Consider the following 56,787-nt stretch of genomic DNA (forward strand, 5'->3'; position numbering starts at 1 on the left):
CGCTGAGGCGATGTACACGCCGGGTCCGACGAAAAAGGACCTGGCCCAGATGGAGCTCGCCGGCCTGACGCTCGATGACTTCGACGAGGAGGTGGTCGAGATCTGGCCGGAGCACTGGGACGCCTACGTGCTGTTCGCCTTCATGCGCACACAGTGGCGCGCCGGCGGCATGGGCCTGATCGGCCTGGACTATGCCGTCCTGCATCGGAAGATGGATCGAATGGACTTGGACCCGACGCAGTACGACGAGCTCGAGGCGGACATCCAGACCATGGAGTTCGCCGCGCTCAACCTCATGAACAGCCGCGACGAATAGGCCGGGGTGGCGCTGGTGTAAGATTGCATTCTCATCATAGGAGGGGACATGCAGCGACTTATTCTGGCGGCCGCGCTCGGACTGGCGAGCGGATCGGCACTGGCCTTCAGCATCACGTGCGACAAGCCCGAATACCTGCAGCTCAAGACTGCGGATAAGGCCGAGCTTCAGCAGGAGTACTGCCGCACTACTCGCATGAATGACCTGAATATGCGGCTGAGGCGAAGCACCGAGGAAGGAATCTCTGAATTACGCAAAATTGGCGCTGATACTGCAAAGCAAGTAGCGGAGAGCGAAGATTTCTTAAACGCTGCAATGTCTTGTTCGAAGGCTGCCGCACAGTATGCGGGCGCGATCGAGCGTCGATTCAAGTCGAAACCGCCTGCGGTGAAAGTCTGTACGTCGCCCGGCGGAATCTGATCCGGCAGTAAGCCAGTAACACACAACCAAGCCACCTTCGGGTGGCTTTTTTTATTTTGGGCCACGCCATGACCGATATCGTCAACAACGCAACAATTCGAGTGGTGGCAGACGCTTCGGGCGTGGAAGCAGGCTTGCGCCCGGCCGTCAATGCAGCGAACCGCGCAGGGCAAGCGATCACCCAGACCGGCGAGCGCTCGGCAACCGCCGCACGCGCAGTGGAAAACTCGCAGCGCAACATCATCGCTTCCATTCAGCGCACTACAATGGCCATGGAGGCAGGCGGTCGCAGCACGGCCGCCTATTACGAGTCGATGGCACGCAACCGCGGCGTCGATCCAGCATCGCTTACGCCATATTTGAATCAGCTGCGGGCGGTCGAGGCGGCCCAGACGCAAGCGACTCAGGCCACCCAGGCCCAGGCAGCCGCCGCGCGCGAACTCGCCCAGGCTCAGGCATCGAAGGAGTCGTTCCTGGCCGGCCTGCGTGAGCAGATCGCGCTTTTCGGCAAGTCCGCCGATGAGGTCCAGCGTTACCGCGCGGCTCAAGCCGGCGCCGCGCAAGAATCGTCGATGCTGATCCTTCAGCTGCAGAACATGCGCGCCGCGCAGCAGCAGTCCGAAGCGGCCGCACGCGCCCAAGCTGCCGCTCAGCGCGAAGCGGCTCAGGCCGAAACGAGCAAGACCACGTTCCTTGATGGCCTGCGCGAACAGATCGCGCTCTTCGGCAAATCGACCGAAGGCATCCTGGAATACCGCGCGGCGCAGGCTGGCGCAGCGGCAGAGGCAGCACCACTGATCGCCCAGCTGCGCTCACTGCGCGAAGCCCACGAACAGGCTGGCGCGGCCGCACGTCAGGCGGCGCAGGCACAGCGCGACAGCGCCCAGGCCCAGACTGCCCGCGACAACTTCTTGGCCGGCCTGCGCGAACAGATCGCCTTGTTCGGCAAGTCGACCGAAGAAGTGATGCGCTATCGCGCCGCGCAAGCCGGAGCTGCCAGTGCTGCCGATCCGTTGATTGCGCAGCTGCGCGCCCTGCAGCAGGCGCAGGACCAGGTCGCGGCCAGTGCCCGCGCCGCAGCTCAGGCGCAGCAGGATGCAGCTCAGACGCAGTCGCGCCGCGACAGCTTCCTGGAAGGGCTTCGCGAGCAGATCGCCCTGTATGGACGCTCCACCGAAGAGGTGCAGCGTCACCACGCCGCTCAGCTTGGCCTGACCGCTGTAGCTGAACCGCTGATCGCGCAGCTGCACGCTATGCGCACGGCCCAGGAACAGGTCGCGGCCGCAGCACGTGCCGCCGACCAGGCCCAGCGAGAAGCGCTGCAAGCCCAGGCCGGAAAGGACAGCTTCATTGCAGGACTGCGCGAGCAGATCGCGATGTTTGGCCTGTCGACCGAGGAGGTAAATCGCTATCGAGCCGCCCAACTCGGCTTGACCAGCACCACTGAGCCCCTGATCGCGAAACTGCGCGACCTGCGCCTGGCGCAGGAGCAGCAGACCTATGCCACCCAGATGGAGGCGCAGGCGCAACGTGAGTTGTCCCAAGTTCAGGCCTCGCGGACGTCGTTCCTCAAGGGCCTGGAACAACAGGTTGCAGCCATCGGCAAAACGCGGACCGAAATGCTGGAACTGCAGGCCGCGCAGTTGGGCATCACCACGCAAGCGAAGCCGCTGCTTGACCAGCTCCACGCCCAGGACCAGGCTTTCCGAAATGGCGGAATGTCTGCCGCAGCAATGAGCGCCGCAATGCGCGGCGTGCCGGCGCAGATGACCGACATCATCGTCAGCCTTCAGGGCGGCCAGGCTCCGCTCACTGTGCTTATGCAGCAGGGTGGCCAGCTGCGCGACATGTTTGGAGGCGTCGGTGCCGCCGCGCGCGCGCTTGGTGGCGCCGTCCTCGGGCTGATCAACCCCTACACGGTGACCGTTGCAGTGTTGGGCACGCTGGCCTATGCCTACAAGGCTGGTCACGAAGAGGCCGTGCAGTATTCGCGCGCCCTGATTATGACCGGCAATTTCGCTGGCACCACCGCCGGCCAGATGGCCGACATGGCGGCCAGCATGAAGGAAATCAACGGCTCGCAGGGCGTTTCGGCCAAAGCCTTGACCACCCTGGCCAGCACCGGCGCCATCGCCGGCGCCAACTTGGAGAAATTCGGCACCGTCGCGGTCGACGCCCAGCGCGTGCTCGGCAAAAGCGTCGAGGACACGGCGAAGGAATTTGCCGCGCTCGGGAAGGATCCGCTCACGGCGCTCCGCGCCATGGGTGACCAATACGGCTTCGTCACCACCGAGACCTATCTCGCTGTAAGGGCGGCGCAGGTACAGGGCCGTACGATCGATGCAGCTCGCATCGCACAGAACGCGTATGCCGACGGCATCGCCAGCCAGAAAGAAAAGGTGCTCGCAGTTCTCTCGGTTTGGGAGCGCGCCTGGATTGGCATCAAGAGCGCGACGAGCAGCGCATGGGACGCAGTTGTCGAGTTTTCCGGGAGCCGTGAGCTGGGACCCGAGCAGCAGCTGGCCGCGCTGGACAAGCAACGCAAGGCCCTTGAGGAAAGTGTCGAGCGCCTGAAAAGGATCGGGAAAGCGCGAGAGGGCGAGAGATACGACCCGTCGAGGGATCGTGATGTACTGGGTGCACAGGCGCAGATTGCTGCAAACGAGCGTGCTGTGAAATCGATCAATGAAAAGGCTGCTGCCGACAAGAAAGCTGGCGAGGACGCTGCTTTAAAGGTGCAGCGCGAGGCGGCGGAAAGGGAATGGGAGGAAAAGCAGCGGATTCTGTTCACTCGGGCGGAGCAGCGCGACAGGGCGCTGAGGGCGGCCCAGACTCGAGGTGAGCAACTGGGCATTCCCCAGTCGTCCACCGACCCGAACGCCATCACTATCGACAAGCAGCTGCTGGCCATCCGTCGCGAGTACAACGACGTCTTTGTTCTGGGGATCGACACCAGTATTACGGCGCTGCGAAAGCGCGGCGAGCTGGAGGAAACACTCAGCCAACGGGCGCTTGCGCAGATCCAGGCGAAGCGTGATGCCGGCGAAATCACAGAAGATGACGCGCTTCGGCAAACGGCAGCGGTGCAACTCGCCATCATGGACAACCAGAAGCGCGGCCTACAAGAGCAACTCGCGCTGGTTGGCCAAAAAATCGGCAGCCAACGGGAGCAGGAGGATCTTGCTGGGCAAATCGCCAAACTCGGCGAGCAGCGACTCAGCCGCCAGCAGCAGCTGGAGAACGATCTGGCCGCCGCCCAGCGGAACCGCTCGCAAGCCAGCCAAGACCTCTACATGCAGGGCGTCAAGGCTGCCAGCGCGGAGCTCGTCGGCCTGCAGGACCAGGTGAAGGCGCAGCAGCTGGCGAACGAAGAAATCGGCCTGAGCAAGGAGGCCGTGGCCGCCCTCCAGGCGGAGCGCATGCTCGGGATCGCCACCCTGAAAGAAGAAGCCGCAGCGCAGTTGGAAGCGGTGGAAGCCGGTAGTATTACGGCGGCGCTTTACCGCGAGCAGGCCGAAGAGCTGCGCAAGCTCGCCCTGCTCAAGCAGCAAGGCGCCGTCAACGAAGGGATCGCGGAAGCCAACAAGAAGGCGCAGGACAGCCTGAAGGAATTTCTCGACCCAGCTCGGGCCCAGACCTTCGGAGAGGCCTTGCGCGAGGCGTTCGGTACCGCCGGCGACTCGATCACGAAGATGACTGGCGCCCTGGATGCATTCGGCCAGCGTCAGGCGCAGATTGCAAAGCAGCGCGGCAACGCCGACCTGCTGCTCCGGAATAAGGAGATCAACGAGGTCAAGCACCTGGAGATCGTCGACAAGCTCAATGAGGAGGGGGCGAAAAATCGGCTGGCCGGCTATGGCGCCATGACCAGCGCTGCGGCCGGCTTCTTCGGCGAGCAGAGCAAGGGCTACAAGGCGCTGCAGGCCGCATCGCAGGTGTTCCATGCGGCCGAACTGGCGATGACGCTGGCCGAGCTGGTGCCGAAGGGTATCTCGGCGGTGTTGAGCCAAGGCTCTGGCGACCCATATACCGCGTTCGGTCGCATGGCGGCGATGGCTGCCATCGTGGCCGCACTTGGTGTTGCGATCGGTGGCGTCGGCAGCGGAGGCGTCAATCTGTCGGAGTCGCGTCAGAAGGCCCAGGGCACCGGGTCGGTGCTGGGCTCGGACGAAAAATCCGAGTCCATCGCCAAGTCGCTGGACATCATGGAATCGCTGGCATCGAAAGAGCTGGGCATCAGCACTGGCATGCTGAGATCGCTGCGCAATATCGAAGCCGGGATCAACAGCTTCTCGTCCCTGCTGGTGCGCACCACCGGCGTCTCGGGAGATTTCGGCGCTGGCAGTGCAACGCGCGGCAGCGCCGACGCGTTCGGACGTTCGACCCTTGGCGTGCTGGCAACCGGCGGATTCATTGGCCTGGCGCTCGACAAGCTCACTGGAGGCTGGGTCGGAAAGATCACTGGATCTGTGCTGAACTCGGTGTTTGGCGGGAAGAAAACCGTCGAGGACACTGGCTTCACCATGAGTAAGGCGACCTACGCCAGCATCCTGACCGACGGGGTTAGCGCGTCGCAGTATGCCGACATCAAGAAGGACGGTGGGTGGTTCAAAAAGGACAAGTACTCAACCCAGCTGGAAGGTCTCGGCGCCGAGGGCAATCGTCAGATCGGGCTTGTCCTCACTTCGATTTATGACACGGTCTTTGAGGCGGGCAAGCTCCTGCAGATCAATGCTGGCGACTTCTCAGCACGCCTGAACAGTTTCGTTGTCGACATCGGCAAGGTGACGTTGAAAGGCAAAACCGGCGAGGAAATCCAGAAGGAACTATCCGCGGTGTTCTCGAAGATCGGCGACGATCTTGCCAGCTTCGGCGTGGCCGGCCTCACCGATTTTCAACAGGTGGGAGAGGGCGCGCTGGAGACCCTGGCGCGTCTGGCATCGAACTACGCGGGTCTGGATGCGGTCTTGGCCAGCATCGGCAAGTCATTCGGCGCTACCGGCATGGCCAGCATCGCCGCGCGCGAAGAGCTGCTGTCCATGGTTGGCGGCATTGAAGAGCTGGCCGACCAGGCGTCGTCGTTTGCTGAGAACTATCTGACCGAAGCGGAACGGCTGGCCCCTGTCCAGAAGTATGTCGCCGAACAGCTCGGCGCCATGGGGCTTGCCACATTGCGTTCGCGAGAAGCGTTCAAGCAGTACGTCCTGGGTCTTGACCTGACCAGTTCTGCGCAACGCGAGCAGTACGCGCAGTTGATGGCGCTGCAGGAAGCCTTCGCCCAGGTGTACCCGGCAATCGAGGATACGAGCGTGACCCTGGCCAGTGCCAAGTCTGCGCTGACCGATGCCTACAAGGCGGAGACCGCCGCGATCGACGCGACCATCAGCCGGATGTCGTCGTTCGCAGCGACGCTGAAAAGCCTGCGTGACAACACGCTGCTCGGAGGCCTGTCGCCGCTGTCGCCTATGCAGAAGTATGCAGAGGCGAAGGCGCAGTACGACGCGGTGCTGGCGGCGGCACGCGGCGGCGATGAAGCGGCCCAGTCGCAGTACCAGGGTGCATTCAACGCATTCCTGACTGCGTCGCGGGCTGTGTTCGCCAGCAGCAGCCAATACCGCTCCGACTTCGACTACGCGCAGGCGTCCACGGCCGAAGCTGAGCGTTGGGCCAGCGCCCAGGTGGACGTCGGCAAGGCCCAGCTGGAAGCACTCAAGCTTTCGGTCAAGGGCCTGATCGACGTGGAGAAGTCCGTGCTGTCGGTTCGGGAGGCAATCCTCCAGCTTCATACGGTGATGAACAAAAACACTTCGCCGCTGACTGCTGTAGCGCCGCCGGTCAACGCACCGATCCCTTACAGCTCCTATGGCACGGCGGACAAAGAAGCTTTGGTTGCCGAGGTGAAGGCGCTGCGCACGGAGTTGTCCGGTCTGCGCGCGGATGCGAATCGCCAGACTGGCGACCAGATGGCCGCAGGTGCGAGAGTGTCAAGCGAATCGGCGCAGTTCATCGCGACCACTGTCAAGAGTGCAATCCTCGCAAGTACCGCAAACGAAAGGGTAATGCCTGAATGACTGATCCTCAGTTCCTGGCCTGGCTGCAAAGCTCGGCCGCGTATCGTTGCGTCCTGATCGAGGCGGCGGCGCGCGTGAATGGCGTGGAAACCATGGTCTACATGGCGACCAAGGCATTCACCACGTCGCCGGCCGACAGTCCGGCCAACACGCAATACCTCCCGATCGCCACCGTCGGCACGCTGTTCACGGAGCGCCTGTCGCTCGAAGGTGACGGCGCGCTGTCGGCTGGCAACCTGGAGATCGACAACACTGCCGGCGTGCGCGATGCCTGGGCCGGCGCCGGCTACGTTTGGAAGAATCGGGAAATCCGGGCGTACATCGGCGACATTCGCTGGCCGCGCAGCGACTTCCGGATGATCTTCAACGGCGTCGTGGCTGACATCGCGCCGAGCGGCCGGAGCGCGCTGCTGCTGAAGCTGCGCGACAAGCTGCAGCGCCTGAACACGGCGATTACCGAGGTGAAGCTGGGCGGCGAGACCGAGCAGAAGGACGCGCTCCTTCCGTTCGCGATCGGCCAGGTGTCGAACATCACGCCGCTGCCGATCAACCCGGCGACGCTGACCTATGGCTACCACTGCGCGTCGGCGGAGGGCGTGATCGCCAACGAGGCGCGCGACAACGGCGCACCGGTGGCGTTGACGTCGAACCCGGCCGCAGGGACTGTGACGCTGGAGTCCACGCCGGCCGGCGCCGTGACGCTGTCAGTCAAGGGCGACAGCGGCGCCGGTTACTGCGACACCGCGGCGACCATGTGCAAACGGCTGGCAACCGGATACGGCAAGGCTGCTGACCGTTTCACCGATGCGGATCTCGACCTGGCGAACCTGGCCGCCTTCGATGCGGCTCACCCGCAGCCGATGGGGCTGTACTCCACCGACCGGCTGAACGTGCTGGCCGCGTGCCAGATGCTACTCGGCAGCATCGGCGCGCAGCTGGTGATGTCGCGTCTGGGTCTGATGCGGCTGATCCAGGTAGCGCTGCCCGGTACCGGCACGCCGTTCGTGATCCGTCCTGAGCACATGATCGACGGCACACTGGCGCCGGCCAGCCGCACAGACGTAGTGGGCGCCGTCAAGCTGGGCTTCGCGAAGAACTGGACGGTGCAGGACGCCGGCACGCTGGCCAACCTGCCGGAGGTGCACAAGGCGCTCTTCACCGAAGAGTGGCTGACCACCACCAAGACCGACGCGGCGACGCTGGCCACGTACCGCCTGAACGCCGAGCCGGTCCAGGTCGACACGATGCTGCTGACCCGGGCTGACGCCGATGTCGAAGCGCAGCGTCGGCTTGACCTGTGGAAGGTGCCGCGCACGACCTACGAGTTCGACGGCGTGCCCGAGCTGCTGCAGCTCGAGCTGGGCCAGGCGGTGACCGTCTACAGCCCGCGCTTCGGCATGGACGCCGGCGTCTCCGGCATCGTTATTTCATTGGCGCCCGACTGGAACACCGGGCGCGTCAAGGTAGGGTTTCTCGTATGAGCGTAGTGCTGAATGACCGTGACGCCATCCTGCAGGCCGCATCGGTGCGGATCGTCAATCCGAAGAACGCCTGGATCAACCTGACGGCCAGCGCGCCCGGCTTCCACCTGAACGCAGCCGGCCAGGTCGACCTGGCCAAGGTGACCGTCACAGCGGATCTTGTCGGCCTGGACGACGCTGTCACCTTCACCGCCGTCGGCGGCACGCTGTCGAACGCCGTCGGCCGCAGCGTCGACGTCACCTATGACGGCCAGACCGCTATCGTCACCGCGAAGGTGGTGAGCAACGGCGACGAGTTCCAGCGCGCGCTGATCATCCCGGTGCTGCGCGACGGCGCGTCCGGTACCGGCACACCCGGTGCGCGCGGCGCCGGTCACTACTACGGCTCGGGCACAGCCTGGACTGACGCCCTGGCGAACATCACGGTGCCGACCGCCAAGGTCGTCGGTGACGTAGTGACGATCAGCAGCGGCACCTTTGTCATGGAGAAGCGGTGGACCGGTTCGGCCTGGGTCGAGAACGGTGTAGTCGTTGACGGTAAGCTGATCGTGCCGCTGTCCATCTTGGCCGGCTCTATCGATACGCGTAACCTGGACATCAAAGATGCGAACGGAAACATCATCTTCAGGGCCGGCCTAACGATGGCCGAGCAGGCGCAGATCAATCCTAATCTGGTAGAGAGCTTCCGTTCGTGGATCAATTCAGGGTCCTCCGTGACGTACGACCCTGCGGCTGCGATCAATGGCGAGGCAATGCTTCTGCCGCCAAACACATTCACGCAAAGCCGAGTGCTTGCGCTGGAACCGAATGTCGATTACATCGTTTCATTCCGCGCGCTCTCGCAACAGGCAAACACGGCGCTTTCGGTCGACCTGTTCCCGGATAACCTGCCCGAGTTTACGACCGGCCCGCTGACCGCGAGCAATAAATATTTTCAGTTCAACATGCGGTCTTCTGCCGCTCAGATGGCAGCGGCGACGCTGCGGTTCCTGGGGAGCGCGAACGGGCACATCCTCATTTCGGATGTCAAGCTGGAGCGCGGTAGCAAAGCGACGGCATGGTGTGACAGCGTTATTAGCCAAGGTAACGCCGGCCGCATGGTTATGCCAGGCGCTATCGGCAATACACAGATCGGTGGCGACCTTTTCAGCACGAACTGGAACGGCTATACCGACTCCCGCGGCGCCGGCTGGCTACTGCGGAGAGACGGCACCTTCTACGGCTACAACGTGCAGCTTCGTGGTTCAGTGATCGGTGGGGACTATACGGACATTGGCTGGCCAACTGTCGCAGGGAAGACCGGATACGCCCTGTCATCAAACGGTCTGCTGCTGGGCAATCCTGTTGATAACCGCTATTTCCAGATCGCGGGTAACGGCAATGTTTATGCGCCCTGGATCACCAGCGAAAACGGTACAACCACTATCCGTGGCGTGGTCCTGATCAACCCGGACATCCAGCAGGCGCAGCTCGGCATGAGCGGAGTGCCGGCGTCAATCAATGGCGGTAGCAGTCTGCCAAACGACACCGCCTGGCGGGTCTATGGCTCCTTCACGGTGACCCCAACGAACGTGCAGGGTACGGCCACAGTGACGGCCTTCATTAACGTTACCGAGGGCGAGATGCGTATCAGCCAGAGCGGCAACACCATCACCGTGTCGGGGCGAGGCACCGGCGGCGCCGGCGGGACATCTGGGCGCTCTAACTCCGGAACGGTCTTCATTTTCGTGACCGACTCGAACAACCGGAACGCCACCGCGCGTGTCTCCGCCTTCGCCAACCACGGGATTATCCAATGATTCACTTCGTACGCACCGACGAGCACGGCTGGGTCCGCGGCTACTTCCCTGTGCCTGATCTTGATGATCCGGACCTCGGGCCGACTGGCTATCTGCTGCCATGCCCACCTGGCTTCAAGTACGAGCTGGTGAATGCACCATTCAGCTGGACCCCGCCGGCGCCGGCCCACGACGCTCGCCGCCTCGCGAATGGCGACATCGAATGGGTTGACCTGCTGCAGATGGACGCGCGGCGGGCCGAGGCGATCGACGCCATCGACGCCGCCGGCGAAGCGCTGCGCCTGGCTGTCATCAGCAAGATGACGCAGACGCCGGAGTACGTGCGCGCCGAGCAGCACGCGCGCGAGTACCGTGCCGCAGGCTATCCCGAAGGCGACGACGCCTACGTGCCGCCGGGCGTGGCCAGCTGGGCGATGGCGAAGTGGCGGGCCGGCTGGACCGCGCGCCAGGCCGCCGACGACATCTTGGCCACCGCCGACCGCTGGTACGCGCTGCTCGACGAGATCCGCGCGCTGCGCTTGGCGAACAAAGAGGACGTGCGTCATGCCAGCACGGCCGACGAGATCGCCGCGATCGTAGCCGACATGGAAGCCGACATGCAGGCGCTGGCCCTGCAGATGAACACCACCACTACGGAATAGCATGCCCAACCTGAGAATCGTTTCTGATAACGCGATCGCGCGCGTGGCGTCGCTCGTCGCTTCGAGCACGGCCGGCGGCCTGGCGGCGAGCAGCCTGGCAAGCGACAAGAAGTCCAGCTTCCATCGCGCCACTGGCAAGAGCGTGACCTATACGGCGACCTGGGCCGAAGCGGAGCAGCTAGGGTGCGTTGCGCTCCCATTCTGCAACCTTTCGCCGACGGCAATGATGCGAGTGCGTGCTACGGCCGAGCTGGGCACTACGAACCTGCTGAAGTACACCGAGGCGTTCAACACCACATACCCGACGTGGTGCACGTCGGGCGCCGCCACGCTGAACATCTCGCCGAACTATGCACTGGCGCCCAACGGGACACAGACGGCTGACCGGATGTTTTGGTTTAGCGGCGGCGGCACCCTCCAGTACCTTGACCAGTTTCTCACCGGCCTGGCCGACAATTTCATATGCTCCGGTTCGCTCTTTGGTCAAGCTGGCGAAATGGCCAAGCTGGTGCTGGCCCTGGTGGACAAGGCGGGCGGCCAGACAGTGCTGGAAGTGAATCTCGAGGATGGCCGTACCACGTACACCGCGCTGGCTCCAGGCCAGTCTGGAGTGACGGTCGACGTTGCTGACGTGAAGGCACCGGCCCCAGCTGGCTGGTGGCGGCTCAAGATCCAGGGCTGGAGCACCCTCACTGGCGGCGCAACGCCAAAGTTCCAGATCTACCCCGTCAAGCACAACGCTGCGTCACGCGGCACGCCAATGTGGACGCGCTCGGAATGGACTGCCGTGGAGAGCAGCAGCGCCCCCAGGGTGTATCCGACATGGCCTGTTGATGTCGTAGACGAGACGGCCGGTACCAGTAGCCTTCCTCGTTACTTCAGCACATCGGTGCGCGGCGAAGTAGGGCGAACGGTGGTGATCGAGCAGACCATGAAACAGGTGTCCGGGCCAGCGCGCTACATAGGCATCGTGGTGTCAGGTGCGGGCGGCGCAGACCAGGGAGCAATGGTCAATCTCTCGAACGGCGCCATCTCGTTCAAGACGAACGGCGCCCAAGTGCAGAACAGCAGCGTCACGGATCTCGGCAACGGGTACTACCGGCTACGCTTGGAGGTCACTCCTACCGTGGCGGGCAACTTCACCTGGCAGGTGCGGGCGAACGCTACGGGCAATACCCTTGCGGCGAACTACCAGGCCGCCTCGGGCGCCACGGCAACGCTTCACCTGACCAAGCCATACGCCTACCTGCTGGAGCGCGACAATGCATACGGCTTGATGGCAAGTACTGCGTCGCTCATGAGCGCTACGACCGACGCGACGAAGGGACTCAACCTGTGGGGGGCGATGCTCGAGCCAGGCCCCCAGGTCACCAGCTACTACCCGAGCGTCGCCGCCACCCCGGGCGCGCGGCCGGACGGCTACATGGACAACTGGCAGGGCGCCGGCTACGACAGCGGCTGGGTGCTGGCCTGCCCGGCGCCGGCCATCAAGCTGCGCGGATTCACCGCGGCCCAGGCGTCGAGCGCTTACTCATATGGCGGCGGCGCTTGCGCGCGGCATTGGCTGCCGGCCCCCGTCATGGCGCGCACGCTAAGCGTCGAGATCAACGATGCGGCGAACCCGCAGGGATACATCGAGGCCGCGTGCATGGTGGTCGGCCCGGTACTGACGACCAGGCATAACGCCTCGGCAACGTCGGTTTCGGTCATCGATCGCACGGCGATCTCGCGCGGCGCCGCCGGCGACCAGTTGGTGGACCCGGGCACGATCAGTCGCAAGGTGCCGGTCGACCTGCGCGCGATGCCCGAGGTTGACCGCGCGCGGTTCCTCGACCTGGTGCGCAACAGCCGGGCCTACCCGATTCTGATGAGCGTTTTCCCCGAGCACCCAGACCTGGCGCTTGAACGCGACTTCACGGTCTACGGCCGGCGCACGAAAGATTCCGACATCGCCTACCAGTTCGCAGGCGCGTACTCAACCACCCTTGAAATCGAGGAGATCTGATGCAAGAACGTCCTGGAATTGTCACGGTCCGGCTCACCAGCCGCTGGCCCTATAACCCGATCAGCCTGGCGGTCGGCGTCGCCGCCGGCTCGCGCGTGTTCAGCCACTCGATCACGATCATCGGCGAGCGCGCCTACGAGGCCTCGATGACGCACGGCTGCCGGGCCGGCTCGGTCGACCAGCTGATGAAGGGCATTGTCGTCTACCGGGATATGCCAGTGGCGGTGCCCGACATCGACGCCGCGCGCGCCTTCGCCGAGGCCCAGGTAGGAAAGGGCTACGACTTCGCCGGCGCCGTCGGCATACCGCTGACCTACTCGGAAGACTGGGGTGACGACAGTAAGTGGTGGTGCAGCGACCTGACCTTCGCGATCTTGCTGGCCGGCGGCCTGCGCCTGTTCGACCCGGCGGTGATGAAACGCGTCCGCCCGATCGACCTGCACATGGCCGACTACCCAAAATCCCAACTGATGCGCGCCTGATCGGCGTGCACGCCCACCAGGCCGCGACCAGCGGCTTTTTTTACGCCCAATGAAAAGGCATCCAATGATCGAAAAACCTCCGCAGCCTCCCGGCCACCCCAGCGACTGGGCCAGCATCCTCACCTGGGGCTGGGTGATCGGCCTGTCGCTGCTCGGCGGCTTCGTCTCGTTCTACCAGAAGCTGAAGGCCGGCCACGTGCGCGCCTGGAACTTCACCGAGTTCGTCGGCGAGCTGGCCACCTCCGCGCTGGTGGGGATCATCACGTTCAAGCTCTGCCAGTGGCAGGGCTACTCGTCCGACTTGGCGCCGGCCCTGGTCGGCATCACGTCGCACATGGGCAGCCGCGCGCTGTTCAAGGCCGAGGCCAAGTTCAGCGCCTGGGCCGACGCCAAGTTTCCACCGAACCAAGCACCGAAGGAACCGCCCCATGAAAACTAATTTCCGCCTCAGCGTGCGCTCGCTCTCCCGCCTGGAAGGCGTCCACCCTGACTTGGTCAAGGTCGTCAAGCGCGCCATCGAGCTGACCGAAGTCGACTTCATGGTGACCGAGGGCGTGCGCACGCCAGCGCGCCAGCAGCAGCTGGTCGCCGCCGGCGCGTCGCAGACCTCGCGCTCGCGCCATCTGCCGTCGGCAAACAAGTGCGGCATGTCCTGCGCGGTCGACCTGGCCGCCATGGTCGGCGCCGAGGTGCGCTGGGATTGGCCGCTCTACCCGAAGTTGGCCAAGGCCATGAAGGCGGCAGCGGTCGAGCTGGGCGTGCCGATCGAATGGGGCGGCGACTGGAAGACGCTGGTCGACGGCCCGCACTTCCAGCTCGCCTGGAAGGCCTACCCATGATGGCCGTCGTTCCGCCGCAATACCGGCTCGCGGCCGCGGCCCTGGCGCTGACCCTGGTGCTGGTCGGCGCGGCCGCCGCCGGCGCCGTCATCAATGGCTGGCGCCTGGATGGCGCACACCAGCGCGCGCTGGCAACCGAGAAGGACCAGCGCGCCGCTGTCGAGAAGCTGCTCGCCGAGCAAAGCGCCGCGGTCGACAAGCTGGGCGCCGAGAAGCGCGCGGCCGACGGGCGCCGCCAGGTGGCTGAGAAGTTCGCCGCCTCCGCCATAGCGCGAACGAAGGACCGCGCCGCCGCCGTGGCCACCAGCCAGGCGCCGGACTGCAGCGGCGTGATGCGCGAGGCCTGGGAGGGCTGGAGGTGAGGGCGCTGATCCTGTGCCTGCTGCTGGCCGGCTGCGCGGCCGAGCCGCCGAAAGTCCCGGTACCGGTCACGGTCGGCTGCGTTGGCGCGGTACCGGCGCGCCCGACCAATACTTTCGGCGCGGGCGCCTATCCCGGCGACAAGGCAGCGGCGCAGGCGGCCCTGATCGACAGCGCCGCCTGGGAGGGCTACGCCTTGCAACTCGAAGTGATCATCGCTGGATGCCCACTTCGTCGATAATCTTGCTTGTCGTTACTGCAAGACAGCAATACACTCATACTCTGATCGTCCGCGATCGGTCAGAAGCAGCCGTTCACCCAACTCAAACCCGCATCTTACTAAGACATGAGCGTCCCTATCACGCGGTCATCCTGGTCTGTGTCAAATCAGCGAACCGGCGGCCATTATGACGATGATGCAACTGAATATGAGGCGCTGCGGTGTCAGTGCCGTGGATGCGGTATCTCGTTCATTTTCACAGCGGAACAACAGCAGATCTCATACGAGGTCGAGAAAAAGTATGTCTGGTGGTTACCGCCGTATTGCGATGCCTGTACCGTGCGAATTGCGGATCTTAATTCTCGCAACCGAAGCTACCAAACTCACTGGAACACGGACCGACAGAGGCTGAGGCGCGACAAAGCGTTTCTTAGCAACTGGCTCGACGTTTTAAGAGAAATGTCGGGTCTGGGCAAAGGGAACCCATCTATGGAGACCCATTTGACACGACTCTTAAACCTGTAAGTGCTTTTTAAGGAAGTGGGCAGTACCAATGTCCGCAATGGGTCGTTAGCAGACGCTACACAAGGTCCGCAAACGGCCAGGAGCGGACGTAGACATGACGACCCGAAGGAAGAAGTAAGAATGGTGATTACTGCAACTAGCAAAACTGCTGCTCTCGGTGGAATTTGGTCATCGATTGGTCTCACTCTGTTTGAAGCATGGTCTGAACAAGCAACATTTGGGTCTGTTAGTGCCTCCAACTTGGCATCACTTACGAGCGCTGCGCTGTTCCTTTTTCTACCTGTATTCTTCTTAGTCATCGGCCAAAACACCGGTGCGTTAAGCCGTTCTTGGGTTCTTGATGCGGACGCACGTGCCGAGTATTGGATCGTCGTAAAAAGGATGTTTGTTTGGTTTGTTAGCGCAGGTATGTCGTGGCTGGTCGTCTCCGCTTTCGCCTAGCAATGATTGTCTGCTTCGGGTCGGTTGCGGACGTTCGTGACGTTGTGAGAGATTTTTCGGCTTGGCAACATGCTATGCTGCCCTGAACGTCTGCAATCGGCCAGGAGCGGACATCTAATACTTTTCAGGAACTGACGACCTGCAATGATCGTAAAGGCCCTTTCAATTGTCCTGCTTCTAACCGCTTGCTATCTCTGCTGGTGGGCGGCCCACTATGTGCAACCGCTTTGGTATGTTGCGGCCCTAGTACTCACGTTTTGTGGAACAGGACTGTTACTTAAACGAACTTGGGCCAGCTATCTTTGGTATGCCATCGGCTCAGGGGTTTCGGCCGTATGGCTGCTGACCATAGCAAGGCTGGCGTTGAACGGTTGGCCCGTAGCAGGAAAAACAGAAACCTTAATTTCCTTGATACCTGGTGCGCTGCTTTTACTCGTCTGTGTTGGCGGAAGCTTGGCCGTACGACGCGACCTCAAGCAGACGCGACCTCACCGGTAAGTTTTCACTACAGGCGCGAAGCGCTGACGGAACGTCCGAAATTGGTCGAGAGCTGTCGTACACTGAACGGCCGCAACCGGCCAAGAGCGGACGTTTCGAAAGTCCGAGGCAACCACACCCAAGAAAGGATTTAGATGGCTGGCGACGTAGCTTTCGTTGAAGGGCCGCTCAAGTTCCAGCTTGAGTTTGCAGATGTAGATCCTATGGATCTAGGTGTCCAGGCCCGGCTTGAAGTCGAGTATTCAGGTCGAAGCCAGAGTCTCAAATGGACTGCCGCGCATCATTGGTTTGAATATGAGGCCCTTGTTCGATTTGAAACTGAACTTCGTGACGGCTGCGACGCTCGACTGCTTGACATGAGCGAGTACGAGGTCCTTCACTTCGAGCGGCAGTCATCTCAGGAGTATCTAACTATCAATCCTCCTTCGCAAAGACAGTCACAAGATGGCGACTGCATAGCAATTCGTCTGACGATCAATGCAGGATCAATGCGAGCGCTGCATGCAGCATTCCACCAGTTCGACAAATGGTGGTGACGCGATTGCGTCTGCTTTGGGTCGATAGCAGACGTTCGCATTCAACTGAACGAAGTCCCAACGCCGGCCCCTACCCGGGCCACTAGGCGGCCGCACAGGCGGCGCTGATCGACGGCGCTGCCTGGGAGGGCTATGCCTTGAAGCTTGAGGTGGTTATCACCGGGTGCCCGAAAAGGGACGAGTGAGGCGCGCTCGCGCGGCCCATGCGCGCGCCCATCGTATGGCGGCTCGGCGGACCTCGTCACTCTCGGCGAAGATGAACCGGTCCAGAGCCAGTGACGACCTGTGCCGCGCGTACGCGCTGGCGGTGAGAAAGGGCGGGCGTGTCATGGCCACACTATAGCGCGCGTTGGCTCTGCTGCTCGGCATCGAGCTGTGATTCGTTGCTGAAAATATTTATACACACTGTACACATTCTAGTATTAGTGTGTATAATACACACATCAACAACGAAACGGAGAGTCTGATGGATTCAAAAACTCTGATTCGGAAGCTTGAGGAAGCGGGCTGGAAAGAGGTGAGCAGAGATGGAAGCCACCGAACCTTCAAGCACCCAAAGGTGAGGGAAATAGTAACGGTGCAGCATCCGCGAAAAGACCTCCCGATAGGAACGCTCCGAAAGCTCCTGAAGATAGCCGGGCTAGCGTAGACGGAAAGCCCCGGGGAAACCCGGGGCAATTCAGAGGACTCTCGATTCCATCCAGAAGGAGGAAATCATGGAACTGCCAATCGCAATTCACAAAGACCCGGATACCGGGTACGGGGTCACGGTACCCGATCTACCTGGCTGCTTCTCGGCCGGCGACACTATCGACGACGCGATGAAGAGCGCCAGGGAGGCAATCTATCACCACGTGGGCACTCTGTTGCAGCTGGGCGAAACGGTCGACTTGAAGGCGTCCAGCATCGAACAGCTCGCAACGGATCAGGACTACGCCGGCGCCGTCTGGGCCTTCGTCGACGTCGATCTGTCGAAGCTCAGCACGAAGGCCGAGCGCATCAACATCACCATGCCGAGCTACGTCCTTACCAGGGTTGACGCGTTCGCAGAGTCGCGCCACGAGACCCGCAGCGGTTTCTTGGCGCGCGCGGCGCTGGCGCTGATGGCCGAGGAGAGCAAGGCGGCCTGACGAAAAAAGGGCCCGACGGCAATCGGGCCCACAGGTACAACGTAGGAAGCGCAATAATACGCGGCAATTCTTCTTGATGTCGCAATCGGGAACGGGCCAAACTGTCAGCCAGCGGACCCCCCCTGCGCTATGCAGCCGGCCGGACCAGAGGAACCACGTTCCACTGCCGGCCTTGCTCGCATGCTTCCAAAAACGACGCCCACAGTTCCAGCGCGCGGCGCCGTTCCGGGATTTCCTCCCGTACGTCGTAGATTGCCTCCATGCCCTTGAGCGCGTGGTTCAGCGCAATCTCTGAAATCTCTCGCGAAACACCCATGTTACGCATGTGACCCTTGGCGGTACTGCGCGTGTCATGTGGAGTGAATCGCCGAATTTCGATCTCATCGCGCACGAACGCGCGCTCTATCGCGGCCCATAAAGTGGTTCGGCCAACGTGCTCGCCCGTGCGCCTGCGATCTCTGGCCGGCAGTACCCATGGTGAATCCTCCGCGAGCCTCTTTAGCTCCTTGAACCATTCGGCCACCGTCGGCGTAAGCGGCACCAGGAAACCCGTCCGCGTTTTTACCGACTCGTCAGGGACATACCAGGTGCCACGATCAAAGTCGACGTGCTCCCACCGTGCCTTTACCAGTTCGACCGTGCGAACACAGGTGGCAAGCAATATTCGGAAGGCCAGGGCGTTCTCCCGTCCAATGTCGTCGATGCTCGCCAGTAGAGTGCGCAACTCCGCTTCGGTGAGCATCAGCCGTTTGCGCACTGCCGGCCGTGGTCCCAACAGCGCTTTGAGCTTAATTGCGCCTGCCGGGTTCACCTTGATCAGCTGGCGCCCGATCGCATGATCGAACAACTGAACGGTGGTGGTGAGGATGCGCTTCTGCATCGTCCAGGTACGGCCCGACCGTTCCAGGAGGTCGACGACGTCCTCGGCCGTCACGCTGCGCACCTCCACCGGCCCGAGCCGCGGCAGGATAACCGTGTCGAGATCCCATTCCCGATAGTAGACGGTCGCCTTGGCCAAGGTCCCGGAGTGAAGCGCCTTCTCCCTGAAATCCGCCGCCAGCTCCCGTACCGTCCAGGCGGCGCGGGATTTCAATCGCTCGGCCCGCTTTTGTGCGGCAGGGTCTTCGCCCTTGTCGACAGAAACGCGATGCTCGGCCGCCAGCTTCCGGGCGGCTGATAGAGCCAGGTCTGGGTAATTGCCGAGCGTCAGCTCTTTGGCTTTACCATCGCGCATATAGCGGAGCACCCAGGAGGCGGTGCCACCTTTCGACAATGTGAATGTCAGACCGCCGCCATCGGATTTGGCAATAGGCACGTCGGCAGCAATCCACCGGCGTAGCTGCATGTCATTTAGTTGATTTATTAATCTCTTCGGCACAGGAACCCCTCTATCAGCTGGCTACAAATCGTAGCTACAAAACTAGCTACAAAAAGATGCCTCGTCAGTGCGATCCAGCAAGAGACAACAAGATACAACAAAAGACCTGCCCATAGGGCGAGAGAGCAGAAAAATGCGGCGCGGAGAGGTGCTTATAGTCAACAATGGAAGTTCCATGTTGCTATTTTCATGTATGCGCGTGGTAGGTGAAGCGCCGGGCGGACCTTCCGCCGCGGCTCGTGCGCAGTATCGGCGCTCACCGCAAATCCTGCAACTTCCCCAGCCGAAGTTTCCTTGCCTGGCCCGCCATGCGGTTTGCTTAAATTGCAAGCCACATGCTCAAGAGCTAGCTTTGTGTATTAAAATATATGCAATGTCACGTCTTGGGCTCAGGGCGTAGCAGGATGTGACAAATTCAAGCATAAGAATTAACGTTTGCAAATTGTTACTATCAAGGAACTTCTAGTTGTTTTTGTATAACTTGCGATGTAGTATGCCGTTAGGCGGCCTGAGCTATTTCAGGCAATCGCTGAGTCGCAAGCCGCGCACGATTGAAAGTTCATTCGTGCAAGGGTTATTGCAACAGAATGGTACTATGGTGAAATGTTGCTGTTTCGATAGCGAGTTTCCGTACCCATCAGAAAAGGACAGAGATGCGCAGTGCATTTGAAGCGTGGGCCCAGCGCGATGGCCACATTGTTCGACGCCGTGAAGACAAGCCCGAGGAATACCTCGTCTTCGAAACCCAGCGCCGCTGGGTGATCTGGCAGGCAGCCCTGGCCAGTGGCGCCAAGGCGGCAGCCGAGTCGCCGTCGAAGTTCGCCGAGCAGGGTGCTGCGGCGATGCAGCAGGACGAAGCCGCGGTCCGCAACCGCGTGCTCAACGAGGTGCTCGACGCGTTCAGCGACCTCGACGAGAGCGCCGGCATGGAAGGCGTGCTGAAGGTCATCCAGGGCCTGAAGAAGCGTCAAAAAGCGACGGCCGACCAGGCCTGATGCAGTACCGGCACTACAAAGGCGGCCTCTACGAGCTGGTGTGCGAAGCCACGCTCGAGGCCGACCTGTCGCCCATGATCATCTACCGCGCGGCGGACGGGTCCATCTGGGCACGGCCGAAAGCCGTGTTCTTCGAGCTGGTCGATGTCGATGGCGTGATGACGCCAAGGTTTGCGCCGGTGTCGTAAACGTAGGGTGGACCGGGCCGCGCTAGGCACCTGTGTCCACGCTGTCTCATCGTTCGCGTCCACGCGGCGGCCAAAAAATTCCCATTGGCGAATGTATCGATGTCGGTCGATGCCGGTTTGACGCGGCGGTACCATACCGCGTGGACACAGGTGTCCACCCTACGAACCCCCGCCGTTTTCATTGTCATCGCCAATAAAAACGGGCCGCATCCGCGGCCCGTTTTTATTCCATCCTGACCGTTATCACACGCGGTTCATCAGGAAGGTGGTCAGCAGCGGCACCGGACGGCCGGTCGCGCCTTTCGATGCGCCGCTCTTCCACGCCGTACCCGCGATGTCCAGGTGAGCCCAGGTGTAGTTGCGGGTGAAGTTCTCCAGGAAGCAGGCCGCGGTGATCGAGGCGCCGCCCGGGGTGCCGATGTTCGCCAGGTCGGCGAAATTCGACTTCAGCTGGTCGTTGTAGATCTCGCCGATCGGCAGGCGCCATGCACCGTCGCCGGTTTCTTTGCCCGCTTGCAGCAGCTCGTCGGCCAGGGCGTCGTGGGCGGCGTCGTGGCGGGTGAACAGGCCGCTGTTGTGGTGGCCCAGCGAGACGATGCAGGCGCCGGTCAGGGTGGCGATGTCGACCACGGCCGCAGGCTTGAAGCGCTCGGCGTAGGTGAGCGCGTCGCACAGGATCAGGCGGCCTTCGGCGTCGGTGTTCAGGATCTCGATGGTCAGGCCGCTCATCGAGGTGACGATGTCGCCCGGCTTCGAGGCACGGCCCGACGGCATGTTTTCGCAGGCCGCCACGATGCCGATCACGTTCAGCTTCAGGCCCATCTCGCCGATGGCGCGGAAGGTGCCCAGCACCGAGCCGGCGCCGCACATGTCGTACTTCATCTCGTCCATGCCAGGACCAGGTTTCAGCGAAATGCCGCCAGTGTCGAAGGTGATGCCCTTGCCGACCAGGACCACAGGCGCATCCTTCTTGCCGCCGCCCATGTGCTTCAGGACGATGAACTTCGGCGCTTCGTCGCTGCCCTTGGTCACCGACAGGAAGCTGCCCATCTTCAGGGCTTCGAGCTGCTTGCGTTCCAGGACTTCGATGTCGAAGCCGTGGTCGTCGGCCAGCTTGCGGGCGACGGTGGCGAGGTAGGTCGGGGTGCAGACGTTCGGCGACAGGTTACCGAGTTCCTTGGTCAGGGCCATGCCGTTGGCGATGGCGATCGACTGCGCCAGCGAGGCCTTGGCTTGCGGGCTGGCCAGCGGCACGGCGACGGTGATCTTGCGCACGCCGGTCAGCGCTGGGTCTTTCTTGCTTTTCTGGATATCGGTACGGAACTCGCCTTCATTGGCGGCCACGACGATTGCGCGCAGCGCCCACTCGGGCTCGCGCTCTTTCACTTCGGTGGTCGGAAATGCGATAATGGCATCCGCAGCGCCGAGCGATGCAAAGGCCTTCAGGGTGGCGTTCACCGCGGTGCTGAAATTCTTTTCGCTGACCACTTCGTCCGCGCCCATGCCGACCAGCAGCACGCGCGCCGCGGTCACGCCGGCCACGCCGCGCAGCAACAGGGTCGAACCGGCCTTGCCGCTGATGTCGCCCGACTTCAATGCCGCCGTGATTTCGCCGGTTTGATCGAGGGCCTTCGCAGCCTGCGACAGTTTTTTGTTTTCGAACACCGCCACTGCCACACAGCCGGATTTGGCTGCCGCCAGGGTGTTTTTTGTGTCGAATGCTTTTATGCTAAAGTCCATTTGATTCTCCCGTTTCGTTTTGTGCGCAGCATGCGAATACAAGTGCGGCTACTGCTCAACCTGCAATTATAACTATCGAATGATTTTTTCACGCGCCTTGTACCGTGAACTGGCCAGCGCGGCCGGAGCAACCTTCACGGTGCTGTTCACGGTATGCATTACCTGGACCCTGATCGCCATTCTCGGCCGAGCCGCTGGCGGGCGTGTCGCATCGAGCGATGTCGTCGCCCTGATCGCGTTTCAATCCCTGAATTATCTGCCAACTGTCCTGACTCTCACCAGCTTTATTTCCGTGCTGGTCGTGGTCACACGCACCTACCGCGATTCCGAAATGGTGGTCTGGTTCGCCTCGGGACAGTCGCTGCTGGCGTGGATCCGGCCGGTGCTGGTGTTCGGCATTCCGATGGTGCTGCTGGTCGCCATGCTGTCGCTGTTCGTCACGCCCTGGGCCAAGATGAAGAGCACCGAATTCGTCCAGCGCTTCGAGAAGCGCGAAGACCTGAAGCGCGTGGCGCCGGGCCAGTTCCGCGAGTCCTCGTCGAGCGACCGCGTGTTCTTCGTCGAGGGCAGCGCCAACGGGTCGACCGTGGTGCAGAACGTGTTTGTGAATACCATGCAGGGCGCCGGCAATTCCATCGTCGTCGCCAAGGAAGGCGTGATCGAACCGGACGGCAAGGGCGGCCAGTTCCTGGTCCTCAAGAATGGCCGCCGCTACCAGGGCGTGCCGGGCCAGGCCGATTACCAGTCGATGGAGTTCGAGCGCTACAGCATGCGCGTAGCGACCAAGGTACCGGTGCTGGGCACCGACGTGCCGCTCGACGCCCAGCCGACCGCCGCGCTGCTGGCCCTGGACAACCAGTACACGCGCTCCGAGCTCTTGTCGCGCATTTCCTCGCCCATCGTCTGCCTGGTGCTGGTGCTGCTGGCGATCCCGCTCGGCTTCGTCAATCCGCGCGCCGGCAGTTCGGCCAACCTGATCCTGGCGCTCTTGATCTTCTTCACCTATAACAACCTGGTCAAGATGGTCGAGGCCAGCGTCAAGAAGGACAAGCTCGATTTCGCGCTGGCCTGGTGGCCGCTGCACCTGGTCGTGGCGGTCATTGTGGTGGCCCTGTTCGCCTGGCGCCTGAACGTGAACCACCGCTACCACCCGCTGGTGTGGCTCAACGCCTGGAAGCGGCGCCGCCTGCTGCGCAAGTCGCCTGAATTGGCTGGAGGAGCCGCGCGATGAAAGTCCTGCAACGCTACTTCGCCGTGAACATCGCGCAGGCCGTGGTCTTCGTGCTGTTCGCCTTCCTCGGCCTGATCGCCTTCATGGACCTGACCGGCGAACTGCCGTCGGTCGGCAAGGGCAACTACCAGTTCCAGCACGCGCTGATGTACGTGGCGCTGATGCTGCCCGGGCACGTGTACGAGGTGATGCCGGTGGCGGCGCTGATCGGCACCATCTACGCGATGGCGCAGTTCGCGCAAAGCTCGGAATTCACCATCATGCGCGCGTCCTCGATGTCGACCCGCATGGCCGGCTGGATGCTCTTTAAAATCGGCATCGTCTTCGTGGTGATCACCTTTATCTTCGGCGAGCTGGTCACGCCGCGCACCGCGCCGCTGGCGGAAAAGGTGCGCCTGTCGGCCAAGGGCGCAACGCTGGCCTCGGAATTCCGTTCGGGGATGTGGACCAAGGATAACGTGCATGCGCCGGGTCCGAACGGCGTGCGCGGCCCGGTCACCGGCTCGCGCTTCTTCAATGCGCGCCAGATCGCACCCGACGGCCAGCTGCTCGATGTGCGCGTCTACGAATTCGACACCTCGATGCGCATGCGTGCCATCTATACCGCGGCGCGTGCCAGCTTCAGCGGCAACAGCACCTGGCGCCTGCAGGACGTGACCGAGACCCTGTTCAGCAACAGCCGCACGCTGCCGGAACCCGGTGCGCCGGTGCCGAAAGGGCAGACCATCCAGAGCACCTACGGCCAGGAGACCAGCGCGGTCGCCACGCGCCGCGTCCCGAGCCTGGACCTGGTGTCCGAGATCACGCCGAAGATCCTGCAAGTCTCGCGCCGCGACCCCGAGCGCATGTCGGCCAACGAACTGGCCGTGTACTCGCGCCACCTGGTCGAGAACCGCCAGGAGAGCGAGCGCTTCCAGATCGCGTTCTGGAAAAAGCTGATCGACCCGCTGGCGATCTTCGTGCTGATGGCGCTGGCCTTGCCGTTTGCCTACCTGCATACGCGCAGCGGCGGCGTCAGCCTGAAGATTTTTGTGGGCATCATGATCGGGGTGAGCTTCATCCTCATCAATTCGCTGTTCTCGCACCTCGGGATGCTGTCGACCTGGCCGGCCTTCATGACGGCGGCGGCGCCGAGCCTGCTGTTCCTGCTGCTGGCGATCGGCGCGCTGCGCTGGGTGGAGCGGCACTGATGAACACACTAACCCAACGGCGCGCGCTGGTCCTGTTCGCCCACGGCGCCCGCGCCGCGTCCTGGGCCGCGCCCTTCGAGCGCCTGCGCGACATCAACCGCGCACGCCTGCCGGATGTCGACGTCGAACTCGCCTTCCTCGAACTGATGGAGCCGCGCCTGCCGGGCGTGGTGGGCGCCCTGGTCGCACGCGGCGTGCTGGATGTGACGGTGGTGCCGGTGTTCCTGGGACAGGGCGGGCATCTGCTGCGCGACCTGCCGCTGCTCGCCGACGAGCTGCGCGCCGCGCATCCGGCCTTGCGCCTGGAGGTGGCCGGCGCCGTCGGCGAAGACCCGGCCGTGCTGGCGGCGATGAGCGACTACTGCCTCAAGGCGCTGGGCTAAGGCTCGAGCCGAGCGCCGCCTGGGCGAGACTCCCCGTCTCGCTTTCATTTCGCTTCAATTCGTAGCGCACAAGCTGCTCGCGCATCCAGGCATGGCTGCGCGCCAGCGCCAGCTGCGCCATCCGCGTCGGGAAGTGGATGAAGCCGTGCGGCGCTTCCGGCAGCAGGTTCAACTCCACATCCGCCACCTCGCGCCAGCGCTGCGCCATCTGCAGGGTGTCGTCGCGCAGCGGGTCGATGTCGCCTGCGATCATCCAGGCCGGCGGCATGCCTTCCAGCTCGCCATACAGGGGCGAGAGGGGCGGGCGGCGCCGCTCGGCGTCGCTCATGCCGGGCGTGAGCAGGCGCAGGGCCGGCGCCATGCCGGGGCCGTCCAGCACCAGGGTCTCCGGCCCGGCCGCCTGCACGCTGGGCGTGCCGGCCAGGTCGTAGACGCCGTAGAACAGCAGCGCGCCGGCGATCCTCTCCATTAATTCCGGCCAGGCCTTCAGGCGCAGCAGGGTGCTGGCCGCCAGGTGGCCGCCGGCCGATTCGCCGACCACGAACACCGGCAGCGTACGGTACGCGGGCAAGCCGGCGCCGAGCGTCCAGCGCGCGGCGGCCAGGCAGTCGTCCATGATCGCCTGCAGGGGCGCGCGCGTGGCCAGGCGGTAGTCGACCGAGACCACCACCGCGTCGCAGGCCTGCACGCGCAAGGCGTTGTGGCGGTCGTCCATGCGCGCATTGCCGATCACCCAGCCGCCGCCGTGGATGTCGAGGATCAGTGCCTTCGGCGTGGCGGCGGGCCGCAGGATACGCACGGGCACGCGCAGGCCGTCGACATCGGCGATGCCCTGCTCGACGCGGATGCCGGCGCGCGCCAGCTTGCGGTCGGCGCCGAGCTGCGACAGGCGCAGCAGCGCCTGCCCGAGCATGGGCATGAAGCGGTTGCGGATACGGAAGCGCGGCGCCCAGGCGAGCTTGCGGTTGAAGCGGCTTGCTTCGTCCAGGGTGGCGGCGTCCAGCGGGATCGTGGTCATCGTCGTGTTTGCAAAAAGCGATGTGGCCAGTCTAGGCCGTGCTGTGCATCCCGACTGTGCGCTGGCGTCCCCCTGCATGCACACGCTGCCGTTCTGACAAGGCTTCCGATGCGGTCTTGACAAGGAATGCGGCGAACACGCCACGGATTGTTCCGAATCATGGCATCGCGCCGCGTGGTCGTTTGACACTCGTTCGGAAAGCACCCACACTGCTCGGGCATTTCCGGCTCATCCATACGGGCCGGCCCTCCAACCGAACCGGGCCCGCCATGCTTCCACCGAACCTGAAGCGCTTCGTTGCCACGCTGCTGGGGGCCGTCCTGGCCGTAGGTCGCCGCATCGCCCGTTTGCCAGCGGCGCTGTTGGTGGAGATGCGCTGCGCGCGCCGCATCGACGCCGCCGCGCGCCGCGTCAACGCCATGCGCACCAAGATCGGCATCATGTCGGGCCACCTGCACGCCGGCAGCATCGAGGGCCGCGTCGACGCCGACCGCAACCTGCGGCGCATGCTGGGCGAACTGAAGGACGACCTGAGCGAGATGCGCCGCGACCTGGCGCAGTGGCACGTGAAGGAATGCCGCGGCCGCACGGGCGCACGGCTGGAAGCGGCGATCGCGCAGCTGAACCGGATCGCGGCCGATACCTGGGCGGCGGCCGACAGGCTGGTGCTGCAGATCGAGGAATACGACGGGGCGCGGGCGCATTGCCCGGGGTAGGTCGTCAACGGTCGCTGTGGCGGCTACATGTGATTGCGGTAGGGTGGGCGCCCTGTGCCCACGCGTGAAGCATGAACATTGTTGACGTATTCAAGCGCCACAAAACGCCAACAATGATCGACGTTCACGCGTGGGCACGGGGCGCCCACCCTACGTTATTCCGCGAGCGTGTCCAGGTTCAGCGTACCTGATGCTCGCGCAAGCGCAGCGCTTCGCCAATCATTACCAGCACCGGCCCCTGGGCCGCATCCAGCCCGCGCGCGAGGTCGGTCAAGGTCAGGCGCGCGATCCGTTCATCGGCGCGGCTGCAATTTTCCACCACCACCACCGGCGTATCCGCGCTGCGGCCTTGCGCCAGCAGGCGTTCGGCGGTGGCCGCGGCTTCGCGTCCGCCCATGTACTGGATCATGGTGTCGGTGTGGGGAAGGGCGGGGTGTTCCGGCTGGTCCGGCGCGGTACTCGAGGTGAAGAAGGCAACGCTGCGCGCCACGCCGCGCTTGGTGAGCGGCTGTTTGGCGGCGGCGGCGGCAGCCACCGCCGTGGTAATGCCAGGCACGATCTCGACGTCGATGCCTTCAGCTTCCAGCGCGCGCAATTCCTCGTCCGCGCGTCCGAACAGCATCGGGTCGCCGCCCTTCAAACGCACCACCATCCTGTACTTGAAGGCGCAGTCCACCAGCAGGCCGTTGATGGCATCCTGCGCCGTCGAGCGCTGGCCGGAACGCTTGCCGACCGAGATCAGCTCGGCCTGCGCACAGAGTGCCAGCATCTCGGGCGTCACCAGCGCGTCGTAGAGCACGACCTCGGCCTGTGCCAGTAAACGCGCCCCGCGCACGGTGATCAGGTCGGCCGCACCGGGGCCGGCGCCGATCAGGTAAACCTTCCCCGCCATCCACTACTCCTGTTAGTTATCCAGGCGAATCATACCCGCTGCGACGGTCTGGTGGGTGACTTCGTCGATCAGGATGAAGGCGCCGGTTGCGCGGATGTCGGCGTAGGCGTCGGCCGCCAGCGGCTGCTGCACGGTCAGGTGGATGCGGGCGATGTCGTTCAGCTTCAGGCCCTGGGCGGCGCTGTCGACAGGCTTACGCTCCTGGGTGTTCACGTCGAGCAGGGTGTCCACCTTGGTGACCTTGGCGGCGGTCTGGCGCGTGCCGTGCTTGATCCAGTACTTGCGGCGCGCATCCAGCGGCTCGTCCGACATCCAGCACACGTCGGCCACGACCTGCTTCAGCAGGGTCGCAGGGGCGTTGGCGCCGGCCAGCGTGTCGCCGCGCGAGATGTCCAGGTATTCGTCCAGCAGCAGGGTCACCGACTGGCCGGCGCTCGCCGATTGCAGCGAACCGTCGAAAGTGACGATGTCTTTCACGGTGGCCGTCTGGCCGGAAGGCTGCACCACCAGCTTGTCGCCGACGCTTACCTTGCCCGATTCGATGCGGCCCATGTAGCCGCGGAAGTCGTTCGCTTCGTGGCCGTTGTGGCGGGCGACGAGCTGCACCGGGAAGCGGAACGGCGCAAGGTGGACATTACTGCCATGGGCTTCGTCGTACACCGACAGCGATTCCAGCAGCTCGATCAGGGTCGGGCCCTGGTACCAGTCCATGTTGGTCGAGGCGTCGACGACGTTGTCGCCGGCCAGCGCCGACAGCGGGATCGCGGTGACGTCCTTCAGACCCAGCGATTGCGCGAACGCGCCATACGCTGCGACGATACGGTCGTAGATCGCCTGGTCGTAGCCGATGAGGTCCATCTTGTTGACGGCGACGATCACGTGCTCGATCTGCAGCAGCTTGGCGATGGTCGAGTGGCGCTTGGTTTGGATGAGCAGGTCGACACCACCGTCTTCACGGAGTTTGACCTTCGACACGTCGACCAGGATGATCACCGCGTCCGCGGTCGAGGCGCCGGTGACCATGTTGCGGGTGTATTGCTCGTGGCCAGGCGTGTCGGCGATGATGAACTTGCGCTTCGGCGTGGCGAAGTAGCGGTAGGCGACGTCGATGGTGATGCCTTGCTCGCGCTCGGCTTCGAGGCCGTCGGTCAGCAGCGACAGGTCGATGGTGTCGCCCACGGTGCGCTTGTGCTTCGAGCGCGACACCGCCGCCAATTGGTCGGCGAAGATGCCCTTGCTGTCGTACAGCAGGCGGCCGATCAGGGTGCTCTTGCCGTCGTCGACGGAGCCGGCGGTGATGAAGCGCAGCAGGCTGTGTTGTTCGAGTTGTTCGCTGTTAGTGTCAATGCGGGCATTCATCAGAAATATCCTTGCTTCTTGCGTTTTTCCATCGAGGCTTCCGAGGTCTGGTCGTCCATGCGCGTGGCGCCGCGCTCGGTCACTTGGGTGACGGCGGTTTCGGCGATGATGGCGTCGACGGTCGATGCATCGGACGATACCGGGCAGGTGCAGGAGATGTCGCCCACGGTACGGAAGCGCACGGTTTGCGTTTCGACGGTTTCGCCTTCCTTCGCCGGGGTCAGCGGGGTCAGCGGCACCAGCAGGCCGTTACGCGGAATCACCTCGCGCTGGTGCGCGAAATAGATCGATGGCAGGGCCAGCTTCTCGCGGGCGATGTATTGCCACACGTCGAGCTCGGTCCAGTTCGAGATCGGAAACACGCGCATGTTTTCGCCGGGATGGACGCGGGTGTTGTACAGGTCCCAGAGTTCCGGACGCTGGGCTTTCGGGTCCCATTGGCCGAATTCGTCGCGGAAGGAGAAGATGCGTTCTTTCGCACGCGCCTTTTCCTCGTCGCGGCGGGCGCCGCCGATGCAGGCGTCGAAGCCATGTTCGGCGATGGTTTCCAGCAGCGTCACGGCCTGGGCGGCATTGCGCGAATCCGTCTGTGGATTGCGCAGGCGCACCGTGCCCTTCTTGATCGAATCCTCGACCGAGCCGACGATCAGGCGCTCGCCGAGTTCCGCTACGCGCGCATCGCGGAAGGCGATGACTTCGTCGAAGTTGTGGCCGGTGTCGATGTGCACCAGCGGGAAGGGGAATTTACCTGGGCGGAAAGCCTTTTCGGCCAGGCGCAGCAGCACGACCGAGTCCTTGCCGCCCGAGAACAGCAGGGCGGGATTGCTGCATTCGGCCGCCACTTCGCGCAGGATGTGGATCGCCTCGGACTCGAGGGCGTCGAGGTGGCGCGCGTTGACGTCGGCCAGCACGTTGGTGGTTTCAGAAAGATTCGTCATGAACTGAGCCTTGTATTCTCATGAATATTGCTGTTAAGAGCGTCGAACAGGACCGGCAGGGCAAGGCGCAGCGTCGAAGACAGTACGTGAGTACGGCGAGACGATGCAACGCAGCCATGGCGGTTCTGTTCGGCGCTCTCAGGCAGCCACGGATTTGATGCGGATTAGTTTGCCGTCGACCACGTGCAGGCCGCATTCCTTGGATTCCGGGTTTTCCCACCACCAGCGGCCGGCGCGCACATCCTCGCCCGGCTGGATCGCGCGGGTGCAGGGTTCGCAGCCGATCGAGGGGTAGCCGCGGTCGTGCAGGGCGTTGTACGGCACGTTATTGGCGCGGATGTATTCCCAGACGTGTTCCTCGGTCCAGTCGGCCAGCGGATTGAACTTGGTCATGCCGTGCGCCGGATCGTCTTCCTGGGTCGACAAGTCCGAACGGGTGGCGGACTGGGCGCGGCGCTGGCCGGTAATCCAGGCTTTATTTCCCGCCAAGGCGCGCCCCAGCGGCTCGACCTTGCGGATGCGGCAGCATTCGCGCCGCATCTCGATGCTGTCGTAGAAGGCGTTCAGGCCGTTCTGGGCGACATAGGCGTCGACCGCCTCGGCCTGCGGACGGAACAGGGTGATGTCGTGGCCGTAGTGGGCGTTGACCGCATCCAGCACCGCCAGCGTCTCCTTGTGCAAGCGGCCCGTTTCCAGCGAAAAAATGCCGATCGGCAGATTCGCGCGCAGGATCAGGTCGGTCAGGACCATGTCCTCGGCCGCCAGGCTGGACGCGAATACGGCCGGCGTGTACTCGGCCGCGATGCGCGCGAGGATGGCTTGCGTGTCGGCGACACGGTTGGCGAGATCGCTCATGATATCGGCCTCAGATACCGGCACCGACGTCGGTGTGTTCCGGCTTGGCGTCGCGGTGGGCGCGGCGGAACAGCGGCAGCGGCTGGTCGATCGAGGCCTGGTAGGTTTCCGAGAACACGGTCAAGCCTTTCAGGGCGTCGTGGATCGAGCGGTCCTGGCGCGTCGCATAGGCATTGAAGCCGACGCGCGACATCGAGAACAATTGATCGCGCAACACGTCGCCGATGGCGCGCAGTTCGCCGGTGTAGGCTAGGCGCTTGCGCACGTTGTAGGCGATCGAATAGCCGCGGCCATCGGAAAATTTCGGGAAGTCCACCGCGATCACGGCAAAGCGGTCGGCGTCGCCCTTCAGGGCTTCGAAGCGCTCGTCGGCGGCGATCCACACGCCGAGTTCGGCACGCGCCGACAGGGTGTCCTTCTGCGCCAGCCACACGCTAAGCGGGACGATGACCTTGCCTTCCGGGACCACGACGGCGTCAAGCGCTTCGCCTTCTTCGAGACGCAGCACGCGCCAGTCGTCGGCCACGACTTCGCGGCCGCGGATGATGTGTTCGTGAACTACTTCAAGCATGGTCTTCCCCAACCAGTTCGCCAGCCGGGATCGGCGTGGCATACACGTGTTCCTTGAATGGCGCGATGCCGAGGCGTTGCGCGGTGTCGGCAAAGCGTTCGTCTTCGAAACGGTTCTGCACGTACACGTTCAGCAGGCGCCCGATCACTTCCGGCATCTGGCCGGCCGAGAACGACGGGCCGATGATCTTGCCGATGGCCGCGTTGTTACCCTGGGCGCCGCCGATCGACACCTGGTACCACTCGCTGCCGTCCTTGTCGACGCCCAGCACGCCGATCGAACCGACGTGGTGGTGGCCGCAGGCGTTGATGCAGCCCGAGATGTTCAGTTCGATGTCGCCGATGTCGTGCTGGAAATCCAGGTCGTCGAAACGCTCGGCAATGGCCGCCGCGATCGGGATCGACTTGGCATTCGCCAGCGAGCAGAAATCGCCGCCCGGGCAGGAAATGATGTCGGTCAGGAGGCCGATGTTCGGCGTCGCCAGGCCCTTAGCCTTGGCCAGCTGCCAGACCTCGAACAGGTCGGATTGCTTCACATCCGCCAGCACCAGGTTCTGCTCGTGGGTCACGCGCAGTTCGCCGAAGCTGTACTTGTCGGCGAGATCTGCCACGAAGTCCATCTGCTCGGCGGTGGCGTCGCCCGGCGGCACGCCGGTTTTCTTCAGCGACAGCACGACCGCGGCATAGCCCGGCACCTTGTGCGGCTTGACGTTGCGACCCAGCCAGTTGGCAAAGGCCTTGTTATCAAGATGCGCGGCCAGCGGATCGATCGCGTCCAGGGTCGCATACGGCGGCGCCTCGAAGTAGGCGGCCACGCGGTCGTATTCTTCCTGGCTCAGGGTTTCCGGGCCATCCTTCAGGTCTTGCCATTCCTCTTCGACCAGGCGCGAGAACTCTTCCACGCCCAGGGCCTTCAGCAGGATCTTGATGCGGGCCTTGTACTTGTTGTCGCGGCGGCCGTACGAGTTGTACACGCGCATCACGGCTTCGGTATAGGTGAGCAGGTGTTGCCACGGCAGGAAGTCGCGGATCACGCTGCCGATGATCGGCGTGCGGCCCATGCCGCCGCCAGCCATGAACTTGAAGCCGACTTCGCCCGCTTCGTTTTTCACCAGGGTCAGGCCGATGTCGTGGATGGCAATCGCCGCACGGTCTTCCACCGAACCATTGATCGCCACCTTGAACTTGCGCGGCAGGGCGATGAATTCCGGGTGGAAGGTGCTCCACTGGCGAAGGATCTCGGCGAATGCGCGCGGGTCCATGATCTCATCGGCGGCCACGCCGGCGAACTCATCAGTGGTAATGTTACGGATGCAATTGCCCGAGGTTTGGATCGCATGCATCTCGACCGAGGCGAGGTCGGTCAGGATTTCCGGCGTCTGCTCGAGTTCGATCCAGTTGTACTGGATGTTCTGGCGCGTGGTGAAGTGGCCGTAGCCGCGGTCGTACTTGCGCGCGATGTGGGCGAACATGCGCATCTGCTGCGACGACAGCAGGCCGTAGGGCACGGCGACGCGCAGCATGTAGGCATGGCGCTGCATGTACAGGCCGTTCTGCAAGCGCAGCGGCAGGAACTCTTCTTCGGTCAGCTCGTCGTTCAGGCGGCGTGCAACCTGGTCGCGGTATTGCGCAATGCGCTCGCGGACGATGAGATGGTCGTAATGGTCGTAGCGGTACATATCATTCCTGTCAGGACGGGCCGGCGGCCCTTTAGGCTAGATGGAATGGTAAGCCTGCGACGCTTTATTCCAAACTACTGACAATTTATTTGCTTATATACGGTAGGGGTATAAGCATTCGCATAAAATAGCGGCTGGCGTTTACCAACTAGATAACAACAGGAATGAACCTTCATCAATTGCGCTTCGTACGCGAAGCCGTGCGCCAGAACTACAACCTGACCGATGCGGCAAAGGCCTTGTTCACTTCGCAACCCGGGGTGTCGAAGGCCATCATCGAGCTCGAGGAAGAGCTGGGCGTCGACATCTTCACGCGCCACGGCAAGCGCATCCGCGGCCTGACGGAACCGGGCCGCCTGGTGCTGGAGTCGGTCGAGCTGATCATGCAAGAAATCGAAAGCCTGAAGCGGATCGGCAAGGAATACGCGGCCCACGACAGCGGCAGCTTCACCATCGCCACCACCCACACGCAAGCGCGCTACATGCTGCCGAAGGTGGTGCAGGCCTTCATGGCCAAGTTCCCGAAGGTGCGCCTGTCGCTGTTGCAGGGCAACCCGAAGCAGATCGCCGACATGGTCAAGAATGGCCAGGCCGACCTGGCGATCGCCACCGAGTCGATCGCCGCCATCGACGGCCTGATCACCTTGCCGTGCTACCAGTGGGAACATGTGCTGGTGCTGCCGCCGGAACACGAGCTGCTGCGCTCGAAGGCGGTGTCGCTGGAAGAAATTGCCACGTATCCCTTGATTACCTACGACGGCGCCTTTGCCGGCCGCAGCAAGATCGACCACGCCTTCAACCTGCGCGAACTGAAGCCTGACGTGCTGCTGGAAGCCATCGACGCCGACGTCATCAAGACCTATGTCGAACTCGGCATGGGCGTGGGCATCATCGCCGGCATGGCCTTCGATGCGGAACGCGACCGCAATTTGCGCGCGATTCCCGTCGGCCACTTGTTCGGCATGAACGTCTCGCGCGTGGCGGTGAAGCAGGGCGCCTACCTGCGCAGCTATATTTATACCTTCATCGAGCTGCTGGCCCCCAGCCTGAACCGCAAGATGGTCGAAGCCGCCATGCGCGGCGGCGAAAACTACGAACTGTAAGAAAACTTGAGCACCAGGAAATGAGCACTACATTAGCCAAATACTATGCCCAGCTGGGCGAAGCCGTCGAAGACATCTACCTCGAGCCCGACATGGACGAGGACATCGACGACATGAGCATCCACCTCGGCAACCTGCTGGCCGGCCACACCGTGCTGGAACTGGGCTGCGGCACCGGCTACTGGACCGAAGTCGTGGCCGAGTCGGCGCAAGCGGTCGTGGCGCTGGACATCAATGCCAACCTCGTCGATATCGCCCGCGAGCGCGGCATGCCGGCCGACAAGGTCAGCTTCCGCGTGGCCGATGCGCTCGACCTGCCGGAAGACATCGGAAAATTCTCGGCGGTGCTGGTCAGCTTCCTGTGGTCGCACCTGACCAAGGGCGAGCAGGAGAAATTGCTGGCGACGCTGAAAAAGCGCCTGGGCAAGGATGTGCTGCTGGTGATCCTGGACGAATCCTTCGTCGAAGGCTTCAGCGAAACCACGGCGCGCACCGATGCCGAGGGCACGACCTGGGAAATCCAGACGCTCGACGGCGAGCGCTTCGAGCTGCCGAAGAGCTACCCGTCGGACAGCGCCCTGCGCAAGCGGATCGGCAACATCGGCAAGGAAATCAAGATCGAGCGTGTCGAGTTCTTCTGGATCCTGACCTGCCGCCTGAAGTAATGTAGGGTGGGTCGGTCCGCGTGCGGCTTGTACCCACCACCGCTTGGGTGTCGCCACGTGACCAAGAAAAGGCCGATGATCATCGCATTCCTGCGAGATCATCGGCCTTTGTGCTTTGTACTTTGGGGCATTGGTGGGTTCAAGAACCCACCCTACCGGGTTAGCGTATGGATACGTGACCAACGGAGTAGGGTGGACCGGCAGACGTCCAAATTCTTACTTGCCGGTTGAAACCAGCCTAGGGTGGGGTCTCGACCCCACCATGGCCACGTTTCGGCACGCGGCCAGAAAAAAGGCCGATGATCATCGCATCGCTGCGAGATCATCGGCCTTGTCGTTTCAAGCCGCAGTGGTGGGTACAAGTACCACTCCACCCAGGTGCGCGGGGCCAGAGCCCACACTATAGCCCCACGCGCCTGAAGCGGCAGCCTGTACCGGCTTAGAAGGTGTGACGAATACCCAGGGTGAAGGCGCTTGGATCGGTGCCCAGGGCGGTGGCTGCAGGAACGATGCTCGGGGTCGAGGCGTTCAGGCCGAATACGCCGCGGTCGTTGTTGCGCATGGTGCCGTAGGTCGTGTAGACGTTGGTGCGCTTCGACAGCGCGTAGCTGTAGGCCACTGCCCAGGCATTGCCCTTGGCGCCGTTGTCGATTTCGTTGCGCTGCACGTTGGCGTAGAACTTGTTCGCGCCCATGGTGTACACGCCACCGACGTTGATCTGCTCGAACTTGTTGTTGTTGCCGGTCTGGTCGGCCACCAGGTAGTTACCCTTCAGGTCGAAGTCGCCGAACTTGAAGCCGGCGCCGAAGGCGTATTCCTTGTCGTCGCCGGTCGCCAGGCGCTCGTAGTTGTGGTAACCGGCGCCCAGGTACAGGCCGCCGTTCGCGTATTCGACGGCCACGCCCCACAGGTCGGCCGACGGATCGGTGGTGCGCTCGCCGGCCGAGTAGGCGGCCAGTACGCTGAAGCCGCCCATCGGGTTGCTCTTGTAGTTGACCGAGTTGGCCAGGCGGCGGGTCAGTTTGCCGGAGCCGAAGGACGACAGGTTGCTGCCGTAGAAGCCCTGGCCGAATGCGTCGGTGGCGGCGGCGACCGAGGCGATCGGGCTGTATTCGCGGCCCACGGTCACTTGGCCGAAGGCGCCTTGCAGGCCGACCACGGCGCGGCGGCCGAACAGTTCGGTGTCGGCGGCGCCGGTGTCGAGGCGCACGCCCGATTCGATGTTGAAGATGGCTTTCAGGCCATTGCCCAGGTCTTCGGTACCGCGGAAGCCGATACGGCTGCTCGACTGGTTGCCCGAGTTGATGACGGTGCGGCGCGATTCGCCCGGCGCGTCGGTGTCTTCGACAGCGATGGCCGCGTCCATGACGCCATAAATGGTGACGTTGCTCTGCGCATGCGCGAACAGCGGGAGGGACGTGATCAGCGCTGCGGCCAGGGCTTTGTATTGCATGAAGATCTCCAATAAGGTTCGACGAAGGATTGAGTTGGCTTGCGGCAAACTCAAGGTCGAGCGAATCTTATCGGAACAATATGTCGATTTGATGACAGGCAGACATGTCACCGTTGTAAAAATGCGGCATTGACAAGAACGGTTTACACCGTATGCCCGGCAATCGGCAGGACAACGTCGATACGGGTGCCGAAACCGTTATCGCTGCCGATGCTGATCTCGCCTCCCAGCCCCCAGACCCGCTCACGCATGCCGACGAGGCCGAGCGATTCCGCCTTTTCCATGTCGGCGTCGACGATGCCGCGGCCGTTATCGCGGATCGTGACCAGCAGTTCGCCGTTGCTGCGGTAGAGCGTCAGGATCACGTACGTCGCCTTGGCATGGCGCGCCACGTTGGTCAATGCTTCCTGCACGATACGGAAAACCGCCGTGCTGGCCCCGTCGGCAAGGCGCAGCTCGGCTTCGTCGGCCAGGAGCTCGCATGCGATGCCGTGGCGCTCGACGAAATCGTCGCGCAGTCCCTGCAAGGCGAAATACAGCCCGCCTTCGTCGAGGGCGCGCGGCCTCAGGTTGGTGGCGATGCGGCGCAGGGAGGTGATGGCGGTTAGCAGGTTGTCGTCCATGCCGGCGATCAGGCGCGTGGTGTCCTCGCTCCCGGCGCGCGCCTGGCGCAGCAGGGTCAGGTCCATGCGCAGCGAGGCCAGCAGTTGCCCGAGGTCGTCGTGCAGTTCGCGCGCGATATGGGTGCGTTCTTCTTCGCGTATCGTTTGCAGGGCCGCCGAGAGCTGGCGCAGCTGGTCGTGCGAGCGCGCCAGCTTCTCTTGCACGCGCTGGCGCTCGGACACGTCGCGCAGGATGATGGTGTACAGGGTGACGCCGTCCTGGAAGGCATCGGTGATCGAGCCTTCGATCGGGAAGCTGCCGTTCGGGCGGATGCCGACCCCGGCGTAGTCGGTGGAGCGGCGCCCGGCGCGCCCGCCCTGGAAGTGGTCGAGCAGACTATGGCCGGCATTGGCCGGCGCGCGGATGAAGCGCGCCAGCGGCTGGCCCAGCATCTGCGCAACGCTGACCCCGAACATGGCGGCCGCGGCCGGGTTGGCCAGCACCACGCGACTGAATTCGTCGGCCGAGATGATGGCTTCGCCGGCATTGTCGACGATGCGGCGGCTGTGCCGGGTCGGCGCATCGGCCTGGCCGTCGGTGTTCAGGCGGGCAACCAGGTGCCCGCCGAGCAGGCCGAGCGCGAACAGTGCCGCGCCGCGCCCGCGCCGGCGCGGGTTGCGCTTTAGAGTCATGGACATTTCCTGCATTGGAATGAAACGTAGCGGTCCGCGACGCGGGCCAATCGCTACGATAAGGCGCGAACCGACGGGCAGGCTTGAGGGGCGACAAGCACGCGGGGAAGGCGTGGCGGTGTGTGGCGGAAGATGGTGGGTTCGAGAACCCACCCTACCGTTGGCTTGTAGGGTGGGTTCTTGAACCCACCGGAACTACATCTGCTTGAACAAATGCAGGAAACTGCGGCTGACTTCCAGCTTTTCCGGGCGCCCCTTGACCAGCACCAGGTGCCGACCACGGATATCGCGCGTCACGCCTTCGATCGCATTCACGTTCACCAGCGTGGCGCGGTGGATTTGCCAGAACAGCGAAGGATCGAGTTCGTCCGCCAGGTCGCGCACCGGCTTGCGGATCAGGGCCTCGAACTTCTCGGTCTGAACGCAGGTATATTTTTCGTCGGAACGGAAAAACAGGATTTCCTCGACCGGAATCATGCGCAGGTCCGAGCCGATGCTGGCCTGGATCCATTGCAGGTGCTTCGGCTTGGGCGCCGCGATCTTTTCCGCCAGCTGCGAGAGCATGGCGGTGACGCTGTCGTTCACCACCGCACCCGGCTTGTCCAGCCGTGCCTTCAGGCGCTCGACCGTCACCTTCAGGCGCTCCGGCTCGGACGGTTTCAGCACGTAGTCGACCGCGCCGCGCTCGAAGGCCTCGACCGCGTACTGGTCGTAGGCGGTGACGAACACGATCTGGCTGCGGTCGCCGATTTCGCGCGCCGCTTCCATGCCGGTCTTGCCGGGCATGCGGATGTCGAGGAAGGTGAGGTCGGGCCGGTGCTGGCCGACCAGCTCGACGGCTTCCTCGCCGTTCTTCGCTTCGCCCACGATCTCGAGTTCCGGCCACACCTGTTCCAGGCGCATGCGCAGCTGGTCGCGCATCAGTCTTTCGTCGTCGGCAATGATTGCGGTAGGCATGGCGTGGTCCGGTCGGTAAGGGAAAGAGAGTGACAATTATTCAAGAAAACAGCGCGGCAGGCAAGGCATCCTTGCCCCAGCTCAGCGCGACACCTGGTAAGGCACCTCGACCATGGCAATCACCCCGCTCGGGCTGTTCGATGCGATGTGCAATTGCCCGGCATCGCCATGCAGCAGGCGCAGGCGTTCGCGGATGGTCGGCAGGCCCAGGCCGGTGCCATTACTCGGCACCACGCCGAAGCCGACGCCGTCGTCGGTGACGGTCAGGCGCAGCTTGCCGTCGGCGACGTCGGCGACAATCTTCAGGGTGCCGCCTTCGGGCTTGCATTCCAGACCGTGCTTGATCGCATTCTCGACCATGGACTGCAGCATCATCGGCGGGAAGGCGGCATTGCGCAGGCCTTCCGGGATCTGCATGTCGACGGTGAGGCGTTCCTCCATGCGCATCTTGAGCAGGTTCAGGTAGGCCGTCACCATGTCGACTTCGCGGCCGAGGTTGGTCACCAGGATGTTGTCGCGCATCTGCGGCAGCACCGCGCGCAGGTACTGGATCAGGCTGCGCTGCATGGCCGAGGCGCGCGGCGGATTGGTTTCGATCAGGTGCTCGACCGAGGCCAGGGTGTTGAACAGGAAGTGCGGCTCGACCTGGGCCTGCATCATCTGCATCTTCGTTTCCGAGAGCTGGCGCTGCATCGATTCGCGCTCGGCGGCGGCGTTCGCGGTGCGGGTCTGGAGTTCCGCGCGCTTCTTGCCACCGACCAGGGCCTTGGTGCCGAACAGGGCCAGGACCAGCAGCCAGACGAAGCTGGTGAACCAGGTCGAGGCCTGCTTGTGATAACGCGACACCTTCGCTTCGGCGGCGTCATCCACCGCGCCTTCGATCGCCACCGACAATTCCTCAGCGATCTGCGGCGGCAGTTCGATGTGGACCGAGTCGCCGTTCGGGTGTACGCCTTTCGGCAGGCTGAGTTCGGGAGTGGAAGGCGCAGATGGCGTTCCGGTCACGCCTGGCGTTCCGGGAACAGCTGGCGCATCCGGTGCACCGGGGGCAGCCGGCACAGCAGGTGCGGCCGGCGGATTCTTGTTGCGCGAATTGAAGCGTATGCCGCTGTCGTCGATGGTGATGCTTGCCCGTTCCTTGCGCTCGCCACGCTCGAGGCGCGGCTCTTCGTCGCCGCCGGAAAACAGTTCTTCTTGCAGGATGGTGCCGGCAATCAGCATCAGCGCCGCGAACAGGAAAAACTTCCACCACGACAGTTGCGTCACCCAGGTCGCGACGCTGTCGAAGGCGCGGTACAGCCACGACAAGGTGCCGGAAAAATAATAATGGGCAGAGCTGCGCGCTTGCATGGTCAGGTGTTTGTCAGGTGTCATTGCGGGTGCGAGTGTACCGCGTTGCCGGTGCCGGATGCCGAAAAACGCTGCCTGGAAGTCAACGCCACTGGCCTCGCAGTGTTGGAATGCCACAACTCTAGTGCGGAAGACCGCGCCGGGCGTCGCCTGTGCGACAGTCTGCACAAAGCGGGCAACAGGCTGCAGGCGCGCTCCAGCCATGGCGTTGTAAGTTGCCAATAGTACATATAAAAACTGTTATTCGGAAACTTTGCGCGGTATGATGGATTTACTTCTGGCCGCGCCAGCCCATTATTCGTCCGATGAAAGGGTAAGCCGATGTCTGCCGTTCCTGCACAATTTCGCCTTGTCACCCGCAGCGATTTCGACGGCCTGGTCTGCGCCGTCCTGCTCAAGCACCTGGACTTGATCGACGACATCCTGTTCGTCCACCCGAAAGACATGCAGGACGGGAAGATCGCCATCACCAGCCGCGACATCACCACCAACCTGCCGTATGTGGCGGGCGCGCACCTGGTGTTCGACCACCACCTGTCGGAAACGATGCGCAATACCGGACCGCGCGCCAACCACGTGATCCAGCCGGACGCCCCCTCGGCGGCGCGCGTGGTCTGGGACCATTACGGCGGCACCCGGGTGTTTCCGGCGAGCTGGAGCGAGATGATGACGGCGGTCGACAAGGCCGACGCCGCACGCTTCAGCCGCAGCGAGATCCTGGAGCCGGCCGGCTGGAACCTGCTCAATTTCCTGATGGATGCGCGCACCGGGCTAGGACGCTTCCACGATTTCCGCATCTCGAACTACCAGCTCATGATGGCGCTGATCGACGCCTGCCGCACCCTGAACATCGAGCAGATCATGGCGCTGGCCGACGTCCATGAGCGCACCCGGCTGTACTTCGAGCACAGCGAGCGCTGCAAGGAACAGATCCGCCGCTGCGCGCGGGTCGAGCGCAACCTGGTGGTGCTCGACCTGCGCAATGAAGAGACGATTTTCGCGGGGAACCGGTTCATCATCTATGCGCTGTTCCCGGAGACGAATATTTCGATCCACGTGCTGTGCGGATTGAAGAACCAGAATACGGTGTTCGCGACCGGGAAGTCGATCCTGAATCGCACCTCGAAGACGAATATCGGGGCGCTGATGCTCGAGTATGGCGGTGGCGGGCACGAGAATGCGGGGACCTGCCAGGTGGCGAACGAGATGGCGGAGGATGTGCTGGGAGCCTTGGTTCACCGGATCACTAGCGAAGGATAACGCCGGCCTGCGGCCTCGACCGTACGGTGGGCACGCTGTGCCCACGCGGTTACGGGCGTGTGCTTTTGCCTGGGGCGTCGAACGTTCGCTCGTAACCGTATGCGATGGCCGATAACGCATCAAAAGCGTTTTGTCGCGGTCGCGGGATTTTTGCATACGCCAGCGAGCGACACGTCACCGCCAACGGAAGTAGATGGACACGTAACCGCGTGGGCACCGAGTGCCCACCGTACGGGAAGCATCCAGGCTCAGAATGCGTGTCGCCTATGTGCTGCGATACCGATTGACAGGCGGATGCAGATTTCCCACCTCACGCCGGCATCCGGTCCCGCACCAGCTCGCGCGCCGCCTCCGCCTCCATCGGCTCGCCCAGCCAGGCTCCCTGCAAGCCCTCGCAGCCTTGCGCCTTGAGAAATTCCATCTGCGAGCGCGTCTCAACCGCTTCCCCGATCACCGGCATCCTGAGGTTGTGGCCGATGTCGATCAGCGTGCGCGCCATGACATTGCCTTCGCGCGCGTCCTCGTTTTCGGCAATCGCGTGCACGGCCTGCTTCGAGAGTTTCAGCTGCCCCACCGATAGCTCGCGCAGGAAGCCGAGGTCGCTCATGCCGTGGCCGAATTCGTCCACCGACAGGGTCAGCCCCAGCTCGCGCAATTGCCCAGCGAGGTCGCGCACCTGGCCCGGGTTGCGGATCAGCGCTTCCTCGCGCAGCTCGATCTGCAGGCTGTCAGGCGCCAGGCCGTGCTGGGCCAGGCGCTTGGCGATGTTGGCGACGAAATCCTGCTGCACATACTCGCGCGCCGACACGTTCACCGACACCGGCACGCCGGTCACGCCGAGTGTCTTCAGTTCGCGCAAGAAAGCGCAGACCTGGTCCAGCACCCAGGCGCCGAACTGGACGATGCGGCCGTTTTCCTCTGCCTCGAGCAGGAAGGCCGACGGCAGCAGCACGCCGCGCTCGGGATGGCGCCAGCGCAGCAGGGCCTCGAAGCTTTTCACGGTGCCGCTGCGCGCGTCGATGCAGGGCTGGTACAGCATGAAGAGTTCGCCCCGTTCGATCGCCTGGGCCATGCCGGCGTCGAGCTGCTGGCGCGCGTCGGTGGTGTTCTTCATGTCGCTGGAGAAGAAGTAGATCTCGTTGCGGCCGGTGGCCTTGGCGTGGTACATCGCCACGTCGGCCGAGCGCACCAGTTCGGCGGCGGTGTGGCCGTCGTGCGGATAGACCGACACGCCCAGGCTGGCGCCGACCGCGATTTCCTTGTGCATGAAGGACACCGGCTGGGTCAGGCCCTGGCGCAGGCGCTCGATCATGCGCAGGGTAAAGCGCAGCGAGGGCTGGTTGACCAGCACCAGCACGAACTCGTCGCCGGACAGGCGCGCCACCGTGTCGCTGTCGCGCACCGAGGCCAGCAGGCGCTTGGCCACGACCTTCAGGACGACGTCGCCGGCTTCGTGGCCGTGGGTGTCGTTGATGGACTTGAAATTGTTCAGGTCGATCAGCACGGTGGCCACCAGCGACTTCTGGCGCTGCGCCAGGTGCAGCGCGTGTTCCAGCCGGTCCCACAGCAGGTTGCGGTTGGCCAGGCCCGTCAGGGCGTCGTGGTTGACTTCGTGCTCGAGGTGGGCGGTGCGCTGCTTGGTGGCGGTGACGTCGAGGATGACGCCGATGAAATGCGTGGCCTGGCCTTGCTCGTCGAGCACCGGCGTGATGCTCAGGTCGTTCCAGAACAGTTCGCCATCCTTGCGCATGTTGCGGAACACGACGTTGACGGGTTGGCGCGCGGCGACGGCGGCGCGGATGCGGGCGCGCTCGTTGCCGTCCATGCCAGGCGCGGCCATGAAGCGCGAATCGCGTCCGATGACCTCGGCGGCCGGATAGCCGCTGATGCGCTCGAAGGCCGGGTTGACGTATTCGATCGGGCAATCGTTGCCGTCGATGCGGGTGATGACGATGCCGTTGCTGGCCGCATGCAGGGCGCGTTCGCGCAGGCGCAGCTGGCGTTCCTGGGCGCGGCGCCGGGTGAGGTCGAGTCCCATGCCGAACAGGTAGTCGCCGCCGTTGCAGGTGACGCGCGAGCCGCACAGCAGCACCGGCGTGACGCGCCCGCTGCGCGAGGTGAAGTCGGCCTCGATCTCGACTTCCTCGTTGTCCTCGAAGACGCGGCGGATACTTTCGGCGATCAGGGGACGGGTCTTCAGGTCGAACAGCTCGACCGCGTTGGCGGCCGCGAGTTCGTCCGGCATCATTTCGGTAATGCGTTCGTGGTTGCGGTTCCACAGCACGTAGCGGCCTTCGCGGGTGAGGGCGTAGAAGGTGCCGGGCAGGGTGTCGACGATGGCCGCCAGCGGTGCGCGCCCGACACGGACCGACTCGGGCGTGGCATCGTCGTGCACGTTGTCGATGGCCGCAACCCAGCAGTGGACGGTGCCGTCGGCGCTGGCCTGGGGCGAGAGCGCGAGCTGGGCATACACGTCGTTGCCAGCCGCATGGCGCAGCACGACCTTGTTGGTGCGCCCGTGGTCGGCCACCATGCCGCGCCAGCGCTCGGCCTTGTTCTCGGCCGTGACGCCAACCAGCAGGGCGCCGACGGGTTGCCCGATCGCATCGGCCGGCTTGAAGCCGAGCAGGTTCGCGCAGCTGTCGTTCCAGGTCATGATGATGCCGTTCTCGTCGACGAGAAAGGCGGCATTCGCGGTCGGCAAGGACATGAACATGCAGAAGCCTTTCTATCGAGGGAGACTATGCTTGGACTCGCCAGGTTTGCTTGCGTTCCCGGAGTTCCGCCTGCTGCGCAAAAATAAAAAAGCCACGAACTCACCGTGGCTTATTCTAAACCTCGCCTACCCGATTTGGGTAATCAAGCGGCAGCGCTTTCCTGCTTCTCCGGCAGCGCGACCTGGTCGTCCACGCTGAACTGGTAATCCTTGAACACGTGCTCGGCGCTCAGGATCTGGTAGGAACCATCGGCCAGCTTGTGGGTCGTGTCCTTCAGGCGGTAAGTAAAATGGCCGCAGGTCCAGCAATTGTAGTTGCGCATGTGCGTGCACAGGCAGGTCTTGTCCATCACCGGCGGATTCTTGACGTCCGGGTTGGCCAGCACTTCGCGGTTGTACGAATTGATGTAGGCGCAATTGCCGGTGGCGTCCAGCAGGTAGCCGTAGGATTCGCAGCCCGGGCGGATGCCGGAACCGATCGCCGGCGTGCTCTTCAGCATGCGCATCGGATAGCCGGTCGGCGAGATGCCGTTGACGATGATGTCTTCTTCGCTGGCGCGGAAGTATTCCTGCTTCACGCTGTCGGGCATGCCGCACTCGTGGGTGACGGTGAAGCGGGTCGCCACCTGCACGCCGCCCACGCCTTTTTCCAGGAAGCGCACGGCGTCGGAACCGGTGAATACGCCGCCGGCCGCGATCAGCGGAATATCGATGTTTTCCGCGCGCATGTAGGCGAGGATTTCATCGATGATGGTGTGCAGGTCGTATTCCTTCCAGTCGAAGCCGAAGCCCAGGTGGCCGCCGGCCAGGGGACCCTCGACGATGATGAAATCGGGCGGGCGGTTCAGCTTGGCGACCTTGCGCAGGAACAGCTGCAACGCGCGCACCGAGGACACGATGATGCCCAGCTTGGCTTCGCGGAAGCGCGGATGGTCCTTGATCAGCTCGAACGAACCGAGGTGCAGGCCGGCCGACATGGTGATGCCGTCGATGCCGGCGTCCAGCGCCGAAGCCAGGCGCGTGCGCAGGGTTTCCTTGGGCGCGTTCATGGTCAGCTTTTCCATGACGTTGACGAAGATCAGGCCATCGCCCTTTTTCGCCGCCATGGTGGCGCCCACGTGCAGGCGGGTCGCCTCGGCCAGGCGTTCGAGGTCGAACTGGACCACGGCCTTGTCCATGTTGTTGATGTTGAACTTGTAGAGCTTGGTCTTGTCCTTGACGAAGGTGGTGTCGAACTTGCGGTCCGACACGTCCTGCACCATCGCGTCCGAGATATGGCCGATGCCGCCCAGGCGCGCCGCCTCCAGCGCCAGCTCGGAGGTCGAGATGTCCACACCCATTCCGCCGATCATGATGGGCACGTATTCCTTGTTGCCCAGACGCAGGCGGAAATCATCTACACGTTTCATTGCTATCCTTAACACTACCGAATGTGCGCTCGTTCAATCTGGCGACGCCAAATCCGGAACGAGTTTATGCGGCCTCAATTCTACCCCAGCTCATTGTGGGTGAGGCGTATGAAAGGACTGCGGCGCCGACTGGCCGCAGTCCCGCTGCTGTCGGGCGCCCGCTCAGTCGCGGAAGTTGTTGAACGCCAGCGGCAGGTCCTGCACGTCCTTGCGCAGCAGGGCGATGGCTTCCTGCAGGATGTCGCGGTCCTTGCCGGTCACGCGCACGGCCTCGCCCTGGATGCTGGCCTGGACCTTCATCTTGCTTTCCTTGATCAGCTTGGTGATCTTCTTCGCGTCCTCGGACTCGATGCCGTTGCGTACCTTGATCACCTGCTTGACCTTGTCGCCGCCGATTTTCTCGACCTTCTGCTCGTCGAGGAAACGCACGTCGACCTTGCGCTTGCTCATTTTATTGATGAGCACATCGCGTACCTGGCCGAGCTGGAAGTCGGCGTCGGCGAACAGGGTCAGTTCGCGTTCCTTCTGGTCGACCTTGGCCGAGCTGCCCTTGAAGTCGAAGCGGGTGGTGATTTCCTTGTTCGATTGCTCGACGGCATTCTTAACTTCGACCATGTCTGCTTCGCAGACGACATCAAACGATGGCATGGTGTTTTCCTTATAGCTGCTGTATTTGTAAGTGGCGGTATTTTAACGGACAAGCCCTCCCGCGAGGATGGTTTTTGCCTTGCAGCAGCGCCTTCCCTCTATAATCGCTCGGATTCCAGCCTCGTCCCCCAGTGCCTCATGTCACCTGAACTCCCTGTCGAACACGACGTTTCGCTCCAGCCATTCAACACCTTCGGCCTGCCGGCCCTGGCGCGCCGCTACCTGCGCGTCACCGATCCGGCCCAGCTCGATTGCCTGCGCACCGACGCCGCGCTGGCCGGCCTGCCGCGCTTCGTGCTCGGCGGCGGCAGCAACGTCCTGCTCACGCGCAACGTCGCTGCCCTGGTGCTGCACATGGCGATTCCCGGGCGCGAGATCGTGGGCGAAGAGGGCGGCGCCGTGCTGGTGCGCGCCGGCGCCGGCGAACACTGGCATGGCTTTGTCGAGTACACCCTGGCGCAGGGGCTGGGCGGGCTGGAAAACCTGTCGCTGATTCCCGGCACCGTGGGCGCCGCGCCGATCCAGAACATCGGGGCGTATGGCCTGGAAATCAAGGATGTGTTCCATTCGCTCACGGCCTGCGACCTGGCGACCGGCGAGCGGCGCACCATGGGCGCGGCCGATTGCCGTTTCGGCTACCGCGACAGCGTGTTCAAGCATGCCGATGGCGCGAACCTGGTGGTGCTCGACGTGACCTTCGCCTTGCCGCGCGCCTGGCAGCCGAACCTGCGCTATGCGGAGCTGGCGCACGCGCTCCAGGACAGTGGCATGCAGGCGCCGACGCCGCGCCAGGTCAGCGACGCGGTAGTGGCGATCCGCCGCCGCAAGCTGCCCGATCCGGCCGAGATCGGCAATGCCGGCAGCTTTTTCAAGAATCCGGTGGTCACGGCAGGGCAGTGCGCCGCGCTGCTGGCGCGCTTCCCGGCGCTGGTGCACCACGCGCAGGCCGATGGCAGCGAGAAGCTGGCGGCCGGCTGGCTGATCGACCAGTGCGGGTGGAAAGGAAAGAACATGGGCGCGGCCGGGGTGTACCCGAAGCAGGCGCTGGTGCTGGTGAATACCGGCGGCGCCAGCGGAGCCGAGGTGCTGGCGCTGGCGCAGGCGATCCAGGCGGATGTGCTGGAGAAGTTCGGGGTGGCGCTGGAACCCGAGCCGGTATTCATATAAGGGGGTAGGGTGGGTTCTCGAACCCACCGGTGCAACTGATCGCGCTCGGCAAGGTGGGTTCGAGAACCCACCCTACGTAAAACCGCATCAGCCGCGCAGCGCCATCACCCGGTTCCGCCCACGCGCCTTGGCGGCCTCCAGCGCCTCGTCCGCGCGTTCGAGCAGGGTCTCCAGTCCGGCATCCTCCGCCGGCACGCTCGACGCCACGCCGATCGACATCGTCACCACGCGCCGCTCCGGCGACGGGTGCGACAATGCCAGGCGCTCCAGCGAGGCGCGGCAGGCCTCGGCCACGCGCACCGCGCCATCCAGGCTGGTGTCGGGCAGCATGATGGCAAAGGCCTTGCCGCCGTAGCGCGCCGCCAGGTCGGACGGGCGCTTCAGCTGGCCGGTCAGGAGGCCCGCCAGCTTTTTCAGGCACAGGTCGCCGGCATCGTGGCCGAGACGTTCGTTGAACTGCTCGAAATGGTCGACATCGCAGATCAGCACCGACAGCGGCTGGCCGTTGCGGCGCGCACGCTGCCATTCGTTCAGGGCCACGTGCTCGAAGCGGCTGCGGCTGGCCACGCCGGTCAGGGCGTCGAGCCCGGCCAGTTGTTCGATCTCGACCTGCACCTTGGCCAGCGTCGACTCGGTGGTGCGCAGGCGGCAGACGGCGACGTCGCGCTGCTGCCGCGCCAGGTGGGCGGCGGCATGGTAGCGCACGCGCGCCAGCAGCTCGGTCCGTGCGGGCAGGTGCGACAGGTAATCCGTGGCGCCGGCGGCAAAGGCGGCGTCGCGGCCTGCGCCATCGGCCTGCGGCGCGATCACCAGCAAGGGCACGTCCTTCAGCACATCGCCGCTGCGGCAGGTGTGCACGAAACGGCCGCCATCGTCGTAACCCGCCAGCGCATGCAGCACGACCGCCGGCGCCAGGGCGGCGGCGCGCTCCAGGGCATCGGCCGCCTCCGCCTCATGCAACTCGACATCGTCCACGCCAAGCAGCGTTTCGCGCAGCGCGGCGGCAATGGGCGACGCCGGGCCGACCAGCAGCACGCGGCATGGAACCTGGGTAGGAAATTCGCTGTCGGAGATCATCGATGGCAGGGGTAATCAGGGAAAGTGCATTTTACCCTGCGGCACTTACATTTGGTTCTCCATGCGGCCCCGGCGTCGGTTTGGCCCAACAGTGCAGGCGGCTGCGCGATCGACTATGCTTGCGTGGTTGATCACATCGGAGAACCGCATGAAAGCCATCGTTACCGGACATACAAAAGGCCTGGGCGCCGCCATCACCGAGGAATTGCTGGCGCGCGGCATTCCCGTGCTCGGTCTGGCCCGTGGCCGCGCGCCCGAGGCCGCCGCGCGCTATCCCGGCCTGCTCACCGAGATCGAGCTCGATTTGTCGGACAGCGCGGCGCTCGCCGCCTGGCTGGGGCGCGGAGACGCGGGCGCCTGGCTGGCCGGCTGCGGCACCGCCCTGTTGGTGAACAATGCCGGCGTGGTGTGGCCGGTGGGGCCGCTGGCCGAGCAGGACCCGGTGCAGGCGATCCGCGCCGCGACCCTGAACGTGGCGGCGCCGCTGGCGCTGGCCGCCAGCGTGGTGCAGGCCACGGCGGGCGCCGAACGGCGCATCCTGCACGTGTCGAGCGGAGCGGGGCGTTCTGCCTATCCCGGCTGGAGCGTGTACTGCGCCACCAAGGCCGCGCTCGACCGCCACGCCGAAGCGGTGCTGCTTGACGGCGACGCCACGGTGCGTGTGTGCAGCCTGGCGCCGGGCGTGATCGACACCGGCATGCAGGCCGAGATCCGCGCCAGCAGCGAAGCGCGCTTCCCGCTGCGCGAGCGCTTCGTGCAATTGAAGGAGGGGGGCGGTTTGAGCTCGCCCGAGGATTGTGCGCGCAAGCTGGTGGCGTATTTGCTGGCCGATGATTTCGGCAGCGTGGCGGTGGCGGATTTGCGCGAGGTGTGATGCACGCTGGCCGGGCCGTGTAGGGTGGGTTCTCGAACCCACCCGCCGTGCCGATGCGCAGCCCGCCATCGGCTGCGGCACGTGGCAGCTGCGGATGGTGGGTTCGAGAACCCACCCTACGGAATCGGCACATCATCGGCCAACAAAAAAGCCGCCCGCAGGCGGCTTTCCGACTCAGCCAGGAACGGCTTACTGGCCGCGTTTTGCGCGTGCCTTCGCCGCGATGCGCATGCGCAGCGCGTTCAGCTTGATGAAGCCTCCCGCATCCGCCTGGTTGTAGGCGCCGCCGTCTTCATCGAACGTGGCGATGTTCATGTCGAACAGCGAATCGGTCTTCGAATCGCGCGACACCACGATCACGTTGCCCTTGTAGAGCTTCACGCGCACCCAGCCGTTGACGGTCTGCTGGGTGTGGTCGATCAGCGTCTGCAGCGCGACGCGTTCCGGCGCCCACCAGTAGCCGCTGTAGATCAGCGACGCGTAGCGCGGCATCAAATCGTCCTTCAGGTGCGCCACTTCGCGGTCGAGGGTGATCGACTCGATCGCGCGGTGGGCGCGCAGCATGATGGTGCCGCCCGGGGTTTCGTAGCAGCCGCGCGACTTCATGCCGACGTAGCGATTTTCCACCAGGTCGAGGCGGCCGATGCCGTGCTTGCCGCCCAGGCGGTTCAGCTCCGTCAGCACTTCGGCCGGCGACATGCGCTTGCCGTTCAGGGCCACGATGTCGCCCTTTTCGTATTCGATGTCGAGGTACTCGGCTTCGTTCGGCGCCTGCTCCGGCGACACCGTCCAGCGCCACATCGATTCCTCGGCTTCGGCGCTCGGGTTTTCCAGATGCCGGCCCTCAAAACTGATGTGCAGCAGGTTGGCATCCATCGAGTAAGGCGCGCCGCCGTTCTTGTGCTTCATGTCCACCGCGATGCCGGCGTCTTCCGCGTACTTCAGCAGCTTCTCGCGCGACAGCAGGTCCCATTCACGCCACGGAGCGATGATCTTGACGTCCGGTTTCAGCGCGTAGGCGCCGAGTTCGAAGCGCACCTGGTCGTTGCCCTTGCCGGTGGCGCCGTGCGAGATGGCGTCGGCACCGGTGGAGTTGGCGATCTCGATCAGGCGTTTCGCGATCAGCGGACGCGCGATCGAGGTGCCGAGCAGGTATTCGCCTTCGTAGACGGTGTTCGCGCGGAACATCGGGTACACGAAGTCGCGCACGAATTCCTCGCGCACGTCGTCGATGTAGATGTTTTCCGGCTTGATGCCGAACTTGATCGCCTTGGCGCGTGCCGGTTCGAGTTCTTCGCCCTGGCCGAGGTCGGCGGTGAAGGTGACGATCTCGCAGCCGTAATTATCTTGCAGCCATTTCAGGATGACGGAGGTGTCGAGGCCGCCGGAGTAGGCGAGAACTACTTTTTTGATGTCGCTCATGGTGTTCCAGTGTCGAGGGAGGGGGAGGTCGGTCAGCCGGCCCGCCCTTCCTGCTGGGGCAGGAAGGGCAGCCGACGATCAAACAAAGGGTGGTGCTTTCAAAGGGTGCTGCTTAAAAAACCTGTGTATTTTACTTGTCTTCGATGCGGCCGAGCAGCAGGTACTCGATCAGCGCCTTCTGCACGTGCAGGCGGTTCTCGGCCTCGTCCCAGACCACCGACTGCGGGCCGTCGATGACTTCGGCCGCGACTTCCTCGCCGCGGTGGGCCGGCAGGCAGTGCATGAACAGGGCGTCCGGCGTGGCGCGCGCCATCTTGGCGGCATCCACGATGAAGCCGTCGAAGGCTTTCAGGCGCTCGGCGTTTTCCTTCTCGAAGCCCATGCTGGTCCAGACATCCGTGCTGACCAGGTGCGCGCCTTCGCAGGCGTCCGCCGGGTTGTCGAACAGGGTGTAGCGGGTGGTGCTCACCAGGCTCGGGTCGAGGTCGTAGCCCTTTGGCGTCGCGATGTTCAGGTGGAAGCCGAACACCTCGGCCGCCTGCAGCCAGGAGTACAGCATGTTGTTGGCGTCGCCGATCCAGGCCACGGTTTTGCCGGTGATGGCGCCGCGGTGCTCGTGGAAGGTGAAGATGTCGGCCAGCACCTGGCAAGGATGGTGTTCGTTGGTCAGGCCGTTGATCACCGGGACGCGCGAGTGCGCGGCGAAGCGCTCAATGATGTCCTGGCCGAAGGTGCGCACCATGATGATGTCGCACATGCGGCTCATCACCTGGCCGGCGTCTTCCACCGGCTCGCCGCGGCCCAGTTGGCTGTCGCGGGTGTTCAGGTAGATCGCGGCGCCGCCGAGCTGGTGCATGCCGGCCTCGAAACTCAGGCGCGTGCGGGTCGAACTCTTCTCGAACACCATCACCAGCGTGCGGTCGACCAGCGGGTGGTAGACCTCGTAGGCCTTGAACTTGCGCTTGATGACGGTCGCGCGCTCGATCACATAATTGAACTCGTCGAGCGTGAAGTCGGAGAACTGCAGGAAGTGCTTGATCGGTTTGGAGCCTGGCATATCGTTGTTCGCTTGTCTGTTATCCCTTCGATTATAAGGGCTTTTGTTTTTTGTGGGGACCGGTGAAACACGTAGGGTGGACGGCTGCGCCGTCGACGCGTCGATAGTTGGCTTCAAGTCCATCGAGCCCGAAATCGGAACCGGCAGTAATCAACGCGTGGAGTAACCCAGTCCGGGGGACTGGATTACGAGCCGTCCACCCTACTTAATACAGCGTCTGCGCCGACTCGTGCAGCAGCTGCCCATACAGCTCATGCCGGTGCTTCGCGATCTTCCCGGCCGCCACCGCGTCCAGTACCGCACATTGCGGCTCGGCCAGGTGGCGGCAGTTGTAGTACTTGCAGCCGCCGAGATACGGCTTGAACTCGACGAACGCCCGCTCCAGCATGCCTTCGCTCAGGTGGTACAGCCCGAACTCCTGGAAGCCCGGCGAATCGATGATCGCCGCGCCGCCCGGCAGCCAGTACAGGCGGGTAAAGGTGGTGGTGTGCTTGCCGGTGTCCAGTGCCGAGGAGATTTCGCGCACCGCGATGTCGGCGTCCGGCACCAGCAAATTGATCAGCGAGGACTTGCCCATGCCCGACTGGCCGATGAAGATCGACGACTGCCCGGCCAGCAGCGGCTGCAGCACGGCCAGCGCGTGTTCCGGATTCGCGCGCGCCGAGACTTCGTGTACCGGATAACCCAGCGCCCCATACACGGCGGCGCGTTCGCGCGCACGCGGCAGCAGGTCGACGACGTCGGTCTTGTTCAGGATGAGGTGGGCCTCGATGCCCGCCGCTTCCGCTGCCACCAGCGCGCGCGACACCAGGTCGTCGGCGAAGCTCGGCTCCGTCGCCACGACGATGAACAGGCGCGAGATGTTTGCCGCCAGCAGCTTCGATTTGTACTGGTCGGAGCGGTAGATCAGGGTGGTGCGCTCGGCGATTTCCTCGATCACGGCCTGGTCGTTCGAGGTCTGCTTCAAATGGACCACGTCGCCGACCGCCACGTTGGTCTTCTTGCCGCGCGTGACGCACTGGAATTTGGCGCCGTCGACATCGGCCAGGTAGTGGCGGCCGTGGGCCGCGATGATGGTACCGGTCATGCTCATGCGCGGCGTTCCTCGTAGATTGCGTCGGCTTTCGCAGCGCAGATAAAGTCATTCATCGACACGGCGTTGCCGGCCGAATGGGTGGTAAAGGCGACCAGGCAGTGGCGGTAGCGCACGCGCAGTTCGGGGTGGTGGTCCTGTTCGTGGATCATCGCGGCCAGTGCATCGACGAAGCCGATGGTCTCGTGGTAATCGGTAAAGGCGTATTCGCGCTCGATGCGGTTGCCAACCAGGCGCCAGTCCGGCAGCGCGGCCAGGTGCGCCTCGAGCGCCGCCGGATCGAGTTCCGGCGCGCCATGGCTGCAATGCCGGTCGATCAGCTTCATGCGGCCGCCGCGTTGAGATGGGCGGCATTCAAGTGCGCAATCCGCACCGACGCCGGCGGATGCGAATCGTAGAAGGCAGAGTGCAGCGGGTCCGGCGTCAGGGTCGAGGCGTTGTCCTCGTACATCTTGACCAGGGCCGAGACCAGGTCATCCGCACTGCTGTGCTTTGCCGCAAAGGCATCCGCCTCGAACTCGTGCTTGCGCGAGGTGATCGCGCTCAAAGGGCCGAGCACAAACGTAAAGATCGGCAGCACCAGCATGAACAGCAGCAGGGCCATGGCGTCGTTCGGCGCGCCCAGCATGGGCGTCACGCCCAGGCCGGTGTAGAACCAGCTCTGCTCCTTCAGGTAGCCGAGCAGGGCGAGGAAGGCCAGCGACAGCGCGAACATCACCACGATGCGCTTGACGATGTGGCGCAGCTTGAAGTGACCGAGTTCGTGGGCCAGCACGGCCTCGATTTCCTGTGGCGCCAGGCGCTCGATCAAGGTATCGAAGAAGACGATGCGCTTGGCCGCGCCAAAGCCGGAAAAGTAGGCGTTGCCGTGGGCGCTGCGGCGGCTGCCGTCCATCACGAACAGGCCTTTCGAAGCGAACCCCACGCGCGCCATCAGGCCTTCGATGCGGGTCTTGAGACTGGCGTCGTCGAGCGGCGTGAACTTGTTGAAGATCGGCGCGATGACGGTCGGGTACAGGACCATCATCAGCAACTGGAAGCCGCTCCACACGCACCAGGCCCAGAACCACCACAGCGAGCCGGTGGTCTCCATGAGTTTCAGCACCACCCACACCAGCGGCAGGCCGATCACGGCGCCGACCAGGGTGCCCTTCACCATGTCGGCGATCCACAAACCGGGCGTCATCTTGTTGAAGCCGAAGCGCTGTTCCAGCACGAACTGGCGGTAGTAATCGAAGGGCAGGTCGAGCACACCGGAGATGGCGGCGAACGCGACCACCAGCAGGATCTGATGGTGCATCCCCGGGCCGGCCACCGGCAGCAGGGCGCTGGAAATGGCCTGCAGCCCGCCCAGCAGGGTGAAGCCGATCAGCACCAGGCCGCCCCACAGCAGGGCAACGATGCCGAAGCGGGTTTTGGCCACCGTGTAGTCGGCCGCCTTCTGGTGCGTCTCCAGCGAGACCTTCGGCGCGAATTCGGCCGGCACGGCACTGCGCTTGCGCAGCACGTGGCGGATCTGGCGGTTGGCCAGCCAGAAGCGCAGGCCGAGCGTCAGCACGAAGAAAACGACGAACAAGACCGAAAACGCAAGTGAAGACATTCTGTGCCTGTGAGAAAATGCAGGATTGTTTAAGGCAAAGAGAGAATTATGTCACAAGCCACCGAATCCACCGCAGCCGAAAGCACAGCCGCTGGCGCTGCAGCACCCGCCCCCGTCCGCAACGACATGAACCTGGTCTGGGTCGACATGGAAATGACCGGCCTCGATCCGGACAACGACCGCATCATCGAAGTGGCCGTCGTCGTCACCGATGCCGACCTGAACGTGATCGCCGAAGGCCCGGTGTTCGCCATCCACCAGTCCGACGCCACCCTGGACAAGATGGACAACTGGAACAAGGGCACCCACGGCAAGTCGGGCCTGATCGACCGCGTGAAGGCCTCGACCGTCACCGAAGCCGATGCCGAAGCCCAGCTGATCGCCTGGCTGAAGCAGTACGTCCCGGCGAACAAGTCGCCGATGTGCGGCAACTCCATCTGCCAGGACCGCCGCTTCATGGCGCGCGGCATGCCGAAGCTGGAAGCCTTCTTCCACTACCGTAACCTGGACGTCTCGACCCTGAAGGAACTGTGCCGCCGCTGGAAGCCGGAGCTGGCCTCGGGCTTCAAGAAGCACCAGAAGCACACCGCCCTGGCCGACATCATCGAATCGGTCGAGGAACTGAAGTACTACCGCGAGCACTTCATTAAGCTGTGATGCGCAAGCTGTAACGCGCAAACTGTGATGCGCAAACTGTACCGCGCCGGCTGCGACGGTCGGATGCCGGTACATTCGTGCTACATGCCAAAGACCATTATGGGAAAATGGCAACATGCACGGATTCTTGCGCGGCGCACATGATGCGCCCCCCGCCAGCCTGCGCGCCCTGATCGGCGCACACGACTGGCGGGAGTCTCCCCTTGGACATCCCGACGACTGGCCGCCCCAACTGGCGACCGCGGTCGCGATGGCGCTCGACTCGGCGTTGCCGATGTTCATCGCCTGGGGTTCGGACCTGCGCATGCTCTACAACGACGCCTATGTCGCGATGCTCGGCGAACGCCATCCGGCAGCACTCGGCGAACCCTTCCAGCGCGTCTGGTCCGACGCCTGGCCGCAGCTGGTGCCGATCATCGACCGCGCCCTGTCCGGCAAGCGCGTCCACTTCGCCGACCTGGAAATACCGATCGTGCGCGATGGCGCCACCCAGCCGGCCTATTTCACGTTCTCGTATTCTCCGCTGCACGACGGCGCCGGACGCGTGGCCGGCATGTACTGCACCGCCGTGGAAACCACCGAGCGCCTGCGCGCCGAACGCCGTTCCGCCCTCGAACTGAAGCTGTCCGATGCCCTGCGTCCGCTGCACCTGCCGTCCGAAGTGCTGGCCACGGCCAGCGCGCTGCTGGGAGAAGAATTGCGCCTGGCGCGCGTGCTGTACGGCGAGGTCGAGGAAGACGGCGCGGTGTTCACGGTGGCCAGCCAATGGCTGCGCGAGGGCATGGAAGGCCTGTCGCAGGCGCGCTACCGGCTCGACGACTTCGGCCCCGGGATCGGCGCCGCCCTGCGCGCCGGCGAGCTGGTGGTGATCGAGGACATCCTGCACGACCCGCGCACCGCCAGCTGGCCGGGACGCTACACCCGGGAGGCCATCGGCTCGGTGGTGACGGTGCCGCTGGTGCGCGCCGGCCGCCTGTCGGCTTTCCTCAGCATCAACCGCAACGAACCGTACCGCTGGAACGACGACGAATTGCGCTTCACGCGCGACACCGCCGAGCGCACCTGGACCGCGCTCGACGGCGCGCGCACCCAGGCCGCGCTGCGCGCCGAGCGCGACCGCAGCCGCACCATCTTCGACACCATCGGCGAGGGCTTCGGCCTGCTCGACCGCGACTGGAAGCTGCTGCAGATGAATGCCGAGGGCCTGCGCATCTGCCACCTGACGATCGACCAGGTGATCGGCCGCGACCATTGGGAACTGTTCCCCGAAGTGGAGGGCACCGACACCGGCGCCATGCTGCATCGGGTGATGGCCGAGCGCCGCGCCGGCCAGATCGAATACCAGCTGGCGCCGGTGGGCGGGCGTTCCGGCTGGACCGAGATCCGCGCCTTTCCGGTGCAGGACGGCGGCATCGCGATCTTCTTCCGCGACATCACCGACCGCAAGGCGGTAGAGGAAAAGCTGAAGGCGGCCGACCAGCGCAAGGACGAATTCCTGGCCATGCTCGCCCACGAGTTGCGCAACCCGCTGGCGCCGATCAAGTCGGCCGCCATGCTGCTCGACATGGGCATGCTGAACGAAACCCGGGTGCGCCAGAGCAGCGCCATCATCGGGCGTCAGGTGAAGCACATGACGCGCCTGGTCGACGATTTGCTTGACGTGTCGCGCGTGACGCGCGGCCTGATCGTGCTCGACAAGGCGGTGCTGGATGTGCGCGCCATCGTCGACGAAGCCGTGGAACAGGTGCGCCCGCTGCTGCTGGCGCGGCGCCAGGCCCTGGGCGTGCACCTGCCGGTCGTGCCGCTGAGCGTGGAGGGCGATCGCGCGCGCCTGGTACAGGTGCTGGCGAATCTGCTGAACAACGCCGTCAAGTACACGCCCGAGGAATGCGCCATCGACATCGAAGTGCGGCATCAGGACGGCATGCTGGAACTGGCCGTGTGCGATGAAGGCATCGGCATGGAGCCGGAGCTGACCGAGCGCGCCTTCGATCTGTTCGCCCAGGCCAAGCGTTCCAGCGACCGCTCGCAGGGCGGCCTCGGACTGGGGCTGGCGCTGGTGCGCAACCTGGTCGAGCTGCATGGCGG

General features: G+C 63.8%; 51 protein-coding genes (1 of these 51 only partly in view). 29 read left to right on the plus strand and 22 right to left on the minus strand.

Annotated features, from left to right (window positions below; all coding sequences use genetic code 11):
* The 16 genes from QPK31_RS19235 to QPK31_RS19310 all read left to right on the plus strand — a co-directional run.
* Positions 1-316 (plus strand): DUF1799 domain-containing protein (locus tag QPK31_RS19235; RefSeq protein WP_290424497.1); only part of this gene is annotated, 316 nt, incomplete at its 5' end.
* Between the two features lie 48 nt (positions 317-364).
* Entirely contained in the window at positions 365-736 is a 372-nt protein-coding gene (locus QPK31_RS19240; RefSeq protein WP_290424498.1) for a hypothetical protein, read from the plus strand.
* Between the two features lie 68 nt (positions 737-804).
* The gene (locus tag QPK31_RS19245) at positions 805-6,807 is read left to right on the plus strand and encodes a phage tail length tape measure family protein (RefSeq protein WP_290424499.1); all 6,003 of its coding nucleotides are present in this window, start codon (positions 805-807) and stop codon (positions 6,805-6,807) included.
* On the plus strand, positions 6,804-8,288 hold the full coding sequence (locus QPK31_RS19250; RefSeq protein ID WP_290424500.1) for a hypothetical protein: 1,485 nt from the start codon (positions 6,804-6,806) through the stop codon (positions 8,286-8,288). Before QPK31_RS19245 ends, QPK31_RS19250 begins: the two co-directional genes overlap by 4 nt.
* Positions 8,285-10,087 carry a hypothetical protein gene (locus tag QPK31_RS19255; protein ID WP_290424501.1) on the plus strand — a complete coding sequence of 601 codons (1,803 nt, stop codon included), beginning with the start codon at positions 8,285-8,287 and terminating at the stop codon, positions 10,085-10,087. The genes QPK31_RS19250 and QPK31_RS19255 overlap by 4 nt, the downstream gene beginning before the upstream one ends.
* Positions 10,084-10,728 carry a hypothetical protein gene (locus QPK31_RS19260; protein WP_290424502.1) on the plus strand — a complete coding sequence of 215 codons (645 nt, stop codon included), beginning with the start codon at positions 10,084-10,086 and terminating at the stop codon, positions 10,726-10,728. Before QPK31_RS19255 ends, QPK31_RS19260 begins: the two co-directional genes overlap by 4 nt.
* A gap of 1 nt (position 10,729) precedes the next feature.
* The gene (locus QPK31_RS19265) at positions 10,730-12,733 is read left to right on the plus strand and encodes a hypothetical protein (protein ID WP_290424503.1); all 2,004 of its coding nucleotides are present in this window, start codon (positions 10,730-10,732) and stop codon (positions 12,731-12,733) included.
* On the plus strand, positions 12,733-13,215 hold the full coding sequence (locus QPK31_RS19270; RefSeq protein ID WP_290424504.1) for a hypothetical protein: 483 nt from the start codon (positions 12,733-12,735) through the stop codon (positions 13,213-13,215). Before QPK31_RS19265 ends, QPK31_RS19270 begins: the two co-directional genes overlap by 1 nt.
* Positions 13,216-13,279: 64 nt before the next feature.
* Entirely contained in the window at positions 13,280-13,654 is a 375-nt protein-coding gene (locus QPK31_RS19275) for a phage holin family protein (RefSeq protein WP_290424505.1), read from the plus strand.
* Positions 13,644-14,054, plus strand: a complete 411-nt coding sequence (locus QPK31_RS19280; protein WP_290424506.1) for a M15 family metallopeptidase — start codon at positions 13,644-13,646, stop codon at positions 14,052-14,054. Before QPK31_RS19275 ends, QPK31_RS19280 begins: the two co-directional genes overlap by 11 nt.
* Positions 14,051-14,416, plus strand: a complete 366-nt coding sequence (locus tag QPK31_RS19285; protein WP_290424507.1) for a hypothetical protein — start codon at positions 14,051-14,053, stop codon at positions 14,414-14,416. The genes QPK31_RS19280 and QPK31_RS19285 overlap by 4 nt, the downstream gene beginning before the upstream one ends.
* A complete protein-coding gene (locus tag QPK31_RS19290; RefSeq protein WP_290424508.1) occupies positions 14,413-14,655 on the plus strand; it encodes a hypothetical protein in 243 nt (80 codons plus the stop codon). The genes QPK31_RS19285 and QPK31_RS19290 overlap by 4 nt, the downstream gene beginning before the upstream one ends.
* A gap of 624 nt (positions 14,656-15,279) precedes the next feature.
* Positions 15,280-15,600: a hypothetical protein gene (locus QPK31_RS19295; protein ID WP_290424509.1), complete on the plus strand. Its 321-nt coding sequence runs from the start codon at positions 15,280-15,282 to the stop codon at positions 15,598-15,600.
* 632 nt (positions 15,601-16,232) lie between these two features.
* Complete coding sequence (locus QPK31_RS19300; protein WP_290424510.1) at positions 16,233-16,634, plus strand: hypothetical protein; 402 nt, start codon at positions 16,233-16,235, stop codon at positions 16,632-16,634.
* A 466-nt stretch (positions 16,635-17,100) separates the two neighbouring features.
* Entirely contained in the window at positions 17,101-17,283 is a 183-nt protein-coding gene (locus QPK31_RS19305; RefSeq protein WP_290424511.1) for a type II toxin-antitoxin system HicA family toxin, read from the plus strand.
* A 67-nt stretch (positions 17,284-17,350) separates the two neighbouring features.
* Positions 17,351-17,764 carry a type II toxin-antitoxin system HicB family antitoxin gene (locus tag QPK31_RS19310; protein WP_290424512.1) on the plus strand — a complete coding sequence of 138 codons (414 nt, stop codon included), beginning with the start codon at positions 17,351-17,353 and terminating at the stop codon, positions 17,762-17,764.
* A gap of 127 nt (positions 17,765-17,891) precedes the next feature.
* On the opposite strand, the gene QPK31_RS19315 is transcribed toward QPK31_RS19310, so the two are convergent.
* Entirely contained in the window at positions 17,892-19,109 is a 1,218-nt protein-coding gene (locus tag QPK31_RS19315) for a site-specific integrase (protein WP_290424513.1), read from the minus strand.
* Positions 19,110-19,795: 686 nt separating this feature from the next.
* Between QPK31_RS19315 and QPK31_RS19320 the strand changes: the two genes are divergently transcribed.
* Both QPK31_RS19320 and QPK31_RS19325 read left to right on the plus strand, forming a co-directional pair.
* Positions 19,796-20,137, plus strand: coding sequence for a hypothetical protein (locus QPK31_RS19320; RefSeq protein WP_290424514.1), 342 nt, complete (start codon positions 19,796-19,798; stop codon positions 20,135-20,137).
* The gene (locus tag QPK31_RS19325) at positions 20,137-20,325 is read left to right on the plus strand and encodes a DUF1653 domain-containing protein (protein WP_290424515.1); all 189 of its coding nucleotides are present in this window, start codon (positions 20,137-20,139) and stop codon (positions 20,323-20,325) included. The genes QPK31_RS19320 and QPK31_RS19325 overlap by 1 nt, the downstream gene beginning before the upstream one ends.
* Positions 20,326-20,568: 243 nt before the next feature.
* Here the strand turns inward: QPK31_RS19325 and QPK31_RS19330 are convergent, their stop codons facing one another.
* Positions 20,569-22,065 (minus strand): leucyl aminopeptidase, encoded by a 1,497-nt coding sequence (locus QPK31_RS19330; RefSeq protein WP_290424516.1) that lies wholly within the window; start codon positions 22,063-22,065, stop codon positions 20,569-20,571.
* 79 nt (positions 22,066-22,144) lie between these two features.
* Here QPK31_RS19330 and lptF point away from each other — a divergent pair, with 79 nt between their 5' ends.
* From lptF to QPK31_RS19345, 3 genes are read left to right on the plus strand one after another with little or no spacing between them, the layout of a single operon-like run.
* Positions 22,145-23,296 carry an LPS export ABC transporter permease LptF gene (lptF, locus tag QPK31_RS19335; protein WP_290424517.1) on the plus strand — a complete coding sequence of 384 codons (1,152 nt, stop codon included), beginning with the start codon at positions 22,145-22,147 and terminating at the stop codon, positions 23,294-23,296.
* Entirely contained in the window at positions 23,293-24,486 is a 1,194-nt protein-coding gene (gene lptG / locus QPK31_RS19340; RefSeq protein ID WP_290424518.1) for an LPS export ABC transporter permease LptG, read from the plus strand. Before lptF ends, lptG begins: the two co-directional genes overlap by 4 nt.
* Entirely contained in the window at positions 24,486-24,869 is a 384-nt protein-coding gene (locus QPK31_RS19345) for a sirohydrochlorin chelatase (RefSeq protein WP_290424519.1), read from the plus strand. Before lptG ends, QPK31_RS19345 begins: the two co-directional genes overlap by 1 nt.
* On the opposite strand, the gene QPK31_RS19350 is transcribed toward QPK31_RS19345, so the two are convergent.
* The gene (locus QPK31_RS19350) at positions 24,853-25,887 is read right to left on the minus strand and encodes an alpha/beta hydrolase (protein WP_290424520.1); all 1,035 of its coding nucleotides are present in this window, start codon (positions 25,885-25,887) and stop codon (positions 24,853-24,855) included. The genes QPK31_RS19345 and QPK31_RS19350 overlap by 17 nt on opposite strands.
* A 269-nt stretch (positions 25,888-26,156) precedes the next feature.
* On the opposite strand from QPK31_RS19350, the gene QPK31_RS19355 reads away from it, so the two are divergent.
* Positions 26,157-26,603: a hypothetical protein gene (locus QPK31_RS19355; RefSeq protein WP_290424521.1), complete on the plus strand. Its 447-nt coding sequence runs from the start codon at positions 26,157-26,159 to the stop codon at positions 26,601-26,603.
* 178 nt (positions 26,604-26,781) lie between these two features.
* On the opposite strand, the gene cobA is transcribed toward QPK31_RS19355, so the two are convergent.
* The 6 genes from cobA to QPK31_RS19385 all read right to left on the minus strand — a co-directional run bounded on the left by cobA (position 26,782) and on the right by QPK31_RS19385 (position 32,896).
* Positions 26,782-27,495: a uroporphyrinogen-III C-methyltransferase gene (cobA, locus tag QPK31_RS19360; protein WP_290424522.1), complete on the minus strand. Its 714-nt coding sequence runs from the start codon at positions 27,493-27,495 to the stop codon at positions 26,782-26,784.
* A gap of 12 nt (positions 27,496-27,507) precedes the next feature.
* Positions 27,508-28,854 carry a sulfate adenylyltransferase subunit 1 gene (locus tag QPK31_RS19365; protein ID WP_290424523.1) on the minus strand — a complete coding sequence of 449 codons (1,347 nt, stop codon included), beginning with the start codon at positions 28,852-28,854 and terminating at the stop codon, positions 27,508-27,510.
* Positions 28,854-29,792: a sulfate adenylyltransferase subunit CysD gene (gene cysD, locus QPK31_RS19370; protein ID WP_290424524.1), complete on the minus strand. Its 939-nt coding sequence runs from the start codon at positions 29,790-29,792 to the stop codon at positions 28,854-28,856. Before cysD ends, QPK31_RS19365 begins: the two co-directional genes overlap by 1 nt.
* A gap of 138 nt (positions 29,793-29,930) precedes the next feature.
* Positions 29,931-30,647 (minus strand): phosphoadenylyl-sulfate reductase, encoded by a 717-nt coding sequence (locus tag QPK31_RS19375; protein WP_290424525.1) that lies wholly within the window; start codon positions 30,645-30,647, stop codon positions 29,931-29,933.
* Between the two features lie 10 nt (positions 30,648-30,657).
* Positions 30,658-31,218 carry a DUF934 domain-containing protein gene (locus tag QPK31_RS19380; protein WP_290424526.1) on the minus strand — a complete coding sequence of 187 codons (561 nt, stop codon included), beginning with the start codon at positions 31,216-31,218 and terminating at the stop codon, positions 30,658-30,660.
* Positions 31,211-32,896 carry a nitrite/sulfite reductase gene (locus QPK31_RS19385; RefSeq protein WP_290424527.1) on the minus strand — a complete coding sequence of 562 codons (1,686 nt, stop codon included), beginning with the start codon at positions 32,894-32,896 and terminating at the stop codon, positions 31,211-31,213. The genes QPK31_RS19380 and QPK31_RS19385 overlap by 8 nt, the downstream gene beginning before the upstream one ends.
* Positions 32,897-33,060: 164 nt before the next feature.
* On the opposite strand from QPK31_RS19385, the gene QPK31_RS19390 reads away from it, so the two are divergent.
* Both QPK31_RS19390 and QPK31_RS19395 read left to right on the plus strand, forming a co-directional pair.
* Positions 33,061-33,999 carry a CysB family HTH-type transcriptional regulator gene (locus tag QPK31_RS19390; RefSeq protein WP_290424528.1) on the plus strand — a complete coding sequence of 313 codons (939 nt, stop codon included), beginning with the start codon at positions 33,061-33,063 and terminating at the stop codon, positions 33,997-33,999.
* A 20-nt stretch (positions 34,000-34,019) separates the two neighbouring features.
* Entirely contained in the window at positions 34,020-34,664 is a 645-nt protein-coding gene (locus QPK31_RS19395) for a class I SAM-dependent methyltransferase (RefSeq protein WP_290424529.1), read from the plus strand.
* A 439-nt stretch (positions 34,665-35,103) separates the two neighbouring features.
* On the opposite strand, the gene QPK31_RS19400 is transcribed toward QPK31_RS19395, so the two are convergent.
* From QPK31_RS19400 to QPK31_RS19415, 4 genes are all read right to left on the minus strand, one after another.
* On the minus strand, positions 35,104-36,117 hold the full coding sequence (locus QPK31_RS19400) for a porin (RefSeq protein WP_290424530.1): 1,014 nt from the start codon (positions 36,115-36,117) through the stop codon (positions 35,104-35,106).
* 143 nt (positions 36,118-36,260) lie between these two features.
* Positions 36,261-37,412 (minus strand): PAS domain-containing sensor histidine kinase, encoded by a 1,152-nt coding sequence (locus tag QPK31_RS19405; protein WP_290424531.1) that lies wholly within the window; start codon positions 37,410-37,412, stop codon positions 36,261-36,263.
* 195 nt (positions 37,413-37,607) lie between these two features.
* Positions 37,608-38,369 carry a LytTR family DNA-binding domain-containing protein gene (locus QPK31_RS19410; RefSeq protein ID WP_290424532.1) on the minus strand — a complete coding sequence of 254 codons (762 nt, stop codon included), beginning with the start codon at positions 38,367-38,369 and terminating at the stop codon, positions 37,608-37,610.
* Positions 38,370-38,450: 81 nt separating this feature from the next.
* Positions 38,451-39,719, minus strand: coding sequence for a sensor histidine kinase (locus tag QPK31_RS19415; RefSeq protein WP_290424664.1), 1,269 nt, complete (start codon positions 39,717-39,719; stop codon positions 38,451-38,453).
* A gap of 321 nt (positions 39,720-40,040) precedes the next feature.
* Between QPK31_RS19415 and QPK31_RS19420 the strand changes: the two genes are divergently transcribed.
* Complete coding sequence (locus tag QPK31_RS19420) at positions 40,041-40,979, plus strand: exopolyphosphatase (protein WP_290424533.1); 939 nt, start codon at positions 40,041-40,043, stop codon at positions 40,977-40,979.
* Between the two features lie 310 nt (positions 40,980-41,289).
* Here the strand turns inward: QPK31_RS19420 and QPK31_RS19425 are convergent, their stop codons facing one another.
* From QPK31_RS19425 to QPK31_RS19435, 3 genes are all read right to left on the minus strand, one after another.
* Complete coding sequence (locus tag QPK31_RS19425; RefSeq protein WP_290424534.1) at positions 41,290-43,695, minus strand: EAL domain-containing protein; 2,406 nt, start codon at positions 43,693-43,695, stop codon at positions 41,290-41,292.
* Positions 43,696-43,838: 143 nt separating this feature from the next.
* Positions 43,839-45,104 carry a nitronate monooxygenase gene (locus QPK31_RS19430; RefSeq protein WP_229439437.1) on the minus strand — a complete coding sequence of 422 codons (1,266 nt, stop codon included), beginning with the start codon at positions 45,102-45,104 and terminating at the stop codon, positions 43,839-43,841.
* 162 nt (positions 45,105-45,266) lie between these two features.
* Entirely contained in the window at positions 45,267-45,752 is a 486-nt protein-coding gene (locus QPK31_RS19435) for a YajQ family cyclic di-GMP-binding protein (protein WP_290424535.1), read from the minus strand.
* A 138-nt stretch (positions 45,753-45,890) separates the two neighbouring features.
* Here QPK31_RS19435 and murB point away from each other — a divergent pair, with 138 nt between their 5' ends.
* Complete coding sequence (gene murB, locus QPK31_RS19440) at positions 45,891-46,919, plus strand: UDP-N-acetylmuramate dehydrogenase (RefSeq protein WP_290424536.1); 1,029 nt, start codon at positions 45,891-45,893, stop codon at positions 46,917-46,919.
* Between the two features lie 87 nt (positions 46,920-47,006).
* Here the strand turns inward: murB and QPK31_RS19445 are convergent, their stop codons facing one another.
* Positions 47,007-47,996, minus strand: coding sequence for a diguanylate cyclase (locus QPK31_RS19445; RefSeq protein ID WP_290424537.1), 990 nt, complete (start codon positions 47,994-47,996; stop codon positions 47,007-47,009).
* Between the two features lie 148 nt (positions 47,997-48,144).
* Between QPK31_RS19445 and QPK31_RS19450 the strand changes: the two genes are divergently transcribed.
* Entirely contained in the window at positions 48,145-48,870 is a 726-nt protein-coding gene (locus tag QPK31_RS19450) for an SDR family oxidoreductase (protein ID WP_290424538.1), read from the plus strand.
* Between the two features lie 189 nt (positions 48,871-49,059).
* Here the strand turns inward: QPK31_RS19450 and QPK31_RS19455 are convergent, their stop codons facing one another.
* From QPK31_RS19455 to QPK31_RS19475, 5 genes are all read right to left on the minus strand, one after another.
* Entirely contained in the window at positions 49,060-50,292 is a 1,233-nt protein-coding gene (locus tag QPK31_RS19455) for an argininosuccinate synthase (protein ID WP_290424539.1), read from the minus strand.
* A gap of 130 nt (positions 50,293-50,422) precedes the next feature.
* On the minus strand, positions 50,423-51,349 hold the full coding sequence (gene argF / locus QPK31_RS19460) for an ornithine carbamoyltransferase (protein WP_290424540.1): 927 nt from the start codon (positions 51,347-51,349) through the stop codon (positions 50,423-50,425).
* A gap of 205 nt (positions 51,350-51,554) precedes the next feature.
* Complete coding sequence (rsgA, locus tag QPK31_RS19465) at positions 51,555-52,442, minus strand: ribosome small subunit-dependent GTPase A (RefSeq protein ID WP_290424541.1); 888 nt, start codon at positions 52,440-52,442, stop codon at positions 51,555-51,557.
* On the minus strand, positions 52,439-52,768 hold the full coding sequence (locus QPK31_RS19470; protein ID WP_290424542.1) for a 4a-hydroxytetrahydrobiopterin dehydratase: 330 nt from the start codon (positions 52,766-52,768) through the stop codon (positions 52,439-52,441). Before QPK31_RS19470 ends, rsgA begins: the two co-directional genes overlap by 4 nt.
* Complete coding sequence (locus QPK31_RS19475; RefSeq protein WP_290424543.1) at positions 52,765-54,042, minus strand: M48 family metallopeptidase; 1,278 nt, start codon at positions 54,040-54,042, stop codon at positions 52,765-52,767. The genes QPK31_RS19470 and QPK31_RS19475 overlap by 4 nt, the downstream gene beginning before the upstream one ends.
* A 48-nt stretch (positions 54,043-54,090) precedes the next feature.
* On the opposite strand from QPK31_RS19475, the gene orn reads away from it, so the two are divergent.
* Together orn and QPK31_RS19485 are read left to right on the plus strand one after the other, a co-directional pair.
* Positions 54,091-54,699 (plus strand): oligoribonuclease, encoded by a 609-nt coding sequence (orn, locus tag QPK31_RS19480; protein WP_290424544.1) that lies wholly within the window; start codon positions 54,091-54,093, stop codon positions 54,697-54,699.
* 115 nt (positions 54,700-54,814) lie between these two features.
* Positions 54,815-56,787, plus strand: partial view of an ATP-binding protein gene (locus tag QPK31_RS19485; RefSeq protein WP_290424545.1) — the 5' portion only. 493 nt of this gene lie beyond the right edge of the window; the window shows 1,973 of its 2,466 coding nt (coding positions 1-1,973); the start codon lies at positions 54,815-54,817; its stop codon lies off the right edge, out of view.

The organism is Massilia sp. YIM B02769 (assembly GCF_030411995.1).
Lineage (GTDB): Bacteria > Pseudomonadota > Gammaproteobacteria > Burkholderiales > Burkholderiaceae_D > Telluria.

Excerpts from the sequence above, each read along its gene's own strand:
- QPK31_RS19445 (WP_290424537.1), bottom strand. The coding sequence starts at position 47,996 with ATGATCTCCGACAGCGAATTTCCTACCCAGGTTCCATGCCGCGTGCTG.
- cobA (WP_290424522.1), bottom strand. The coding sequence starts at position 27,495 with ATGGCGGGGAAGGTTTACCTGATCGGCGCCGGCCCCGGTGCGGCCGAC.
- QPK31_RS19310 (WP_290424512.1), top strand. The coding sequence starts at position 17,351 with ATGGAACTGCCAATCGCAATTCACAAAGACCCGGATACCGGGTACGGG.
- QPK31_RS19415 (WP_290424664.1), bottom strand. The coding sequence starts at position 39,719 with ATGCAAGCGCGCAGCTCTGCCCATTATTATTTTTCCGGCACCTTGTCG.
- orn (WP_290424544.1), top strand. The coding sequence starts at position 54,091 with ATGTCACAAGCCACCGAATCCACCGCAGCCGAAAGCACAGCCGCTGGC.
- QPK31_RS19320 (WP_290424514.1), top strand. The coding sequence starts at position 19,796 with ATGCGCAGTGCATTTGAAGCGTGGGCCCAGCGCGATGGCCACATTGTT.
- QPK31_RS19420 (WP_290424533.1), top strand. The coding sequence starts at position 40,041 with ATGTCTGCCGTTCCTGCACAATTTCGCCTTGTCACCCGCAGCGATTTC.
- QPK31_RS19385 (WP_290424527.1), bottom strand. The coding sequence starts at position 32,896 with ATGTACCGCTACGACCATTACGACCATCTCATCGTCCGCGAGCGCATT.
- QPK31_RS19325 (WP_290424515.1), top strand. The coding sequence starts at position 20,137 with ATGCAGTACCGGCACTACAAAGGCGGCCTCTACGAGCTGGTGTGCGAA.
- QPK31_RS19400 (WP_290424530.1), bottom strand. The coding sequence starts at position 36,117 with ATGCAATACAAAGCCCTGGCCGCAGCGCTGATCACGTCCCTCCCGCTG.
- rsgA (WP_290424541.1), bottom strand. The coding sequence starts at position 52,442 with ATGAGCATGACCGGTACCATCATCGCGGCCCACGGCCGCCACTACCTG.
- QPK31_RS19390 (WP_290424528.1), top strand. The coding sequence starts at position 33,061 with ATGAACCTTCATCAATTGCGCTTCGTACGCGAAGCCGTGCGCCAGAAC.
- QPK31_RS19305 (WP_290424511.1), top strand. The coding sequence starts at position 17,101 with ATGGATTCAAAAACTCTGATTCGGAAGCTTGAGGAAGCGGGCTGGAAA.
- QPK31_RS19425 (WP_290424534.1), bottom strand. The coding sequence starts at position 43,695 with ATGTTCATGTCCTTGCCGACCGCGAATGCCGCCTTTCTCGTCGACGAG.
- QPK31_RS19435 (WP_290424535.1), bottom strand. The coding sequence starts at position 45,752 with ATGCCATCGTTTGATGTCGTCTGCGAAGCAGACATGGTCGAAGTTAAG.
- lptF (WP_290424517.1), top strand. The coding sequence starts at position 22,145 with ATGATTTTTTCACGCGCCTTGTACCGTGAACTGGCCAGCGCGGCCGGA.
- QPK31_RS19355 (WP_290424521.1), top strand. The coding sequence starts at position 26,157 with ATGCTTCCACCGAACCTGAAGCGCTTCGTTGCCACGCTGCTGGGGGCC.
- QPK31_RS19255 (WP_290424501.1), top strand. The coding sequence starts at position 8,285 with ATGAGCGTAGTGCTGAATGACCGTGACGCCATCCTGCAGGCCGCATCG.
- QPK31_RS19405 (WP_290424531.1), bottom strand. The coding sequence starts at position 37,412 with ATGACTCTAAAGCGCAACCCGCGCCGGCGCGGGCGCGGCGCGGCACTG.
- QPK31_RS19455 (WP_290424539.1), bottom strand. The coding sequence starts at position 50,292 with ATGAGCGACATCAAAAAAGTAGTTCTCGCCTACTCCGGCGGCCTCGAC.
- QPK31_RS19330 (WP_290424516.1), bottom strand. The coding sequence starts at position 22,065 with ATGGACTTTAGCATAAAAGCATTCGACACAAAAAACACCCTGGCGGCA.
- QPK31_RS19430 (WP_229439437.1), bottom strand. The coding sequence starts at position 45,104 with ATGAAACGTGTAGATGATTTCCGCCTGCGTCTGGGCAACAAGGAATAC.
- QPK31_RS19395 (WP_290424529.1), top strand. The coding sequence starts at position 34,020 with ATGAGCACTACATTAGCCAAATACTATGCCCAGCTGGGCGAAGCCGTC.
- QPK31_RS19280 (WP_290424506.1), top strand. The coding sequence starts at position 13,644 with ATGAAAACTAATTTCCGCCTCAGCGTGCGCTCGCTCTCCCGCCTGGAA.
- QPK31_RS19410 (WP_290424532.1), bottom strand. The coding sequence starts at position 38,369 with ATGCCTACCGCAATCATTGCCGACGACGAAAGACTGATGCGCGACCAG.
- QPK31_RS19275 (WP_290424505.1), top strand. The coding sequence starts at position 13,280 with ATGATCGAAAAACCTCCGCAGCCTCCCGGCCACCCCAGCGACTGGGCC.
- QPK31_RS19365 (WP_290424523.1), bottom strand. The coding sequence starts at position 28,854 with ATGAATGCCCGCATTGACACTAACAGCGAACAACTCGAACAACACAGC.
- QPK31_RS19265 (WP_290424503.1), top strand. The coding sequence starts at position 10,730 with ATGCCCAACCTGAGAATCGTTTCTGATAACGCGATCGCGCGCGTGGCG.
- QPK31_RS19300 (WP_290424510.1), top strand. The coding sequence starts at position 16,233 with ATGGCTGGCGACGTAGCTTTCGTTGAAGGGCCGCTCAAGTTCCAGCTT.
- QPK31_RS19375 (WP_290424525.1), bottom strand. The coding sequence starts at position 30,647 with ATGAGCGATCTCGCCAACCGTGTCGCCGACACGCAAGCCATCCTCGCG.
- QPK31_RS19315 (WP_290424513.1), bottom strand. The coding sequence starts at position 19,109 with ATGCAGCTACGCCGGTGGATTGCTGCCGACGTGCCTATTGCCAAATCC.
- QPK31_RS19450 (WP_290424538.1), top strand. The coding sequence starts at position 48,145 with ATGAAAGCCATCGTTACCGGACATACAAAAGGCCTGGGCGCCGCCATC.
- QPK31_RS19240 (WP_290424498.1), top strand. The coding sequence starts at position 365 with ATGCAGCGACTTATTCTGGCGGCCGCGCTCGGACTGGCGAGCGGATCG.
- QPK31_RS19270 (WP_290424504.1), top strand. The coding sequence starts at position 12,733 with ATGCAAGAACGTCCTGGAATTGTCACGGTCCGGCTCACCAGCCGCTGG.
- QPK31_RS19475 (WP_290424543.1), bottom strand. The coding sequence starts at position 54,042 with ATGTCTTCACTTGCGTTTTCGGTCTTGTTCGTCGTTTTCTTCGTGCTG.
- QPK31_RS19295 (WP_290424509.1), top strand. The coding sequence starts at position 15,280 with ATGGTGATTACTGCAACTAGCAAAACTGCTGCTCTCGGTGGAATTTGG.
- QPK31_RS19350 (WP_290424520.1), bottom strand. The coding sequence starts at position 25,887 with ATGACCACGATCCCGCTGGACGCCGCCACCCTGGACGAAGCAAGCCGC.
- QPK31_RS19250 (WP_290424500.1), top strand. The coding sequence starts at position 6,804 with ATGACTGATCCTCAGTTCCTGGCCTGGCTGCAAAGCTCGGCCGCGTAT.
- argF (WP_290424540.1), bottom strand. The coding sequence starts at position 51,349 with ATGCCAGGCTCCAAACCGATCAAGCACTTCCTGCAGTTCTCCGACTTC.
- murB (WP_290424536.1), top strand. The coding sequence starts at position 45,891 with ATGTCACCTGAACTCCCTGTCGAACACGACGTTTCGCTCCAGCCATTC.
- lptG (WP_290424518.1), top strand. The coding sequence starts at position 23,293 with ATGAAAGTCCTGCAACGCTACTTCGCCGTGAACATCGCGCAGGCCGTG.
- QPK31_RS19285 (WP_290424507.1), top strand. The coding sequence starts at position 14,051 with ATGATGGCCGTCGTTCCGCCGCAATACCGGCTCGCGGCCGCGGCCCTG.
- QPK31_RS19470 (WP_290424542.1), bottom strand. The coding sequence starts at position 52,768 with ATGAAGCTGATCGACCGGCATTGCAGCCATGGCGCGCCGGAACTCGAT.
- cysD (WP_290424524.1), bottom strand. The coding sequence starts at position 29,792 with ATGACGAATCTTTCTGAAACCACCAACGTGCTGGCCGACGTCAACGCG.
- QPK31_RS19260 (WP_290424502.1), top strand. The coding sequence starts at position 10,084 with ATGATTCACTTCGTACGCACCGACGAGCACGGCTGGGTCCGCGGCTAC.
- QPK31_RS19345 (WP_290424519.1), top strand. The coding sequence starts at position 24,486 with ATGAACACACTAACCCAACGGCGCGCGCTGGTCCTGTTCGCCCACGGC.
- QPK31_RS19245 (WP_290424499.1), top strand. The coding sequence starts at position 805 with ATGACCGATATCGTCAACAACGCAACAATTCGAGTGGTGGCAGACGCT.
- QPK31_RS19380 (WP_290424526.1), bottom strand. The coding sequence starts at position 31,218 with ATGCTTGAAGTAGTTCACGAACACATCATCCGCGGCCGCGAAGTCGTG.